Annotated in this window: 44 protein-coding genes and 1 tRNA gene; 10 read left to right on the forward strand and 35 right to left on the reverse strand. The window is 35.8% G+C overall.

Annotated elements, in window-relative coordinates; all coding sequences use genetic code 11:
• Positions 1-170: 170 nt before the first annotated feature.
• The 10 genes from AACZ92_RS10575 to tgt form a co-directional block, all read right to left on the reverse strand.
• Positions 171-1,430: an asparagine synthetase B gene (locus AACZ92_RS10575; protein ID WP_339700899.1), complete on the reverse strand. Its 1,260-nt coding sequence runs from the start codon at positions 1,428-1,430 to the stop codon at positions 171-173.
• A 155-nt stretch (positions 1,431-1,585) separates the two neighbouring features.
• Positions 1,586-2,803 (reverse strand): hypothetical protein, encoded by a 1,218-nt coding sequence (locus AACZ92_RS10580; RefSeq protein ID WP_339700902.1) that lies wholly within the window; start codon positions 2,801-2,803, stop codon positions 1,586-1,588.
• Between the two features lie 201 nt (positions 2,804-3,004).
• Positions 3,005-3,295, reverse strand: coding sequence for a HigA family addiction module antitoxin (locus AACZ92_RS10585; protein ID WP_339700905.1), 291 nt, complete (start codon positions 3,293-3,295; stop codon positions 3,005-3,007).
• 9 nt (positions 3,296-3,304) lie between these two features.
• Positions 3,305-3,586, reverse strand: coding sequence for a type II toxin-antitoxin system RelE/ParE family toxin (locus tag AACZ92_RS10590; protein WP_339700908.1), 282 nt, complete (start codon positions 3,584-3,586; stop codon positions 3,305-3,307).
• Positions 3,587-3,781: 195 nt separating this feature from the next.
• The gene (locus AACZ92_RS10595) at positions 3,782-4,327 is read right to left on the reverse strand and encodes a hypothetical protein (protein WP_339700911.1); all 546 of its coding nucleotides are present in this window, start codon (positions 4,325-4,327) and stop codon (positions 3,782-3,784) included.
• Between the two features lie 229 nt (positions 4,328-4,556).
• Positions 4,557-6,110, reverse strand: coding sequence for a replicative DNA helicase (gene dnaB, locus AACZ92_RS10600; protein ID WP_339700914.1), 1,554 nt, complete (start codon positions 6,108-6,110; stop codon positions 4,557-4,559).
• A 166-nt stretch (positions 6,111-6,276) separates the two neighbouring features.
• Entirely contained in the window at positions 6,277-7,230 is a 954-nt protein-coding gene (locus tag AACZ92_RS10605; RefSeq protein ID WP_117160466.1) for an acetyl-CoA carboxylase carboxyltransferase subunit alpha, read from the reverse strand.
• 53 nt (positions 7,231-7,283) lie between these two features.
• A complete protein-coding gene (locus AACZ92_RS10610) occupies positions 7,284-8,186 on the reverse strand; it encodes a DMT family transporter (RefSeq protein WP_339700919.1) in 903 nt (300 codons plus the stop codon).
• The gene (locus AACZ92_RS10615; RefSeq protein ID WP_339700922.1) at positions 8,173-9,252 is read right to left on the reverse strand and encodes an LptF/LptG family permease; all 1,080 of its coding nucleotides are present in this window, start codon (positions 9,250-9,252) and stop codon (positions 8,173-8,175) included. The genes AACZ92_RS10610 and AACZ92_RS10615 overlap by 14 nt, the downstream gene beginning before the upstream one ends.
• Complete coding sequence (gene tgt / locus AACZ92_RS10620; protein ID WP_339700925.1) at positions 9,252-10,382, reverse strand: tRNA guanosine(34) transglycosylase Tgt; 1,131 nt, start codon at positions 10,380-10,382, stop codon at positions 9,252-9,254. The genes AACZ92_RS10615 and tgt overlap by 1 nt, the downstream gene beginning before the upstream one ends.
• A gap of 333 nt (positions 10,383-10,715) precedes the next feature.
• On the opposite strand from tgt, the gene AACZ92_RS10625 reads away from it, so the two are divergent.
• Positions 10,716-11,561 carry a transketolase gene (locus tag AACZ92_RS10625; protein WP_339700928.1) on the forward strand — a complete coding sequence of 282 codons (846 nt, stop codon included), beginning with the start codon at positions 10,716-10,718 and terminating at the stop codon, positions 11,559-11,561.
• 17 nt (positions 11,562-11,578) lie between these two features.
• Positions 11,579-12,532: a transketolase C-terminal domain-containing protein gene (locus AACZ92_RS10630; protein WP_339700931.1), complete on the forward strand. Its 954-nt coding sequence runs from the start codon at positions 11,579-11,581 to the stop codon at positions 12,530-12,532.
• A gap of 90 nt (positions 12,533-12,622) precedes the next feature.
• Here the strand turns inward: AACZ92_RS10630 and AACZ92_RS10635 are convergent, their stop codons facing one another.
• Positions 12,623-12,844, reverse strand: coding sequence for a hypothetical protein (locus AACZ92_RS10635; RefSeq protein ID WP_339700934.1), 222 nt, complete (start codon positions 12,842-12,844; stop codon positions 12,623-12,625).
• Between the two features lie 100 nt (positions 12,845-12,944).
• Between AACZ92_RS10635 and AACZ92_RS10640 the strand changes: the two genes are divergently transcribed.
• Positions 12,945-13,430 carry a PA2169 family four-helix-bundle protein gene (locus tag AACZ92_RS10640; RefSeq protein WP_339700937.1) on the forward strand — a complete coding sequence of 162 codons (486 nt, stop codon included), beginning with the start codon at positions 12,945-12,947 and terminating at the stop codon, positions 13,428-13,430.
• An 81-nt stretch (positions 13,431-13,511) separates the two neighbouring features.
• On the opposite strand, the gene AACZ92_RS10645 is transcribed toward AACZ92_RS10640, so the two are convergent.
• A complete protein-coding gene (locus AACZ92_RS10645) occupies positions 13,512-14,897 on the reverse strand; it encodes an MBL fold metallo-hydrolase (protein WP_339700940.1) in 1,386 nt (461 codons plus the stop codon).
• A 144-nt stretch (positions 14,898-15,041) separates the two neighbouring features.
• On the opposite strand from AACZ92_RS10645, the gene AACZ92_RS10650 reads away from it, so the two are divergent.
• Entirely contained in the window at positions 15,042-15,359 is a 318-nt protein-coding gene (locus tag AACZ92_RS10650) for a hypothetical protein (protein ID WP_339700943.1), read from the forward strand.
• Between the two features lie 111 nt (positions 15,360-15,470).
• Positions 15,471-16,481 carry a M28 family metallopeptidase gene (locus AACZ92_RS10655; RefSeq protein WP_339700946.1) on the forward strand — a complete coding sequence of 337 codons (1,011 nt, stop codon included), beginning with the start codon at positions 15,471-15,473 and terminating at the stop codon, positions 16,479-16,481.
• A gap of 120 nt (positions 16,482-16,601) precedes the next feature.
• Here AACZ92_RS10655 and AACZ92_RS10660 read toward each other — a convergent pair.
• The 3 genes from AACZ92_RS10660 to AACZ92_RS10670 all read right to left on the reverse strand — a co-directional run bounded on the left by AACZ92_RS10660 (position 16,602) and on the right by AACZ92_RS10670 (position 18,647).
• Positions 16,602-16,677: transfer RNA gene (locus tag AACZ92_RS10660), tRNA-His, on the reverse strand.
• A 77-nt stretch (positions 16,678-16,754) separates the two neighbouring features.
• On the reverse strand, positions 16,755-17,471 hold the full coding sequence (gene bshB1, locus AACZ92_RS10665) for a bacillithiol biosynthesis deacetylase BshB1 (RefSeq protein ID WP_339700949.1): 717 nt from the start codon (positions 17,469-17,471) through the stop codon (positions 16,755-16,757).
• 3 nt (positions 17,472-17,474) lie between these two features.
• On the reverse strand, positions 17,475-18,647 hold the full coding sequence (locus AACZ92_RS10670) for a PLP-dependent aspartate aminotransferase family protein (protein WP_339700952.1): 1,173 nt from the start codon (positions 18,645-18,647) through the stop codon (positions 17,475-17,477).
• A gap of 63 nt (positions 18,648-18,710) precedes the next feature.
• Here AACZ92_RS10670 and hutI point away from each other — a divergent pair, with 63 nt between their 5' ends.
• The 3 genes from hutI to AACZ92_RS10685 are packed head-to-tail and all read left to right on the forward strand — an operon-like array spanning position 18,711 to position 21,408.
• A complete protein-coding gene (gene hutI / locus AACZ92_RS10675; RefSeq protein ID WP_339700955.1) occupies positions 18,711-19,946 on the forward strand; it encodes an imidazolonepropionase in 1,236 nt (411 codons plus the stop codon).
• Positions 19,946-20,956, forward strand: a complete 1,011-nt coding sequence (locus AACZ92_RS10680) for a formimidoylglutamase (protein ID WP_339700957.1) — start codon at positions 19,946-19,948, stop codon at positions 20,954-20,956. The genes hutI and AACZ92_RS10680 overlap by 1 nt, the downstream gene beginning before the upstream one ends.
• Entirely contained in the window at positions 20,953-21,408 is a 456-nt protein-coding gene (locus AACZ92_RS10685; protein ID WP_339700959.1) for a GNAT family N-acetyltransferase, read from the forward strand. The genes AACZ92_RS10680 and AACZ92_RS10685 overlap by 4 nt, the downstream gene beginning before the upstream one ends.
• A 4-nt stretch (positions 21,409-21,412) precedes the next feature.
• On the opposite strand, the gene AACZ92_RS10690 is transcribed toward AACZ92_RS10685, so the two are convergent.
• From AACZ92_RS10690 to AACZ92_RS10770, 17 genes are all read right to left on the reverse strand, one after another.
• Positions 21,413-22,639 carry a glycosyltransferase gene (locus AACZ92_RS10690; RefSeq protein WP_339700961.1) on the reverse strand — a complete coding sequence of 409 codons (1,227 nt, stop codon included), beginning with the start codon at positions 22,637-22,639 and terminating at the stop codon, positions 21,413-21,415.
• A gap of 2 nt (positions 22,640-22,641) precedes the next feature.
• On the reverse strand, positions 22,642-22,929 hold the full coding sequence (locus tag AACZ92_RS10695) for a hypothetical protein (protein ID WP_339700964.1): 288 nt from the start codon (positions 22,927-22,929) through the stop codon (positions 22,642-22,644).
• 57 nt (positions 22,930-22,986) lie between these two features.
• Positions 22,987-24,222: a hypothetical protein gene (locus AACZ92_RS10700; protein ID WP_339700967.1), complete on the reverse strand. Its 1,236-nt coding sequence runs from the start codon at positions 24,220-24,222 to the stop codon at positions 22,987-22,989.
• A 7-nt stretch (positions 24,223-24,229) separates the two neighbouring features.
• A complete protein-coding gene (gene rimO, locus AACZ92_RS10705) occupies positions 24,230-25,537 on the reverse strand; it encodes a 30S ribosomal protein S12 methylthiotransferase RimO (RefSeq protein ID WP_339700970.1) in 1,308 nt (435 codons plus the stop codon).
• 121 nt (positions 25,538-25,658) lie between these two features.
• On the reverse strand, positions 25,659-26,144 hold the full coding sequence (locus AACZ92_RS10710) for a GNAT family protein (protein ID WP_339700973.1): 486 nt from the start codon (positions 26,142-26,144) through the stop codon (positions 25,659-25,661).
• 14 nt (positions 26,145-26,158) lie between these two features.
• Positions 26,159-27,112, reverse strand: coding sequence for a signal recognition particle-docking protein FtsY (gene ftsY, locus AACZ92_RS10715; protein ID WP_339700975.1), 954 nt, complete (start codon positions 27,110-27,112; stop codon positions 26,159-26,161).
• Positions 27,113-27,283: 171 nt separating this feature from the next.
• On the reverse strand, positions 27,284-27,436 hold the full coding sequence (locus AACZ92_RS10720; RefSeq protein WP_339700977.1) for a DUF4295 domain-containing protein: 153 nt from the start codon (positions 27,434-27,436) through the stop codon (positions 27,284-27,286).
• Positions 27,437-27,442: 6 nt separating this feature from the next.
• Entirely contained in the window at positions 27,443-27,625 is a 183-nt protein-coding gene (gene rpmG, locus AACZ92_RS10725) for a 50S ribosomal protein L33 (RefSeq protein ID WP_117160486.1), read from the reverse strand.
• 27 nt (positions 27,626-27,652) lie between these two features.
• Positions 27,653-27,892 (reverse strand): 50S ribosomal protein L28, encoded by a 240-nt coding sequence (gene rpmB / locus AACZ92_RS10730; protein ID WP_117160487.1) that lies wholly within the window; start codon positions 27,890-27,892, stop codon positions 27,653-27,655.
• 76 nt (positions 27,893-27,968) lie between these two features.
• Entirely contained in the window at positions 27,969-29,216 is a 1,248-nt protein-coding gene (locus AACZ92_RS10735) for a competence/damage-inducible protein A (protein WP_339700981.1), read from the reverse strand.
• Positions 29,217-29,558, reverse strand: coding sequence for an Hpt domain-containing protein (locus AACZ92_RS10740; RefSeq protein ID WP_339700983.1), 342 nt, complete (start codon positions 29,556-29,558; stop codon positions 29,217-29,219). It lies immediately after the preceding gene.
• The gene (locus tag AACZ92_RS10745) at positions 29,559-30,170 is read right to left on the reverse strand and encodes a fumarylacetoacetate hydrolase family protein (protein WP_339700985.1); all 612 of its coding nucleotides are present in this window, start codon (positions 30,168-30,170) and stop codon (positions 29,559-29,561) included. It abuts the gene before it with no gap.
• A 7-nt stretch (positions 30,171-30,177) separates the two neighbouring features.
• Complete coding sequence (locus tag AACZ92_RS10750) at positions 30,178-30,951, reverse strand: 3'-5' exonuclease (RefSeq protein ID WP_339700987.1); 774 nt, start codon at positions 30,949-30,951, stop codon at positions 30,178-30,180.
• A 79-nt stretch (positions 30,952-31,030) separates the two neighbouring features.
• Positions 31,031-32,362, reverse strand: a complete 1,332-nt coding sequence (locus AACZ92_RS10755) for a dihydrolipoamide acetyltransferase family protein (RefSeq protein WP_339700989.1) — start codon at positions 32,360-32,362, stop codon at positions 31,031-31,033.
• Between the two features lie 76 nt (positions 32,363-32,438).
• Positions 32,439-33,560 carry a glycosyltransferase family 2 protein gene (locus AACZ92_RS10760; protein ID WP_339700991.1) on the reverse strand — a complete coding sequence of 374 codons (1,122 nt, stop codon included), beginning with the start codon at positions 33,558-33,560 and terminating at the stop codon, positions 32,439-32,441.
• A 3-nt stretch (positions 33,561-33,563) separates the two neighbouring features.
• Positions 33,564-34,184: a recombination mediator RecR gene (gene recR, locus AACZ92_RS10765; protein ID WP_339700993.1), complete on the reverse strand. Its 621-nt coding sequence runs from the start codon at positions 34,182-34,184 to the stop codon at positions 33,564-33,566.
• 71 nt (positions 34,185-34,255) lie between these two features.
• Positions 34,256-36,733: a T9SS type A sorting domain-containing protein gene (locus tag AACZ92_RS10770; protein WP_339700995.1), complete on the reverse strand. Its 2,478-nt coding sequence runs from the start codon at positions 36,731-36,733 to the stop codon at positions 34,256-34,258.
• 128 nt (positions 36,734-36,861) lie between these two features.
• Between AACZ92_RS10770 and AACZ92_RS10775 the strand changes: the two genes are divergently transcribed.
• The gene (locus AACZ92_RS10775) at positions 36,862-38,325 is read left to right on the forward strand and encodes a sodium:solute symporter (RefSeq protein ID WP_339700997.1); all 1,464 of its coding nucleotides are present in this window, start codon (positions 36,862-36,864) and stop codon (positions 38,323-38,325) included.
• On the opposite strand, the gene AACZ92_RS10780 is transcribed toward AACZ92_RS10775, so the two are convergent.
• Positions 38,296-38,655: a CoA-binding protein gene (locus AACZ92_RS10780; RefSeq protein WP_339700999.1), complete on the reverse strand. Its 360-nt coding sequence runs from the start codon at positions 38,653-38,655 to the stop codon at positions 38,296-38,298. The genes AACZ92_RS10775 and AACZ92_RS10780 overlap by 30 nt on opposite strands.
• Positions 38,656-39,056: 401 nt before the next feature.
• Positions 39,057-40,064 (reverse strand): beta-ketoacyl-ACP synthase III, encoded by a 1,008-nt coding sequence (locus AACZ92_RS10785; RefSeq protein WP_339701002.1) that lies wholly within the window; start codon positions 40,062-40,064, stop codon positions 39,057-39,059.
• A 144-nt stretch (positions 40,065-40,208) separates the two neighbouring features.
• On the opposite strand from AACZ92_RS10785, the gene AACZ92_RS10790 reads away from it, so the two are divergent.
• On the forward strand, positions 40,209-42,665 hold the full coding sequence (locus AACZ92_RS10790; protein WP_339701004.1) for a prolyl oligopeptidase family serine peptidase: 2,457 nt from the start codon (positions 40,209-40,211) through the stop codon (positions 42,663-42,665).
• A gap of 182 nt (positions 42,666-42,847) precedes the next feature.
• On the opposite strand, the gene AACZ92_RS10795 is transcribed toward AACZ92_RS10790, so the two are convergent.
• Positions 42,848-43,773 (reverse strand): AarF/UbiB family protein (locus tag AACZ92_RS10795; protein WP_339701007.1); only part of this gene is annotated, 926 nt, incomplete at its 5' end.

A 43,773-nucleotide genomic window follows, 5' to 3' on the forward strand; every position in this document is an offset into this window, starting at 1 on the left:
AAATTTCTCAGCCCTATTCTCCTTCGGAAACAAGGACAGTCATTTCGACGGTAGGAGAAATCACCTCCCACTCTTTAAACCCTCTTTTCAAGGTCTGCTTTTCATTAAACCGCCCATTCACTCATATGCAATTCCTCGTCATGCCCTTCTTCGGAAAGACTAAAGCTTGTTTAAGTCTTCTGCTTTTTCTTTTTAGCCGCTGGAAACAATACGTTGTTTAGTATCAAACGATATCCCGGAGAATTGGGATGCAATGCCAATTCTGTTTTGGCATCCCCTACTCTATGTTGATAATCTTCTGGATCGTGACCACCGTAAAAAGTAAAAAAACCTTTCCCTTTTATACCGTGAATGTAGCGAGCCTCACCATTGGTTTTATTTTCGCCCATCACTAATACGTTTGATTTTACTTCATCTCTTTTATACGAAGTAGTTTGTCCCATAAATCCTTTTACTAAAGACGTATGGTTTTGCACCAACATAGTAGGAATTGGATCCCATTTGGCCGAATAATCCATCAAAGTAAAATAATCAGTTTCTTTTGGTATTCTTCGTTTTGCCGTCATATCGATAGATGAAAACTCATAGACCATAGGGCTACGTTCTAATATAAAATCGGTAAATGCCATGGTTTTGCTGTAATCTATCTTACCTTGATAGCCTGGTTCGCTAGGGTCACCATCGAACATCGGCTCACAAATATCTACGCCTTCTGCCGAAAGAGCAATATCAAAACTGTCCGTGGCACTACACATTGCAAACATAAAACCACCACCAACTACATAATCTCGTATTTTTAAAGCAACGTCTCCTTTTTCTTCAGAAACTTTGTTGTATCCTAATTCTTTTGCCAAGGCTTCAGACTTTTGCTTCTCTTCTATATACCAAGGAGCAGCACGATAGGCTCTGTAGAATTTACCATACTGACCTGTAAAATCTTCGTGGTGTAAATGTAACCAATCATATAAAATAAGCTGGTCGCTCAACACTTCTGTGTCATACACAACTTCATAGGGAATTTCCGCATATGTCAACACCATGGTTACGGCATCATCCCACGGTTGATTTCCTTTTGGGGAATATACAGCAATCTTTGGTGCTTTTTCTAACACCACAGCTTCCATGTTTTGTGAAGGACTACTTATCATCGTCAGTATTTCTTCGGTCTTACTATCAGAAATAACTTCGAAAGACACACCTCTAATTTGACATTCCTTTTGAATTTCTTCGGAATTGGGCATTAAAAAAGAGCCACCGCGGTAGTTAAGCAACCACTTTACTTTGACTTGGCGTTCTAATGTCCAATACGTAATTCCGTAGGCTTTTAGGTGTTCCTTCTGCCCATCCACATCCATCGGGATTAAAATATAGGATGCTGAAGCATTTAAGGAAAAGAAAATAATAAATAATAAGGTAATAAATTTCGTCATAATGCTAATATAACGACAAAATTCGAGCCATATTGAGAAGATAGGTAATTTTCTAAAAAATAGATTTTAAGTGGTTTTGAGAAATTTTAAATTGCTTTAGAAATGATTAATAGATAAAAAGGTTGTTTTTCATCTCATTTCTTTATTGGTAATAGTTATTTTACTTGTTGTTCAAATTTGACTGACTCTTTCCCGTTTGTGACTACAACTTCATAAACTCCCTTTCTCAACCCTAGATTACAGTTTTCTGTTTTACTTTCCACTTCTTTTATGTCAATCGGAACAGCTGTAGTTAAGTTTTCTCCTTTTTTACAGGCCAAAACCATAACTGGAAAATCAATTTCAATATCATTTAATTTAACAGGGACATTTTTATTGCCATTTTCAAATAACCAATTTGGTCTATTGTTAATATATTCTGTATTTGGATGAAATACTGCTATGTCTGCCCAAGCATCCTCTCTCTCATACCTCAAAGGATTGTTTTTATTATCAATTAAAATGGATGATTCATTAAAATTTAATGCTTTTAAAAAAGGATGGTTTAGTTCAGGTCTACTTCGTTCACTATAAGAGGCTTGGTTAATTGTTAATGGATTTATTCCTGTGTACTCAGTTAACCTACTCGCCATCGCTTTTTCCCAATAATTATGAGCTCCTTCTAAAGCATGGTCATAGCCACAATGAATTAAAAACTTCTCGTTTGGTCTAGAATCAATTACCTTTTCAATGTTTTTGGCTTGGTCAATTTCTCTAGGCTTTCCACTTTCACTTCCTAAAGTCTCGTAAGCAAACAACTTATATCCAATTTCTAAAGCGTCTCTGATTAAATTTCCAAATTGCGGATCTTTCGTATAATAACCAGTTTTTTGAATTGGATATTTTCGATTGTTGAGAGCCGAGTTTAAACTATCATTATTTGCTAATGCTTCGAGACCTAGGTTTGTATAACCTTTTTCATATAATCCTTTAAGAAGTGTTTTTGTAAAAAAACGATGAAACGAATTATGATGAGCTTCATTTATTATTATTATTTGGTTTTCTTTTGCTTTATCAATTATGTAATCGGAGGCGTTTACTATTTTATATTTAAGCTTTATTGAATCTATTTGTTCTTTTGAGAAGACTTCTTCTTTTCCACCCATTAAATCCCACTGAATTAAAGCATTTTTATAATCTCCCTTTAAAGCAAAATATGTCCCAGATCTTTGATATTCTTTAGAATTAGAAACTTCATTTTCAATATCTGATAAAAATTTGTAATCAGTAGTAAAATCAATTTTTTCTAGAATTCTTTTGTCTTCTTTGCAACTCGAGAATACAATTAGGATAAAGCTTATTAGAAATGTTAGAAGAATATTTTTTGAAACCATTAATAGTTATTTTATTATTGAATTAAAGTATAATTAATTCTGTAGCTTAAATTAGCTAATTGTTGGCAACATAAATAAAACCTTTTAAAAAGGCACCTCACTATCATCTTCTAGTAGCAAATCACTGTTCATAGAACTGCCGAAAGCTTCATCTGAAGACAGGGTGTCGGTTTTGATATTTATCTCAACACATAGTTTCGTTTATAACACGTACTGTTTAATTTCGTCCAATTCGTTCTCCTTTTTTTCTTTTTCTTCTTCGATATCATAGTCATCTTGAATTCCGAGCCAGAATTTTGCTGAATTCCCGAAATACTTACTCAATCGTAGAGCCGTGTCTGCTGTAATCCGACGATTACCTTTTATTATTTCTGAAATTCGGGTCTGTGGTATTTTCAAATCCTTTGAAAGGCGGTAGGCCGTAATTTCGAGAGGCTCCAAAAATTCGAGGTTCAAGATTTCTCCGGGGTGGATGTTTGCTAATTTTTCCATAACTTATTTTTAATGATAATCGATTATTTCCACTTCGCTTGCATTTCCATTGTTCCAGATGAACATAACCCGCCATTGATTATTAATCCGAATGCTATAGTATCCTTTCAATTTTCCGGTTAATTTCTCAAGCCGATTGGATGGCGGAATCCTCAAATCGGAAATGTCCTGCGAGTTATTCAGCATTCTTAATTTTCGACGTCCAACATTCTGGATTTTAACAGGCATTTTTTTTACTCGAATACCTTTCCAAATCCGTTCTGTTTCTTTCGAGCCAAAAGAAATAATCATACTATTGTTTTACGTTACTAACGTCAAAGGTAAGTAAAAATTGTGAATTTGTAAAAATAACTCTTGAATGGAGCTTAACGTCTCGTATAACTATAGTTAGGAATAAAAATACACAAGTCTTTAGGTTTTTACGGAAAGGTCACAAGTCGGTGTGAATTTCGCTGTAATTGCGGTTATATATTTTTGTGCCTAGTTTTATTCTTTATATATAATTCGCTTTTTATTCCGCTTTTTTGATTTGAACACTTTTTTTATATCGTGTAAATCGTAAAGTCCTTTTTTAGCGTTTTTTTCGAGTTTCATTCTCAATTCAGATACTCGATTATAGTATTTCTTTCCAATTTCCTCAATTACCGAATCATTTTTTTTATTTACGTGGTTATTTAAATTAAAAAATAGATTATTTATTTCGTCAAGTGTTTCATGAGTTTCATTGTCAATCCAAAGTCCGTACGAAATTGCTAACATTAAATTTTGTTGAAATTCATAAAATTTACTTTCTCCTTGTCCGAATATCAAGTGAAATGGTTTTCCATCATCATCCAACACTACGCTTTTCATTACTGCGATTTGATTTTCAATGAATTCATACGCATTAAGTCGTTTCTTTAAAATCTCTTTGTAATATTCATTTCTAAAATCCATTTTCTTCAGTCGGATTGAAGTCAAATAAGAGATTATTGCTGATACAATTCCAGCAATTACTCCACTCGCTAATAAAATTTTAATGGTTTCCGACATTTTTGTCAAATTAGGCACAACATAAGTATAAACGCTATTGCGTGTATATCTTATCTATTTTCTGTTTAAAAAAGTAGGGGAGAATTCTTCAAATATACTTAATAAAGCCAAATCACAAAATCAATCATCTTTTTGTCATGGTTCTTGGCTCTTGTTTCCTGCAACCTATAAACTCTTATTTTCTTAATGCAGGCTATATAAAAAGTCTAATAAATAAGCTTATATCCTCCTAAAACGGTACCTCATTATCATCATCCGGTGGCAGATCGTTATTCATAGAACTACCGAAGGCTTCATCTGCAGAAGGCAGACTGTCGGTTCTAAAGGTATCATCATTGGCAGCATCGTTCATACGGGAATGGATTTCGCTAGGGATATCAAAACGCTCTAAGTTTTCGAAACGTCCTAAATGCCCCACAAAACGCAAGCGTATTTCGTCCAGACCACCGTTACGGTGTTTGGCTACAATAAATTCACCTTGTCCTTGCGTTGGCGTACGCTCTTCATCGTCCCATTCGTCAATTTTGTAGTATTCGGGACGGTAAATAAACGATACAATATCGGCATCTTGCTCAATCGCACCAGATTCACGAAGGTCAGAAAGTAACGGTCGCTTGCTTCCGCCACGAGTCTCTACCGCACGAGATAATTGGGATAAGGCAATTACTGGAACATTGAGTTCTTTTGCCAATGCTTTTAAGTTTCGGGAAATGGTTGAGATTTCCTGCTCTCGATTTCCACCGTTTTTGTTCCCTCCTGCTGTCATTAACTGCAGGTAATCGACCATAATCAATTTAATTCCGTGTTGCGAAGATAGACGTCTAGCTTTTGCACGTAAATCGAAAATGGAAAGCGATGGTGTATCATCAATAAATAAAGGCGCTTTTTCCAGCCCTTTTACTTTCACGTTTAACTGTTCCCACTCGTGTTTTTCTAAGTTTCCGGTACGTAGTTTTTCGGAGCTTAATTGCGTTTCCGAAGAAATTAATCGTGTAATTAACTGTACGGAGGACATTTCCAGAGAAAAGAAAGCTACTGGAATATTATGATCTACCGCAATGTTACGGGCCATAGACAACGTCAAGGCCGTTTTACCCATACCTGGACGAGCGGCAATAATAATTAAATCACTGGGTTGCCAACCGGAAGTCAATTTGTCTATATCTTCAAAACCGGAAGGAACACCAGAAAGACCTTCTCTATTGGCAATTTCTTCAATTTTTTTCTTCGCTTGAATTACTAATTGCTGCGCTGTTTCCGAAGAACGCTTTATATTTCCTTGCGTAATTTCGTATAATTTGGATTCTGCAGTATCCAATAAATCAAAAACATCGGTCGTTTCATCGTACGAATCTTCAATGATTTCATTTGAAATTTTAATCAAACTCCGTTGTATGAATTTCTGAAGAATGATACGCGCATGAAACTCAATATGTGCCGAAGAAGACACTTTTTGGGTCAATTGAACCAAGTAAAATTCGCCTCCTGCAACTTCAAGCGTTGCGTCCTTTTTTAATTGGGACGAAACGGTTAATAAGTCCACCGGTTCACTGTTTTCAAAGAGTGTATGAATGGCTTCAAAGATGTATTTGTGAGCATCTTTATAAAACACATCGGCGTGTAAAATATCAATCACCTCATCGACACCTTTTTTATCGATCATCATCGCTCCAAGCACAACTTGCTCTAAATCAATAGCTTGCGGAGGAAGTTTCCCCTTTTCCAACGAAATTACTTGGGAAGACTTCGTTTTATATTGATTTTGCTGTTGTACTTTTTCCATAAGGCGAATGTAAAGAAAATGTTAACTGAAACAGGCGTATTAAAAGTTTCGATGTTAACCAGTCATCAACATTTGAACTGTTGATAACTTAAGATTATTGTTAATAAGGTGCAAAAAAAACCGAAGACGAACCTCCGGATTTTTGAAAGGGTTGCTATAATTGAAGTTAGCCTTTAAAGACTCCCATCTCAGAATATTTTTCCATTCTAAGATTAACCAAATCGGTTGGTGATAAGATTTTTAATTCATCATATACTTTTGAAATGGTCTTAGAAACGGTAGAAAAAGTTTTTTCTCGATCGCTATGCGCTCCGCCTAGTGGTTCTTTAATAATAGTATCGATTACTTTTAGTCTTTTGGCATCTTTTGCTGTTAGGTTTAATGCCTCAGCGGCTTGTTCTTTATGATCCCAACTTCTCCATAAGATAGAAGAACAGTTTTCAGGCGAAATTACAGAATACCATGAGTTTTCGAGCATCATAACGCGATCACCAACACCTATTCCTAAGGCTCCACCACTAGCTCCTTCTCCAATAACAATTACTATAATTGGTACTTTAAGGCGCGTCATTTCCATAATATTACGGGCAATGGCTTCCCCTTGTCCACGTTCTTCGGCTTCTAATCCAGGATACGCTCCAGGCGTGTCGATAAAAGTAACTACTGGAAGGCCAAATTTTTCGGCAGACTTCATTAAACGAAGGGCTTTACGGTATCCTTCAGGACTTGCCATCCCAAAATTACGGTATTGTCTCGTTTTGGTATTATACCCTTTTTGCTGCCCAATAAACATATAGCTTTGGTCACCAATTTTCCCTAAACCGCCTACCATGGCTTTGTCGTCTTTAAAGTTACGATCGCCGTGAAGTTCTAAAAAAGAATCCCCACAAATGGATTTAACATAATCCATAGTATAGGGACGATTGGGGTGACGAGACAACTGTACACGTTGCCACGGGGTTAAGTTTTTATATACTTCCTTCTTAGTTTCCTTTAATTTTTTCTCAATCTGCTTACAGGTATTGGTAACATCTACTTCGCTGTCAGTTCCAATTTGGCAAGCTTTCTCGTACTGTTCCTGTAAGTCCTTTATAGGTAATTCAAATTCAAGATATTCCATAGTATCTTTAGATTGTAGTTTTTTGCTTAGCGTACAAAGATAAAATTTTGTTTTTAGGTATTAGGCAATCGCCTTTTTTTTCTTTGCAATCTGTTTTTAATAATTCCATTAGCAATGACTGTTACTATAATAATGACGGCTCCATAATAAAACTCTGTTTTCATATGTTCTGAATCGCCTAAAATAAGCAATGCTAAGATAATTCCATACACTGGTTCTAGGTTTACGGTTAACATCACGGTATAAGGGCTTATCCATTTCATCACGTGTACCGAAGCCAAAAAGGCATATGCGGTGCAAACTGAAGCTAAAAGTAATAGTAAAAGCCAGTCGTTTGTTGACAGTTGAAATAATTCTGAAGTAATTTTTCCCTGAAAAGCTAAATAGGCCGTAATACATAATCCCCCGAAAAATAATTCGTATAAAGAAATAACCGAAGCTTTATGTTTTACTACCAATGCCCCGTTAATAATAGTAAATACTGCTCCTAAGAATGATGAAGCTAGTGCTAGGCCAATTCCCCAGATATAATCGGTTTCTACATTAAATATTAGGTATAAACCACTGATTACTATAATTCCGAAGAACACTTCGTACCCGATTATTTTTCTTCTGTAGAAAAGCGGCTCTAATAGAGAAGCAAAAAAAGCTCCTGTGGACATAATTGCCAATGTAACCGAAACGTTCGATTCTTTTATAGCTCCAAAAAAGCACAGCCAATGCAACGCAATGATAAATCCGGCAAGAAAAAAGCGTGAGAGTGTTTTAACTGAAAAGCGTAGTTTTTCTTTCTTCAGAAGGACAAATAACAATATAAAACCTGAAGCCAATAGCATTCTAATCCATACCAACGGAATGGCGTCAATGGAAATTAATGCTCCCAGCACCGCTGTAAACCCCCAAATAAAGACAATTCCGTGTAAATGGAGGGAGTTGAGTAATTTAGCGTTTGGCATTTCTAAGAAGGTAAATAGCTAAGATACCAAATACAAAGTTAGGGAACCATGTAGCGATAAAAGGTGAAAAAGTACTCTGTTCTGCCATTGTCCCAAATATCTTATCGAAAAAGATAAAAGTCATCCCGATACCAATACCAATGGCAAGATTGACTCCCATTCCCCCACGGCGTTTTACCGATGATACTGCAACTGCAATAATAGTCAAGATATACGCAGAAACTGGCAAACTCCAACGTTTATAGCGTACCACTTCGTACCTATTTATGTAGGAAGAACCTTTTGCTTTTTCTCGTTGTATAAAGTCGTTAAGCTCTGTAAAATTTAAAGTTTCTGCAATGTATTCAACTGGTGTTAAATCTTCCATTTCAAAGGAAAACGTTGTGTCTAGCTTTGTTTCTTTTAAAAGCTGGTCATTGTTTTGACCTACAATTCTTTTTTTATAATTATAGAGTGTGTAAGAGCTATCTTTTTCATTATACTTTATACTACTTGCTGAAATCTTGAATTTCATTTCATTATCTTCAAAATGTTCTAAGGTAAAGTTGTTTCCACTTTTCTCCTTCACATTAAAGTAACTTACATAAATATAATCATTATCATTTATCTGTCTGTATACATTAGATTGCGCCCTATCTTGTGTTCCTTTCTTAAGGTATTTGTACTTAAACTCATTAAATCCTTTACTGGCCATGGGCGCTAAATACATACCTAACACCAAAGCGCCAATACAAACAATTGTAGCACCAATCATATACGGGCGTAAAAATCGATAATACGAAACCCCACTACTTAAAAAAGCTATAATCTCTGTATTGTTTGCGAGTTTTGATGTGAACCAGATTACGGACAAAAACAAAAACAAGGGGAATAACAAGTTTGCAAAATAGATGGTAAAGTCTAAATAATACTTTGCTATTTCGATAAAAGGCACCTCATTTTCGAGCATTTTATCAATCTTTTCCGCAAGGTTCACCGTTATCCCGATGGGAATAAATAATAGAAGCAACAGTAAAAATGTTCCTAAGTATCGCTTCAGTATATATTTATCGAGTATGCTTAACATTAAAGGCGTTTATCCATTTGTTTAACCATCTTGTTTTTCCAAGTAGTAAAATCTCCGGCTAAGATATGCTTTCTCGCTTCACGAACCAACCATAAATAAAACCCGAGGTTATGGATAGTTGCAATTTGCATACCCAAAAGTTCTTTTACCTTAAATAGGTGACGTACATACGCTTTGCTATACGCAGTATCTACCCAAGTAATATCCATCTCATCAATAGGTGAAAAATCATCTTCCCACTTTTTGTTTTTAATGTTTATAGAACCATGTGCTGTAAAAAGCATACCGTTTCGTCCATTTCTAGTAGGCATTACACAATCAAACATATCGATCCCCAAAGCAATATTTTCTAATAAATTAATAGGTGTTCCTACTCCCATTAAATAACGAGGTTTATCTTCAGGAAGTATATCTGTGACCACTTCAGTCATAGCATACATTTCTTCAGCTGGTTCCCCAACAGATAGACCGCCAATTGCATTTCCTGCTGCTCCTACAGATGCTATGTACTCTGCAGATTGTTTCCTGAGATCTTTGTAAGTGCTTCCTTGAACAATGGGAAAAAATGTCTGGTTGTAATCGTATTTTAAAGGTGTTTTATCTAAATGAGCAATACACCTATCTAGCCAACGATGCGTCATATGCATAGAACGTTTGGCATACTTATAATCACAAGGATACGGTGTACATTCATCAAAGGCCATGATAATGTCGGCTCCAATAGTTCGTTGGATTTCCATCACGTTTTCAGGTGTGAAAAAATGCATGCTACCGTCAATATGCGACTTAAACTTAACACCCTCTTCCTTAATTTTTCTATTTGCTGAAAGGGAATACACTTGATAACCGCCACTATCGGTCAAGATATTTCGGTCCCAATTCATAAATTTATGAATCCCGCCAGCTTTTTTAAGAATGTTAGTCTGTGGCCGTAAGTATAAATGATACGTATTTCCTAAAATGATATCAGGGTTTATATCTTGTGAAAGTTCACGTTGGTGCACTCCTTTAACTGTCCCAACAGTACCTACTGGCATAAAAATTGGCGTTTCAACAGGGCCGTGGTCTAATGTTATAGTCCCAGCGCGGGCTTGACTTTCTGGATCGGTTTTTTCTAGTTTAAATTGCATTCAAGGTTTTTCTGAAATATGCCAGAATTGGCAAACAGCTGCAAAGATAATAGGATTTGTTTAGATACGTAGCTTCCATTTCTTCTGAAAAAAATTAAAATTGCTTCAGAAAAAAGAATCAAAAGGCAAGACAAAGGAATGTTTTCCACACTTTTGCCTAATTGTCTTGTTTTATGCTTCCCATAGTCTTGTTTCTTTCTCCATGAGCAACTAACTTAAAACTTTTATCCCAACCTTAATAACTTCCTTTAAATCGTTGATAACTGCCCTAATTTAGTTTTGCCTACCCCTAAGAATACCGTATTTTTGATGCTGAAAAACAAAACTACACAAATGGCAGATTTACAACACCTTGAGGATTTAGTGGTTCAGGTTCGCAGGGATATTTTAAGACAAGTACACGCAGTCAATTCAGGGCACCCAGGTGGTTCTTTAGGCTGTGCTGAATTTTTCGTCGCTTTGTATCAAGAATTAATGGAGCGCAAAGATGACTTTAGTATGGACGGAATTGAGGAAGACCTTTTCTTTCTTTCAAACGGCCATATTTCACCGGTTTTTTATAGTGTTTTAGCGCGTTCGGGTTATTTTCCTGTAGAAGAATTAAAAACCTTTAGACATATTGATTCTCGCTTACAAGGGCATCCAACTACTCATGAAGGCTTACCAGGAATACGTGTAGCTTCAGGATCATTAGGGCAGGGAATCTCTGTATCTATCGGTGCTGCGGAAGCAAAAACATTAAATAAGGATAACCATATAGTATACACCCTTTGTGGCGATGGCGAATTACAAGAAGGCCAGAATTGGGAAGCTATTATGTATGCTGCCGGAAACAAAGTGGACAATCTAATTGTTTCTATTGATTTAAACGGACAACAAATTGACGGTTCAACTCAAAATGTACTTCCGTTAGGAAACGTAAAAGAAAAATTTGAAGCATTTGGCTGGGACGTTCTAGAAATTAAAGAAGGAAACAATCTTTCTGCCGTACTTGAAGGAATGAAAAAAGCCAAAGCTAAAACTGGAAACGGAAAACCTGTCTGTGTGTTGTTGCACACGGTAATGGGGAACGGTGTTGATTTTATGATGCACACACACGCTTGGCACGGAAAAGCTCCAAATGACGAGCAATTAGAAAAAGCATTATCACAGAACCCGGAAACGCTGGGTGATTATTAATTCTGAAAAGTAATACAATGAAAAAATATACAGACAGCGGAAAAAAAGATACAAGATCCGGTTTTGGAGCAGGATTGACCGAATTAGGTAAAACAAATGAAGATGTAGTTGCACTTTGTGCCGACTTAACTGGTTCCCTAAAAATGGATGAATTTAAAGAAAACCATCCAGAACGCTTTTATCAAGTTGGAATTGCCGAAGCAAACATGATGGGTATGGCAGCCGGGATGACCATTGGTGGAAAAATACCTTTTACAGGTACTTTTGCTAACTTCTCTACAGGTCGCGTGTACGATCAAATACGCCAAAGTATTGCTTATAGTGGTAAAAACGTAAAAATATGTGCCTCTCACGCTGGTGTTACCTTAGGTGAAGATGGAGCAACACATCAAATTCTAGAAGATTTAGGGTTGATGAAAATGCTTCCTGGAATGACTGTTATCAATACCTGTGACTATAACCAAACGAAAGCTGCAACCTTGGCCGTAGCAGAACACCAAGGACCTGTTTATCTTCGTTTTGGAAGACCAAAAGTAGCAAACTTCACTCCTGAAAATCAGAATTTTGAGATTGGTAAAGCTGTTCATTTACAAGAAGGAACCGATGTAACCCTAGTAGCAACAGGTCATTTAGTATGGGAAGCACTACAAGCTGCCGAAAAATTACACGAAGAAGGTATTAGTGCTGAAGTAATTAACATACACACAATTAAGCCTTTGGACAATAAAGCGATACTTGATAGCGTTACTAAAACAGGGTGCATTGTCACTGCAGAAGAACACAACTATTTAGGTGGTCTTGGTGAGAGTGTTTCCCGAGTATTAGCCAAAAATGCCCCAACTCCACAAGAGTTTGTGGCGACGCAAGATACCTTTGGAGAATCTGGAACGCCTGAGCAATTAATGGAAAAATATGGTTTAAATGCCAATGCCATTATAAAAGCTGCAAAGAAAGTGATCTCGCGTAAATAATCTTTTTTTGCTCCAGTCTGTTGATAGCAGACTTCGATCAAAAAAGAAAGCCCCGCAACATATTGCGGGGCTTTCTCATTTTAAATTATTTTATGCCGTATCACGAGGTTGATGTTGCTCTTTCCGTTGTTTTACTTGATGATTTATTTCTTTCCCATCAGCCTCTTGTCCTTTTTTATTGATGGCTTGCTCTTCTATACTTTGCTTCTGTTTTTCCGAATTATTTTTCTTATCATTTTCCATAACTGTAATATTTTGATTCACATAAATATACACAGTAATCAACTGACCATCAAAATAATTATAATTCATTAACACCCTTTGTTAAAGCATTCTCAATTGGCAAAATGCTAAGAAATTTCTTCTAAAATAGATTGTACTTTTAGTATATAATTTAAAAAAACAGAACACTATGAAGACTACAAGAGAACAAGCAAAGGAAACTGTTCATAAAGATTTAGTGAATAACCTACAGGGACTACTAAAGAAAAATTACGATGCAGAAAAAGGATTTACTAAAGCAATGGAAGATGCAAAAGATAGTAATCTTAAACGTTTTCTAGAGCAACAAGCTCGACAACGTAATAAATTTGCTACTGAGTTGGACAATGAAATACGTTCGTTAAATGAAAAGCCTGCCGAAGAGGGAAGTACAACGGGAGATATACATCGTACTTGGATTGATATAAAAACTGCATTCACTGGAAAAGACGATGAAGCAGTTCTTGAAGAATGTATTCGAGGTGAAAAAGCAAGTATGGAGGAATATGAAGAAACTTTAAATGAAAACCGTTTTCCACCAAAATTACAAAAAACTTTAAATAATCAACTTTCCGAGATTAAAGGTACAGTTGCAAAAGTAAAAAATCTTGAAGACCTTGCTGAGAAGAGTAATTAATGAAGAAGAGAAATGAATAGCAAGAATAAACCCTGAAACACCTCCGCTTCAGGGTTTTTTATTATTTCCTTTTTTATAGTCTTAAGCTGTTATTTCTATATCTGCTTCTTTTATAGCTTTAAATCCTCCTGCAACATCTATCACATTATGTATCCCTCTATTTTTTAAGATTGAAGCGGCAATAACCGAGCGATATCCTCCTGCACAATGTACGTAAAAAGGCTCTTTAGTAGGGTAATCACTTAAGTATTCATTAATAAGACTTAAAGAAGTATGCTTGGCATTGGGAATATGGGCAGAACTATATTCTGCATCTTTACGTACATCAAAAATAGCAACTTCTTCTTTCATCTTTTCTTTTAATACAGTTGCAGAAACAGATTGCATGTTGGCTATCTCTTTCCCGTCTTGCTGCCAAGCTTCTATTCCTCCTTTTAAATACCCTAAAGTATTGTCAAAACCAACTCTTGATAATCGCATCACAGCTTCTTCTTCACGTCCTTCATCAACAATTAATAAAATAGGTTGTTTCACATCTGCAATTAAATCGCCAACCCAAGGAGCAAATCCGCCATCTAAGCCAATAAAGATAGAATTTGGAACATGACCTTTAATAAATTCTTTTTGATGACGCACATCTAACATCACCGCTCCAGTTGTGTTTGCCGCAGTTTCAAATTCTTGTGGGCTTAATGTTTTTGTTCCGCGGGTGATTACTTCATCAAAACTATCGTAACCTTCCTTATTCATTTTCACGTTTAACGGAAAATAGCTTGGTGGTGGTAAAAGACCGTCGGTCACTTCTTGTATAAACTCATCACGAGTCATATCTTCCCGTAATGCATAATTCATCTTTTTTTGATTGCCTAGCGTATCTACGGTTTCTTTCATCATATTTTTTCCACAGGCAGAACCCGCACCGTGTGCCGGATACACGGTAACGTCATCGGCTAACGGCATTATTTTTTCACGAAGGCTATCGTATAAAATACCTGCAAGTTCATCTTGCGTCATAGTAGCTGCCTTCTGGGCCAAATCGGGTCTACCCACATCACCTAAAAACAAAGTATCACCACTAAAAATAGCTTGGTCCTTACCGCTTTCATCTCGAAGCAAATAGGTTGTGCTTTCCATAGTATGTCCTGGAGTGTGCAAAGCAATTATGGTTAGCTTTCCTACTTTAAACTCCTGTTTATCATTAGCTATCGTAGCATTAAAAGAAGGATTAGCGTTTGGACCAAATATTATTGGAGCTCCAGTCTTTTCAGAAAGTGAAAGATGCCCGCTTACAAAATCAGCATGAAAATGGGTTTCGAAAATATATTTTATCTTAGCATTATCACGTTCTGCTCTTTCTGTATATGGCTGCGTTTCTCGCAAAGGATCTATAATTGCTACCTCGCCTTCACTTTCAATGTAGTAAGCGCCTTGCGAAAGACATCCGGTGTAAATCTGTTCAATATTCATTCTCTGTAAAATTTAATGCAAAGATACAGATTGTTATGATTCATTTTAAAGGATAAGAAAAAGAGCTCTTAGTTTTTTCACATAATTTTTAGAAAATAGGCTTTAACTTCAACTATCTTTATGGTCAACCAAAATTTACTTTTTATGAAACGATTTGCAATTTTATTATTTTCAACATTGTTATTTGCTTGTGCAAGTGACAAAAAAGATACAGAAACTGTTCGCGATATGGCTGTTCAAGAAGTTAAAAAGCAAATGAACTTACCTGAGGGAACTACCTTTAACAATGAGAACATTAAGGTGACTGAAGAAACTTCTGATGCAGAAGGAATTGAAACTATTTATGTTGTAAAAATTTCAATTAAATCTCAAGATCAAGATGGAAATGAAATGGTAAAAACGAATACCTTACGATATGAAAAAGCTGATGATGACACTTATAAGCTCGCATCATTTGATTAAATAATTATACGCCTTTTATAGAAGTAATATTCTATAAAAGGCAATTTTATTTTTCTGTTGAACAAATAAAATTAAAGCATCCTCATTAAAAATCTTATAACTCGTTTACAAATGAAATATTTTTTTCTCTCCCTATTAACATTATTGGTAGTATCATGTAATACAGCACAAACAACCACTGCAAAGAAAAAAACGCGCGTGGACTATGCCAATAGTATCACTGCTAAAGAATTAAAAACCATGTTATACACATTTGCTGGTGATGAAATGCAAGGGAGAATGACAGGTGAAAAGGGGCAAAAATTAGCCGCAGAATACCTTCGCAACTTTTATCAAGATCACGGTATTGCTTCTCCTATCGAAGAGAATAATTATTATCAAACTATCCCTGCTGAATATTTCGACAGAATGCAAGATCCTAAACCATCGGAAAATGTAGTAGCTTTTATTGAAGGTTCAGAAAAACCAGATGAAATAATTGTTCTTTCTGCACATTACGATCACGTAGGTATGAGAGAAGATGGCACTATTTTCAATGGTGCAGATGATGACGGTAGCGGAACTATGGCAATGTTAGAAATGGCTGAAGCTTTCCAGCAAGCAGTTAAAGATGGGAACGGACCAAAGCGCTCTATTTTATTTTTACACGTTACAGCAGAGGAAATAGGATTGTTTGGCTCTCGATATTACACCGAAAACCCAATTTTTCCTTTAGAGAATACTGTTGCTAATCTAAACACAGATATGATTGGCCGTATAGATCCAGATAAAAAAGATAATCCAAACTATATTTATTTAATAGGTAGTGACAAACTAAGCCAAGAGCTTCATGATGTTTCTGAAGAAGTGAACAAAGAATACACAAACTTAGAGTTAGATTATACCTATAATGATGATAATGATCCCAATCGTTTTTACTACCGAAGCGATCATTACAACTTTGCTAAAAACAATATCCCGATTATCTTTTATTTTAATGGGACACACGAAGACTACCATAAGCCAACGGATACACCAGATAAAATTGAATACGAGTTAATGACAAAAAGAACACAGTTAATTTTTCAAACAGCTTGGGAATTAGCTAATCGTGAAGGAAGAATTACGGCAGACAAGCTATAGCGATAGATGCTAGGTCTTTGCTATACTTCGACTCTGTTCAACAGAATGCACACTTAGACGCCTTGAAACATACATTCTGAATACAAAAAAAGCCTCTCATTCCTGAGAGGCTTTACTTTTGGGTGGAAGACGGGATTCGAACCCGCGACCCTCGGTACCACAAACCGATGCTCTAACCAGCTGAGCTACAACCACCATGTTAATTCCGCTTTAAAAGCGAGTGCAAATATAAGGTATTTACCACGTTTGCACAATATAAAAATATCAGAATTTTTAGATCAAATCAAAAATAGAATCTACAGCCACATAACGTTCTGTTGTAAAGCCCTCTCCGTGCTCCACTCCTATTAAGCGTCCCAAGTTTTGAGCACGATATGTTATACTCTCATTAAAGTTAGCCGTAGCAATGGGCGTAACCGGTTCTTTAGAGTTTTCATCAAAAAACTGACTTTTATACGCCGCAACCGATTCTAGTTTTTTATCCAAATGTCCAGTTATATCAACAACAAAATCGGGTGTTAAGTCTTTCCACTGTATATAATGGTACACATGTTTAGGTCGCCATTCCTTTTGGTGATTACTCTCATGGATTGTTTCAATTTTTCGCAAACCACTTAAAAAACAAGCATCGCTAACCAACTTACTACCTTTTCCGTGATCGATATGACGGTCATCAACTGCATTGCATAAAACAACATCTGGTTTGTATTTTCTCAATATTTTAATAACCTCTAACTGGGTAGCCGTATTATTCACAAAAAAACCGTCTGAGAATTGTAAATTGTGCCGTACCGCGACACCCAATATCTTAGCAGCATCCGCTGCCTCTTTATCTCTAATTTCGGCAGTGCCTCTTGTACCCAACTCGCCTCGAGTTAAATCTAATATCCCTACTTTTTTTCCATTTGCTACTTCTTTTGCAATAGTTCCTGCACAACTTAACTCTACATCATCGGGATGCGCCCCAATGGCTAATATATCTAACTTCATGGTTTATACTTTTTGTAGTTTTCCATCTAAAACAGTTTCAAAGGCTTGTTCTAAATCGTTTATTAAGTCGCGTTTTTCTTCAATTCCTACAGAAAAACGTAACAAACCATCGCTTATTCCTTGTCGTTCTCTTTCTTCTGAAGAAAGTAATGCGTGCGATGTTTTTGAAGGGGATAAAATAGTAGATTCTACTCCAGCTAAACTCATCGATTCTTTAATCAGTTTCAACGATTTCATAAATTTTGAAGCGTCCACCCCTTCTTTTAATTCAAATGAAAGCATTCCGCTATATCCTCGCATTTGTTTTTTTGCTAACTGATAATCCGGATGGCTTTTTAAACCTGGGTAATATACTCTCTCAACCAAATCATGTTTATGTAACCATTTAGCAAGTTTTTTAGCATTTCGGTTTTGAGCTTTTACACGTAATTTCATCGTCTTCATACTACGCTCTAATAACCAAACCGTATAATCGCTTAAACTACCTCCTAAATTTTTAGCTACATTCCAAATTTTAGTAATATGTTCTTCTGAAGCAGCAACTGCTCCCGCACAAATATCGCTATGACCACCCATATATTTAGTCGCACTATGTATCATAATATCAATTCCGAAATCTGCTGGATTTTGATTTATGGGCGATGCAAACGTATTGTCAATCATTGTAATAATATTTTGCTCTTTTGCTATTCGCGAAATCATTTCTAAATCGGTTATTAGCATCAACGGATTAGATGGTGTTTCAACAAAAATTACTTTGGTGTTTTCTTTAATTTTTGAAGTGAAGTCAGCTTCAGAAAAACCTTCAGTGAAATCATATTCAATCCCAAATTTATCAAACTCTTCTACTACAAAATTATAGGTTCCTCCGTAGAGTGTTTTCTGCAATACCACGTGATCTCCAGCATGTAAAAAAGCTAACATCGTTGTACTTATGGCAGCCATTCCACTTCCAAAAATTAAACCCGCTTCAGTTTTTTCCAACATCGCAATTTTCTTGCAAAGTGCTTCTTGATTGGGGGTATTAAAATAACGTGGATATCGTTTTACATCCACGCCTTCATATGCATATGAACTTGATGGATAAATAGGAGAAACAGCTCCTTTAAACTGTTCATCTTTTACTTCGCCAACGTGTGTACAAATAGTATTTACACCTAAACTTTTCTGTTTCATCTCACTAAAATTTTCTGAACGTCTAAGGTATAAATTCCTTCTCAAGTTTACTATCTTTATAGTATGAAATTACTCCTTACTAACATACAGCAACTACTGCAAACCCGTGAAAATCCGCCACAAAAAGTAAGCGGAACAGAGATGAACCATTTACCCAGTATTAATAATGCTTGGGTGCTTATTAAAGATGGTATCATTTCAGATTATGGCGAAATGAAGAATATTCCAAATGTGGAAGGTTTTAAACCCATAGATTGCACCGGTAAAATCGTAATGCCCGCTTGGTGCGATTCGCATACGCATATTGTCTATGCTGGAAACCGTGAGCAGGAATTTGTTGATAGAATTAAAGGATTATCCTATCAGGAAATTGCTGAAAAAGGCGGCGGAATTGTCAATAGCGCTAAAAAGTTACAGGAAACTTCAGAAAAAGAACTCTATAAACAATCTGCCCAACGATTGGAAGAAGTGATGAAACTAGGAACGGCAGCTATTGAAATTAAAAGTGGTTACGGACTTACCACCGAAGCGGAATCTAAAATGCTTCGCGTTGCCAAAAAACTAGAGAAAAACTATCCGGTTACGGTGAAAACGACCTTTTTAGGTGCTCACGCTGTACCCACTGAATATAAAGAGAAGAAAACGGAATATATCGATTTAATTTGCAATGAGATGCTCCCGAAAATTGCTGAAGAAAAATTAGCAGACTATGTAGACGTGTTTTGCGAAGACGGTTACTTTTCAGTAGCAGAAACAGAACGTATCCTTAAGGAAGCTCAAAAATATAAACTCACCCCTAAAATTCACGTCAACCAATTTAACGCTATTGGTGGTATTGCCGCGGGTGTAAAATACAACGCTTTAAGCGTAGACCACCTAGAAGTATTGACCGACGAAGACATTGAAGCTTTAAAAGGCAGTGAAACAATGCCAGTGGCACTTCCCCCCTGCTCCTATTTTTTAAGTATTTCTTATACGCCTGGAAGAAAATTAATCGATGCTGGGTTACCACTTGCTTTGGCAACTGACTACAATCCAGGTTCTACGCCTAGCGGAAACATGAATTTTGTAGTTTCTACAGCTTGTATAAAAATGCGCTTAACACCAGAAGAAGCAATTAACGCCGCTACAATCAACGGTGCATATGCCATGGGAATTAGCGATACACATGGGAGCATTACCAAAGGAAAAGTTGCGAGCCTTATTATAACAAAAGCGGTTCCTTCGTATGGGTATTTGCCATATTCCTTTGGGAGTAATTTAATCGATTCAGTAATCATAAAAGGAGAGCTTGTATAATGGATTTCGTTCGATTTTATTCTGAAAAAGAGCTTTCAAAACTAACGAGCTCGAGAGCTGGAGAAGAAAAAATGGGAGCTGCTGTAAAAACTGTTACCAATTGGGAAGAATTAAAAAACACCCAATCAAAATACGTTTTATTAGGTATTCCTGAAGATATTGGTGTACGGGCTAACCACGGAAAGCCAGGTGCTCGAGATGCTTGGGTGGTGGCTTTACAATCGTTTTGTAATATTCAAAATAATTTACTTACTAAAGCCGAAAACGTAATTATTCTAGGCGAAATAGATTGTAAAACCCAAATGGAACAGGCGGAAACAATTTCTGAAGACAATCCGCATTATTATGAAAAGTTAGGGGAGTTAGTAACTCAAATTGATGATAAAGTTTCAGAAACCATCAAACGCATTATTCAAGCAAACAAAGTTCCAATTATTATTGGGGGCGGTCATAATAATAGCTTCGGAAATTTAAAAGGAGTTTCTCAAGCTATCGGCAAAGGAATTAACTGCGTAAATTTTGATGCGCACACAGATTTTCGAGCTTTGGAACACCGCCATAGTGGAAATGGATTTTCCTATGCTTTTGAAAAAGGCTTTTTAAACAAATATTCTATATTCGGGATTCATAGAAATTATACCTCAAAGGTTGTTTTTGAAACGATGGATGCCAATCCAGAAAGAATTCAATATTCCATTTTTGAAGATATTGCCATTTCAGAAAAAACATCATTTTTAAAAGCACTTCAACATACTGACGAATTTCTACATACCGAAACTGACTATTTTGGTATTGAATTAGATTTGGATGCTATCGAAAACATAGGAAGTAGCGCAATGACACCGAGCGGCTTTACGGTAACCGAAGCTAGAAAGTTCCTTGCTTACTTTTCAAAAAAACAGAACTGCAAGTATATTCATATTTGCGAAGGATCACCGGCTTTTTCAAGTAGTTCGGGACAATTAGGGAAAACGATTTCTTATTTAATATCAGACTGTATCGCTTCATGAAAATTACACCCTACGAGCCGCAATATGCTCAAGACTTTTACGACCTAAATGTAGAATGGCTGGAAACCTTCTTTTATGTTGAGGATTTTGACCGCGAAGTACTAAGTAATCCAGAAAAATACATTTTAAATCCTGGCGGATATATCTTTTTCGCCATTGAAAATAATACCGTTTTAGGGACAGTTGCTCTTTTAAAAAAGGAAGAAAACGCTTTCGAGCTAACCAAAATGGCAGTTTTACCAAATCAACGAGGCAGAAAAATTGGTCAAAAGCTCATGCAGTATTGCATTGATTTTGCTAAAGAAAATAACTTTAAGAAACTCTTTTTGTACTCCAATACCAAACTAGAAAATGCTATCTATATTTATAGAAAGTTTGGGTTTATAGAAGTAGAACAAGAACTTAACGTGCCATATGAGCGGAGTGATATAAAGATGGTCTTTCCACTTTAAAGTTTTACTTGTTCTTCTCCTCAATCCATTTGGACATAAACTTGGTGCTTTGTGCCGTGTGATGCTGTAAAATTTGCCCAAAGAAATTTTTCTTTCTGTGTGTTTCTGATGAGTTTAGAAGAGTTTGAATTCTTTCAATAAAATTATTCTCAAAAAGATTTTTATTTAATCGGTTATTGAGTGTTTCAAAACCTTGATGCTGTTTTTCTAACCAAACTTTATCATCTGTATAAAGTGTGATCGCTCTATTAATAAAATCAGTCCAATTATCTATCCCATTATTAGTTGTAGAAACATCGTAAATCCCTTCGGCTCCTATATTTGTAGTTACGAACGGCGTTCCGCATTGCATAGCGTCGATCAGTTTCCCTTTTAAACCAGCACCAAATCGTATTGGCGCTAAACACACTCGTGCTTTTTGCATTACAGTATGACTATCTGCTGCCCAACCTTTAATAATAAAACCTTCTTTCTCGTTATGCAATTCTTGTATCTGCTGCGGGGCGTAGGCTCCGTAAATATATAATTCAGCTTTTGGAAGTTGTGCTTTAATATGAGGCCAGATCTCTTTTTTTAAAACTTTTACTGAATCTATATTAGGCGCATGCAGTAAATTGCCGATGGTGATAAAGTGATTTCGTTCCTTAAAAGTTGGTAAACTTTTAATTTGTTTTTCTGAAGTGGGAGAAAGCAAAAAAGGCAAATAAAACAATATGTCTTCTGGAATAGCAAAGGTGTTTTGTAATAGCTTCATTTCAACTTCTGAAATAATAAGTGACACATCACACCGCCAAATACTTGCTAATTCTCTTTTTGCCGTTCCGGTAAACAAATTAGCTTTTTCAACAGGTTTGTTTTGTTTTACAGCTGTTTCGCGTGCTTTCCTGAGAAAATGTAGGTCTTCTGTGTCTAATACTTTTAGTGCTTCGGGACATATTTCACTAACGCGCCAGCCAAATTGTTCTTCAGTTATAAACCGATCAAAAAGCACAATAGTTGGGTTTTCTTTCCGAAGAAATTCATCAAAAGAAAGATTATTAAGTTGAATTGTTTTTGAAGAAACTCCTAAGTTTTCCAAATCCACAGATTTATCACTAACACTCGCAGTGCTTGCAAAGGTTATAGTGTAATTATCTGCTAAGAAAAGCTGAATAAGCTGAAGCATTCTAGAGCCTGCCGCTGTGGTAGACGGTTCAGGAAAGGTATGACCTATGATGAGTAGATTTTTCAAGCTTAGTTATAAACCAAATTAAAACTAATAAATTGCCAAATTACAGAAGCTAAAATAGTTGCGCTAATAAACAGCGTCATTAACACCACTATTTTTCTATTAGATCGCCAATTAATAATGTTTAATATAATTTGTAATACTAAAGCGATTGCTTGCGACAACAAAAAGGTATTACCAAATTGCCATTCGGGGTTATTTTGTTTTAGTAAAAACGTAATAATCATTACGATTATCAATATCACTGTAAAAGCTGTCACCGTCCATTTAGGAAATCTAAACCTCTTATTCATACCATAAAGATACTATTTGTAAGTTTTCTTTCCAATTGTGAGGTAAAAGTGTGGTAGCTATAAATTTTTAATATCCAGTTGAGCTGTCCTAACAATCTTAGCACTATCCGTTTGCGTCCAAGCAAAGAATAATTTGTTAGCTACTTTTGCCATTTGAGGGAAGCCGCTAGCACGCTCGGCGCTAGTTTTCGAAACAATAATTGGGTCTCCAATTTCTCCTGAAACAGCTACTTTTCTAACTTTAATCACCTCTTCTTCACCATTGGGCTCCATCCAAATAATAGCAGCTTCTTTTTCTGAAATCATCTCCACCTCTACTCTACCGGTTGCATTTTTAGTATCAACTCTAATAGAATTTCCGAAGTTTTCTCCATTATCCTCTGAAAAAGCTATTTGCACTTTCCCTTCTCCTCCCACAGCAGTAAACCAACCAACCGCAACTGAATTTTCAAGCGCTGCAATGGAAGGCCCATTTACAGGACAACCCGGAATTTCCCAATTATCATTCCCAATAGTTTGAAATGGTAACGGTTTTCCGTTTTCAAAACGTATTACTGAAATATCTCGTATTTCGTTTTTGCTTCTATCGCGATAAGCAACAATTGGTCCTTTATTACTCATTGCGGAAGAAGTTCCGCAGCAATCACATACTCGATTATCTAACTCTATACTTTTAGTGATCTCTCCTTGAAAGTTGATGGACGCGCTTCTCAATGTCATTGCGCCTGCTTTATTATGGGAATCTTGGCTATTATGACCTCCTCCACTAGTATTACGCCCATCTAACCACGTTACAAAAAAGCCACTATCGGTCGGAGTCATCGAAACAAAACCGTGTTCGCTTTTGGTGCCATCATCGTGGAGCAAAAAATCTCGTTTGTTTTTTGTTACTTCGAAAGAATGAATATTTAATTTAATATCGTAGGTGTAAGTGCCTTCTGCCGATTTTTGAAGATGGTTTATTAAAATAGTTCCCTTATTTTCTGCTATAACTGGAAAATCTGCCCAATTTACAAACCAATTATTTCCAGAGCTCACCTTTATAGGACGTTGCCAAGTTTCATCTTTATACTCTGAATAATATAAAGTTGAAAGACTATCGGTTTGCGTAACGTATGATAAAAATAAAGAAGCTCCATTACTAAACAAGCGCGGTAATGAACTGTTTGAAGGAGTAGGATTAGAGATTGTTTGTACTTTTTCAGTTTCTATTTTAGAAGTTTCAGACTCATTTTTTGTTTCATTTTTACAAGAAATAAAAGTGAGCAAAAACACTAGAAAAGAAAACCTCATAATCCTATTAATTGTTTACCACTTCTCCGTACAAATCAAAATCTTCTGCAGCGGTAATCTTTACGTTAAAAAACTCACCCGTTCTTAAATAACCTTCTTCTGCATTTACTAAAACTTCGTTATCTACATCTGGGCTGTCAAATTCGGTACGGCCCACAAAGTAACTACCTTCTTTTCTATCAATTAGCACACGGAATTCTTTCCCAATTTTCTGCTGATTCAATTCCCAAGAAATCTGTGACTGAATAGCCATAATCTCATTGGCACGCTCCATTTTTACGTCTTCGGGCACATCATCTTCTAGATTAAAAGCGTGTGTGTTTTCTTCGTGAGAATACGTAAAACAACCTAAACGTTCAAAGCGCATTTCTTCTACCCAGTTTTTAAGTAATTGAAAATCTTCTTCAGTCTCACCTGGATATCCAACTATTAGTGTTGTACGGATAGCCATATTAGGAACATACTTTCTGAAATCTTTTAAAAGATTGGTGGTTTTTTCATAGGTGGTTCCGCGACGCATTGATTTTAAAATATGATCAGAAATATGCTGTAATGGAATATCAATATAATCACATATTTTTGGTTCTTCTCGCATGACATCCAATACATCCATTGGGAAGCCCGTTGGAAATGCATAATGCAATCTGATCCACTCGATACCTTCAACCTTTGCTAAGTTTTTAAGTAATTCGGCTAGGTTTCGTTTTTTATACAGATCAAGACCGTAATAAGTAAGGTCTTGTGCGATAAGAATTAATTCTTTTACACCGTTTGCGGCTAGCTTTTCAGCTTCCGTTACTAAATCTTCAATAGGTGTACTTTTATGTTTTCCTCTCATTAACGGAATGGCACAAAATGAACACGGACGATCACAACCTTCAGCTATTTTTAAATAAGCGTAGTTTTTTGGGGTAGTCGTTAATCGCTCGCCTATGAGCTCGTGCTTATAATCAGCACCTAACGCTTTTAATAAACCGGGTAATTCTGTTGTCCCGAAGTATTGATCTACATCAGGAATTTCTTTTTGAAGATCGGGTTTGTAGCGTTCAGAAAGGCAACCGGTAACAAAAACCTTATCGACTGTTCCTTCTTCTTTTTTCTGAACGTATTCTAATATCGTATTTACACTTTCTTCCTTTGCATTTGCAATAAAGCCACACGTATTAATTACTACTACATTTCCTTCCTCTTCATGAACAACCTCTTTATTATTGGCACGTAACTGTCCCATTAACACTTCGCTGTCGTAAACATTTTTAGAACAGCCTAAGGTTACTACATTAATCTTGTTTTTCTTCAGTGATTTTGTGCGCATTCTCTAAGTATAAATAATTAAGTAAGAAATAGAAAGGGTTTTAACTCTCTATATTTTTGTTGTACTACCGCTATTGTCGTATTTCTAAGTCAATAATTGCAGTTGTAAGCTATGTTTAAAATTATAATTGTTTTATCATATACAAATTTGTCCATGACTCGTCATGAAATTTGAATTGACCAGTAACTTCTGTCTGTATTTCAAAGCCTTCATTTTTATATAATCGTACTGCGTTTTCGTTCCATCCAAATGCTCGTAAATCAACTTTATCAACAGCTGCTTTGCTTTGAATTTCTTGAATCATTAGCCTGACAATATTTTTTCCCAAACCTTTTCCTCTATAGTTTTTATCTCCGATTAAAATTCTTGATAACCGAGGATATTCGTTTTGAAAGTTTAACTCACAATGACCAATAGCTTTTCCACTTTCAATATCTACTATTTTTTTGGGTTCAAGTCCTTTTTTATTAACGTAATCTTCAAGTTGTTTTGTTTTTAAAGGGTATGAAAAAATAGGTCCCGCAAATTGAATTAACGCTCTTTCGGAATCAATCCAATTTATTAGTCTTTGGAAATCTTCTTTTATAAAAGGCTCAAGTTTAATCAATCTAGTCTCCTTTATTATTTAAAAAACGAATCTACAAACTCAAATTTGTTGAAAACCTGAAGGTCTTCCATTCCTTCTCCAACACCAATGTATTTAACTGGAATTTTAAATTGATCGCTTATACCGATTACAACCCCGCCCTTTGCAGTTCCGTCTAGTTTGGTAACCGCGAGTGAAGTAACTTCGGTTGCATTGGTAAATTGCTTAGCTTGTTCAAAAGCATTTTGACCGGTTGAACCATCTAAAACCAAAAGAACGTCGTGAGGTGCATCTGGAATAACCTTTTGCATCACACGTTTTACTTTTGAAAGCTCGTTCATAAGGTTTACCTTATTGTGCAGACGTCCCGCCGTATCAATAATTACAACATCGGCATCTTGTTTTACAGCACTTTGCAGACTGTCAAACGCTACACTGGCAGGATCACTACCCATGCTTTGTTTTACAATAGGAACATCGGTACGGTCTGCCCAAATTTGTAATTGGTCTATGGCAGCTGCTCTAAAGGTATCGGCGGCTCCCAAAACTACTTTTTTACCTGCTTTTTTAAATTGATAGGCTAGTTTACCAATAGTGGTTGTTTTCCCTACGCCATTTACACCCACCACCATAATTACATGTGGCCCGGAACGTTCAGGCACTTCAAATTCGGTTGCATTACCAGAATCAATTTCGCTTAATAGTCCTGCAATTTCCTCACGGAGAATTTGATTTAACTCATCTGTACCTAAATATTTATCTTTAGAAACACGCTCTTCAATACGCTCAATAACTTTTAAAGTGGTATTTACACCTACGTCGCTAGTTACAAGTATTTCTTCTAGGTTATCAAGTACGTCATCATCTACTTTGCTTTTACCAGCAACAGCTTTGGACAATTTATCGAAAAAGGAGGTTTTAGATTTTTCTAATCCTTTATCTAAAGTTTCCTTTTTTTCTTTTGAAAATATTTTTTTAAAAAGGCTCATAGTTTTGTTAGTTAAGCACGGTTTTGCGTGAGGGATTGAGTACGCTACCGTGTAGCGACGAAAGCCCGACCCGATTTAGGGGCACGCCCATATCCTGCAAAGATAATAGTTTAAAAATACAAAAAGCCACCTTCGTAAAAAAGTGGCTTTCTGTATAGTATTGTATATTGGTTATTTTTTGTTTAACCAATCGTTTACTTCATCTGGAGACATAATAGACTCTACAAAAGTATACGCTCCTGTTTTTTCTGACTTTACCATTTTAATGGCTTTACTTAGTCGCTTAGATCCTGTTTGTAATGTTGCTACTGATTTCTTTGCCATAACTAGTTATTTTATCTCCTTGTGAACAGTCATCTTTTTAAGGATAGGGTTGAATTTTTTCAACTCTAATCTGTCCGGAGTGTTTTTCTTGTTTTTAGTGCTAATGTAACGAGACGTCCCAGGTTTACCTGTTGCTTTGTGCTCTGTACATTCTAAAATTACTTGTACTCTATTTCCTTTTTTAGCCATTGTTACCGACTTTATACGTTATTGCAATTATTTGTTAAGGAAGCCTTTTTCGCGAGCTTCTTTAACTACTGCATAAATCCCTTTTTTATTGATGTCTTTTAACGCTGAAGTAGATACTTTAAGTGTTAACCACTGATCTTCTTCAGGAATGTAAAAGCGTTTTTTAACCAAATTCACATTAAACTTGCGTTTGGTTTTGTTCATCGCGTGGGATACGTTGTTCCCAACCATTGCTCTTTTGCCCGTAAGCTCACAAACTCTTGACATTACCTTATTGTTTATAGTTATTTTTAAACAGGCTGCAAATTTAAATAAATTTATCGGTATGCACAATAAAAGATATTTAGTTTTTTAAAATTTCTTTTAAAAGCATTTCGAAAGCCTTGTTTGTGGCTTTTATAATAACGCGTTCGCGGTTATTACCAAAGCTAAATTTTTGAGAAACAACTCCTTTTGGAGAAACGATTGCAACAAACACTGTTCCTACTTCATCCTTGCCATCGCCCTTTGTTGGCCCTGCAATACCAGTGGTTGCGACAGCATAATCTGTTTTAAAAAGCCTTGCTACTTGGATTGCCATTGCTTCTACCACCGGAGCACTTACCACGGTATGCTTATCTATCAGTTTTTGATTTACACCTAATACTGAAACTTTCTGTGCAGTTTCATAAGGCACTACACTTCCTTTTAAATAAGCAGAGGCTCCAGGAATAGCCGTAATTTCTTTTACAATAGATCCGCCTGTGCAACTTTCGGCCAAACTTAGGCTTTGTTTTCTTTGGTTTAATAAAGAAGCTACCCGTTGCACAATATTGGTTTCATCTTCAAAACCTACGGCAATATCATCTAATAGCTTATTGAGTTTTTCCATTTGCTCGTCTACAGATTTCTGAAGAAACTCCTTATCCATTCCTTTAGAAGACAATCGTAAACGCACTCTACCTAAAGATGGCAAATATGCTAACTTTATATCTTTGGGCAAGTTATTTTCCCAGTCTTCTATTCGTTCTGCTACTGCACTTTCGCCCATGCCATAGGTTAATAATGTTTTATGATATATGTGCGGGCGATTGTATTTTTTAATAATTCGCGGAAATACTTCTTCCGTAAGAATATGTTTCATTTCATAAGGCACACCTGGCATAGAAACAAACACGGTTTTATCTTTTTCCATCCAGATTCCAGGAGCGGTTCCGTTTGGGTTTTGAAGCACCTCAGCTTTTGAAGGAACCATCGCCTGTTTTAAGTTTGCAGGTAACGGTTCTTGTTTTATATACTTTGCGAAGATTTCTTTTATATTCTGAAGTACTTCAACATTCTCTAGTAAAGTGTCTTCAAAGTATTCGCAGAAGGTCTCTTTGGTAATATCATCTTTAGTGGGACCTAACCCGCCTGTAACTATAACTAGATCTACTCTTTGTTTAGCATCTTCAAGTGCGTTAAGAATATGCTGACGCTCATCTTGAATGGAGGTTATTTGATATACTTGAACCCCAATTTGATTAAGTTGTTTACTAATATAAGCAGAGTTGGTGTCTACTATTTGCCCGATGAGTATCTCATCACCAATGGTAATTATTTCTGCTAACATCTATAGTTGGAAATCTTCTTGAAGTTCTTCTATAACAGCTTTTACTGTTGTAACTACATGTAACAACTTTTGATCTATAGCACTTTGTTTTTTTGAAGTTTTAGTCCAAGACTCTATAGCCAATACTTCTTTATTTACTTCAACGCCAAACATTTCAAAATTTGGCTTCATTTTATGAGCAAATTGGTACGCTAATTCTTTATTATCATTCTCTATCGCTTCTTGCAACGCGTGAAGGTCTGGTGGTATTTCTTCTAAGAATGTTTGAGCTACAACGGCCATAAAATCCTCATCGCCACCAGCAACTTCTTTAATTTTTTCTTTGGAATAATGTCTACTCATCTATTTAACTTTTATGGAGAAAACCTCCTTATCTTCGATATACCCTTTTAATTTATCGTCAGGATCAACTTTTGCAACGCCTGCAGGGGTTCCTGTAAAGATAACATCTCCTATTTTTAATGTAAAGTATTTTGAAATATATTCAATCAACTCATCAATCTTCCACAACATTAATTTTGTAGAAGTTTTTTGAATTATTTCACCGTTTTTTTCTAAACTAAAATTAATATCATCTACACTTTTAAACGTATCTTTTGGCAGAAAAGTACCTATTACTGCTGCCCCATCAAATGCTTTTGCTTTTTCCCAAGGCAATCCTTTTTCTTTTAAGCTAGCTTGAAGGTCTCGAGCTGTAAAGTCAATGCCCAAACCTATTTCGTCATAATACTTATGAGCAAATTTTCGATCTATATGCTTTCCAATTTTTTTAATCTTAACCAAAATTTCCACTTCATGATGGACGTTTTGAGAAAAATCTGGAATAAAAAATGGCTGCTTTTTTAGTAAAATTGAAGTGTCTGGTTTCAAAAATAAAACAGGATCTTCGGGTTTTTCGTTTTTAAGCTCTTCTATATGGTCCGTGTAGTTTCGACCTACGCAAATAATCTTCATACTGAACTTATAACTTGTTGTTCAATTGGCTTAATTTAATGCGGGTCAACACCTTTTTAGTGTATAATGGAAAGTCTGCATTAATTAACCAACCAAAATAACCGGGTTCTTTTTCAATAATATCAGTTACTTTTTTGCCTCTATGTTTTCCGAAACTAAAGATTTCTTCGCCTTGTTTATTATACCCTACAAAACCTGCAAAATCTGCGTAGTTTTTGTGCGCACTGAAGGTAGAAAGAAAGTTGATGTCGTTTTCCACGTCTTCATATCTATCTAATTGTGCTTTTAACACCTCATATGTTGCGTTGGTATCCGCCTCGGCGCTGTGGGCATCGGTTAGGTCTTTATCGCAATAAAACTTGAAAGCGGCCTCTAAGGTTCGTTTTTCTTTTTTATGAAAAATAGTCTGTACATCTACCGCTTTTGCTTTTTTAAGATCGAAATCTACTTCGGCTCTTAATAATTCTTCAGCGAGCAATGGTATATCAAACCGATTACTATTATAACCTCCCAAATCGCTATCCTTCATTAAATCCTGCACTTTATGCGCCAACTCTTTAAAAGTAGGCTCATTTTCTACCATTTCATTGGTTATACCGTGAATAGCAGTAGTAGATGGCGGAATAGGCATCTCTGGATTTACGCGCCACGTATGGCTTTCTTTGTTTCCGTTAGGGAATACTTTTAAGATGGAGATTTCAACAATCCTATCTTTGGCCACATTGGTTCCGGTTGTTTCCAAATCGAAAAAACAAATAGGTTTGGTTAGGTTTAATTCCATAGTTTGGTTTTCAGAATTTTAAAAAATGTTTTCTTCAGAAATATCCACTACTGAAAAAAATTAGATGATTAAACTTGGCTTACACCTCTCTATCTGCATTCCATGCTTCTAAGTAATCAGCAACAGCTTTTACAAACTGTCCGCCCAATGCTCCATTTACAACTCTGTGGTCATAACTGTGCGATAAGAACATTTTATAACGAATGCCGATAAAATCGCCGTCTGGTGTTTCGATTACCGCTGGAACTTTACGAATTGCTCCGAGTGCCAAAATACCTACTTGCGGTTGGTTAATGATAGGCGTACCCATAATACTACCAAAAGTTCCTACATTGGTTACTGTGTAGGTTCCTCCTTGAATTTCATCAGGTTTTAATTTGTTTTGACGTGCACGGTTTGCTAAATCGTTCACCGCTTTGCTCATTCCTACCAAGTTAAGTTGGTCTGCATTTTTAATTACTGGCACTATCAAGTTACCATCTGGTAAAGCAGCTGCCATACCAAGGTTTACATTTTTACGTTTTATTATTTTGTCACCATCAACAGCGATGTTCATTAATGGATAGTCCTTTAATGCTTTTGCAACGGCTTCCATAAATATAGGAGTGAACGTTAACTTTTCACCTTCGCGTTTTGCAAAATCACCTTTTACTTTATTTCTCCAGTTCCAAACCTTAGTAACATCACACTCAACAAAAGATTGTACGTGTGCAGAAGTCTGAACGCTGTCTACCATATGCTTCGAAATCATTTTACCCATTCGGGTCATTTCGATCACCTCATCTTCTCCGTTTACTGAAACGGCTGGTTTTTGTTTCGGTGCTGGTGCTGGTGCTGGTTTTGAAGTTGTTGGCTGTTGAGCAGCTTCTTGCTTAGGCTGTGCTTGTTGTTGTCCTCTGTTTTCCACATAAGCTAACATATCGTTTTTAGTAACACGCCCGTCTTTTCCGGTTCCTGAAATAGAATCTAATTCAGATTGAGAAACGCCTTCTTCTTTAGCAATATTTTTAACTAAAGGAGAATAGAAACGGTCGTCACTACTTTCTACTGCAGTTTGTGTTGATTGCTTTGCTACTTCAACCTTCTCTTCAACGGCATCTACCATTTCAGGCTTCGGTTTTGTTTCTACGGCTGAAGATTCTGGTGTACAGCTATCTTCTCCTCCATCACCTTCGGTTTCTATAATAGCAATGGTTTGTCCTACTTGCACCACATCGTCGGTGTCAAACAATTTCTCCACTAAAACACCGTCAACTTCACTGGGGACTTCACTGTCCACTTTGTCTGTTGCGATTTCCAAAACGGCTTCGTCGGACTCAATGGTATCACCCACTTCTTTAAGCCAATTGGTTACGGTTGCTTCTGCAACACTTTCGCCCATTTTAGGTAGTTTCAATTCAAATTTTGCCATAACGTTTTGCAAGTAGTTTTTTTAAATTAACGGTGCAAAATTAATCAAATTTTAATCGTTTTATGTTTCAAAAACCTTAAAATACAAGAACACTGCCTTTTTCGTCGCTTTTATCGCTGCCAATAATAAAATTACAGCCCGATGGACGAATTCTAAATTGGTTGTTTTTATTTTTGAATTTCTTCATCACCATAAATATTTGATGGTATGGCATATAGTCAACATCGAAAATAAACAATGTGTTTGTTAATTCTGTATCCTGAAAAATTGCTTTGGAAGATGATGTTAAGGGAATTTCTATTTTTTCTGAAAGAACTTTTAGCAACTGTAGGTTTTCTGTCAATACAATTGCTTCTTGACTTATAGGAGCTAGTTTTTTTCTTTCTTCAGAAGATGATCCTTTTATTTTTTTAGCCAAAGAAACTCCAAGCTTTACAGAAGCATTCAACAATTGGTTTGAGTTGAAATGTTTTTTATAAAATATTTCCATTGCCCCATAAAATCGATCTAAATATGCAGCATCTTTTTGTGTACTTTCTCCTTTATAATGAAGTGTTTCTGTTGACCCAATATAGTGATTTTTATAGCCTGCCTGTTCAATTTTATAGGAAAGGTCTATATCTTCTCCGTACATAAAATAGTCTTCATCAAAACCACCAACCTGATTATATACATTTCGTTCTAAAAACATAAAAGCCCCCACCAGCACAGAAACAGAACCACTAGCTTCTTCTGAAAGCTTACTTGCATAATATTTTTTGGTAAACCCTAATATTTTTAACAATGAAATAAATGGTGTGGGAATATTTCGTTTACTTTCTGGAAGAAAATTACCCGTCCCATCTAGTAAATAAACACCTATGCCGCCTATTTTTTTAGAAGATTCTAAAATTCCTATACATTTTTCGAAAGCACCTTCAGCGACAGCAGTATCTGGATTTAATATGCACACATATTCTCCTTTCGCGACTTTTACGGCTTGATTGTTTGCTTTACTGAAACCTACATTGTCTTTATTTTCTATTAGTGTGATTTCAGGGAAAAATTCTTTTACCATTTTACAACTGTCATCGGGAGATGCGTTGTCTATTACAATAATTTCTGCTTCAATATTTTTAGTGGCGCGCTGGACACTTATTATGCACTGATGCAAAAAATAGCGCACGTTATAGTTGAGGATTACTACAGAAAGCTTCAAACTTTATTGATTTTTTAAAGACGTTTCAAACGGAATACGATTTACAATACTGCGGCCTAAGGTAACTTCATCTGCATACTCCAATTCGTCTCCTACCGAAATACCACGTGCAATCGTTGTGGTTGTTATTTTATAAGGCTCAATTTGTTTAAAGATATAAAAATTGGTGGTATCACCTTCCATTGTAGAGCTTAAAGCGAAAATAAGTTCTTTTATTTTTCCGTTTTTTACTTTTTCGACCAAGGAGTTTATGTTCAACTCCCCAGGACCAATACCGTCCATGGGAGATATTTTTCCACCTAAAACATGATATTGCCCTTTATACTGACTTGTATTTTCTATCGCCATCACATCACGAATGTCTTCTACCACACAAACAATTTCCTCTACTCGATTTGGGTTTGAGCAAATTTCGCATAATTTACTATCTGAAATATTATGACAATTGGAACAGAAATTAATTTCTTCCCTCATTTTCAATAAGCTTTCTGAAAGTTGCTTGGTTTGGTTTTCAGGTTGTCTCAATAAATGTAACATTAACCGAAGCGCAGTCCGTTTTCCAATTCCTGGAAGTTGAGACACTTCGTTTACTGCGTTTTCCAATAATTTTGAAGAAAAATCCATGAGGGTGTAAGATAAAAAAATGCTTCAGAAATATAACATTCCTGAAGCATTATTAAAGATTATATTACTATTTAATTTTTAATAAATTTCTTGGTTACAGTACCTGCTTCGGTGTTAATTCTAACAAAATAAACACCATTATTTAAGTTAGAAACACCTACTGAATAATTTCCTGAAATATTTACATTTGGTTGATAAACAACAAGCTTTCCTAATGTATCAAAAATACGAATATCAGCTTCCAAGTTTTGTGAAAGCTTAATATTCAACTCATCATTTACTGGATTAGGATACACACTTACGTTTTCTTCAGAAACTTTATCGTCAACACTCAAAGTTGGAACCTCAACTGGAGATGCCCAAAGACCTCTCCCGTATGTAGCTGCATAAAGCATATCGGTTTCATTGTTAATCTCTAACTCATTAACCTGAACGTTTGGAATGTTGTTACTATAAGGTTGCCATTCAGTAAGGCCGTTATCGATATAATAAATACCGTAATTCATTCCTAAATATAATCCGTCGGCACCGTTATCATCCCAAACTACAGAAAGAGCACTAAAATTAGGAAGGTTATTTAAGTAACTTTCCCAAGTTTCACCTCCATCTTCAGAAACAAACACTTTAGAACTGCTTGTAGTCGCTATTGCTACTTTATCAGGATTTGTTGGATGTATAGCTATGTAATTAACTTGACCTCCAGGGTTTGTTAATTGCTCCCAATTAGTTGCTCCACCATCTATAGTTTTATACATAAGCCCTGATCTGCTCACATAGATTATTTGGTTGTTAGAGGGAGCAATTTTTAAATTATCTAAATTGGCACCAAAACTTTGTGAAATAGAAGACCATGAATTTCCTCTATTGGTAGATTTATAAACGCGGCTATAACCGGAGTATAATGTTGCCGGCACTGTTGGATCTTGCTCAAATGGTGTAACCCAATTACCCGTTCCAGGTTCTGGAATATTCACATATGAATTACCTCCGTTTTCACTTCTATAAAGGTTACCTTGCTGTGTAGTTCCGTATAATCTATTAGGGTTATCAAAGTCGACAAACCCCTCCATACCATCGGCACCTAACCAATCTTTCCATCCTGCTGCCTCTGTATAAACAGACGATCCATTATCTTGAGCTCCTCCTGTTACAACCACATCTTGAGTTTGTGAAATTCCAATCTTATAAAACTGACGAATTCCCAATCCTTCAGAAAGATCAGTAAAAAAGTTAGCGCTAAGTACACCTCCTGGATTTTCAGCCTTATAAAGTCCTCCATCGGTACCTAGATAAAGGGTCGTCCCTATATATTCCATAATATCTATATCGGGATGTGAGTATCCTATATTTTGGCTTGCTGCAAGTCCAGGTTGCCATTCTGAAGTGTTTTCAAAAGTAACACCTCCATCTGTAGATCGCCACGTTAAAATTCCTGCTAAATGTATTTCATCTGCATTAGAAGGGTTTACAGCAATATCCATATCTCTTGGAGCTTGTCCATAATCAGTTTGGTTGTAAGTAAAATATACTCGTTCACCTTCATGGCTTTTTACAAAACTATCACCCGAATCTGTAGAAGTATATAATGCCTCAAAACCGCCATTAGATTCTTCTGCTATATAAATAATTGAAGGGTCATCTGCAGAAACCCCCATCATTTTTGCTCCATTATTAAAACCTCCTAATTCAGTAAATGTCGCCCCTCCATCAGTAGATTTATGAAATCCTGAACCAGTTGCATAAACAACAGAAGGGTCACCTGGCTTAAATTCAACATCATAACCAAATGAATCTGAAGTTACTTGTATCCAATTAGCACCTCCATCGGTTGTTCTATATATTCCCGCGTTCTGTGAAGATGCAAAAATGATATCACTATCTGTAGGATGTATCAATATCTTATTCACCGAAGAGTTACTTAAATCTACTAAAAGATTCCAAGTAGCTCCAGCATCGGTAGATTTAAAAATCATACCGCTAGTTGACCCAAAAAAATAGGTGTCAGAATCTGCAGGATCGATTGCTATTGCATACACACTCAAGTTTGTAAAATAATCACTTAAAGGAGTCCAGTCCTGACCGCCGTTAGTAGTTTTCCACACTCCACCAGTATTAGCACCTACAATAATATGACTATTATCTGCTTGATCAACCGATATAGAAGTGACACGTCCTACCCCTGGGTTCCATCCAGAAGTTGCACTCCAGCTTGTTGGTCCCAATTCAGTCCAATTATCATCTAAAACCTCTCTAGAAGCTGCGGTACTATTTAAATAAGCATTATGGCGTTCTAGCTCTTTTATATTTTCAGTAGCTGAAGTTAGATACCCACTTTCATTCTGAAGACGCAAAGCATTGTATTCCCAACGCTTAAATTGTTTGTAACCACTTCCTCTACCTTTATCCTTGCCCGCAAAATAGGCTTCGGCACTATCGATAACAACCTGTACTTTATAAGTACCGGCATCAATCATTTTTAAATATTCCTGAGAAAAAGAAGTGTTTGCTACAAACGCAAAAACAGCAAAGAGTAAAATTTTAAGACGCATAGGTTCAATAAGTTAAATGATAAAAAATTCTTTTTTTTTAAAAGTGCCTAAATATACTCAAAAATAAAGTTTTCAACCTCGTTAAACTTTGTATTTTTGAATCATTCTTATTTTAAGTCAATAACTTTATGCAGCCATTACACATTCTTTTATTAATTGGTGGATATTTTGGGGTTTTAATGCTTATTTCATATTTCACAGGAAAAAATGATAGCAATGATGCTTTTTTTAAAGCAGAAGGAAAATCACCGTGGTACATTGTTGCATTCGGAATGGTTGGCGCATCACTCTCTGGAGTCACTTTTATCTCGGTTCCTGGTTGGGTGAAAGATTCGCAATTTAGCTACATGCAAGTAGTGCTGGGTTATTTAGTGGGCTACTTTGTAATTACATTCATATTACTGCCCATTTATTATAGAATGAATGTAACTTCCATTTATCAATATTTAAACAATCGCTTCGGAAATGTTAGTTATAAAACAGGAGCCTTTTTCTTCTTTGTTTCCCGTGTTTTAGGAGCTTCATTTAGATTGTTTTTAGTAGCTACCGTATTACAATATTTTGTTTTTGAAGCATGGAATGTTCCTTTCTTTGTTACTGTAATACTATCAATACTGCTAATTTGGATTTATACCGCCCGTGGCGGAATTAAAACTATAGTTTGGACCGACACCCTACAAACCCTCTTTATGTTAGGCTCTGTAGTTGTAGCCATTTATTTTGTTAAAGATGAATTAAACTGGACCTTTACCGAACTCTTTGCAGCTCCCGAGATTGCTCCTTACACCAAAACATTCTTTATGGATAGTTTTCTGGATAAAGATTATTTCTGGAAATCATTTTTTGGCGGTATGTTCATTACAATCTGTATGACAGGATTGGATCAAGATATGATGCAAAAAAACCTAACCTGTAAAAGTTTGAAAGATGCACAGAAAAATGTATTATCCTATAGTTTAGTTTTTATTCCTGTAAATTTATTATTCCTCTTTTTAGGAGCCCTACTTTTTGTATATGCTGAGCAAAACGGAATAAGTGTTCCTATGCTAGACGGTAAGGAAAAAACAGACCTGTTATTCCCAGAAATTGCATTAAATGGTGGTATGGGATTAGGCCTTAGCATCATTTTTATTTTAGGTTTAATTGCCGCTGCCTATTCTAGTGCAGATAGCGCACTTACCTCATTAACAACCAGTTTTTGTATTGACTTTTTAGGCATTGAACGAAAAGAGGTAAAACATCAAAAAAGCATTCGAAAAAAAGTTCACGTAGGGGTAAGTGTTTTATTGGTTATCGTAATCATTGCATTCAAATATCTTTTAGATAGTAGCGTAATCGATCTATTATTAAAAGCAGCAAGTTATACCTACGGACCACTGCTAGGACTCTTTGCTTTTGGAATATTTACAAAAATCCAAATTAAAGACAAATGGGTTTGGTTAGTTTCAATTATATCTGTTGCCCTCACATTCATTATAGGAAGCATTCCTCCAGAATACATAGGCGGTTATCACTTTAATTATGAATTACTAATAGTGAACGGCGGATTAACCTTTTTAGGTTTAATATTGATTAGACGCCAAAAGGACTAGAGTGCAAGCAATATCAACCTCAATATTATTATTTTTCAATATTTTATAAAACTCGGGGTTTTCAGTTCCTGGGTTGAAGATTACACGGTTTGGTTTCAAGGAAACGATATAGTCGTAATATTCAACTTGCCGTTTTGCATTTAAATATAAGGTAACGGTGTCAATGTTTTCAAAGTTTTCTTTTTCAGTGGTTATTTCTATTCCTGCCACTTCCCCTTCTCTTAAACCCACTGCTTCTACTGGATGATTATTATCTACCAATCGGTTTATGGCAAGGTTTGAATATCGTGAAGGCTTTAAACTAGCGCCTAATACAAGTGTTTTTTTCATAGTTTTCTTTTTCTGAATAAAATATACAATCGGTTTACTTCAACTTTCGCTAAATGTATGTTAAAAAGAAATATTCGTGTAACAATTCGGAAATGACCTCGTCTATTGAGTAGAAATATTTCTGACTTTGTTGTGAAAATTTTTACGTTGATGGTTAGTGTTAATAATAGCAACAAAGTTATAAACCCGAAGCAATTTGCTTCGGGTTTGTTATTTATATGTTAAAATAGATTTTAAAATGAAACGTTCCGTCTTTAAAATAGTCATTAGTGTGAGAGTCTGTTAAACTCTCTGAATCATTTATTTTGAAATAAATTCAAAGAAATTGATTTTTGTTAAGCTAGAAAAGCCTTCCATGTCTCTGGAAGGCTTTTTGTTTTTCTATAAATTTTCAAAAAAAATTACCACCTTATAATCACACTCCCCCAAGTGAAACCACTACCAAAAGCAGCTAATACTACAAGGTCGCCTTTTTTAATCTTCCCAGCTTTATGAGCTTCAGAAAGTGCTATAGGAATAGAGGCTGCCGTCGTATTTCCATATTTTTGAATATTATTAAACACTTGGTCATCACTCAATTTTAATTTCTGCTGAATAAATTGAGAAATACGCAAGTTTGCTTGGTGCGGAATCAACATATCAATATCATCAACCGATAGGCCATTTGCCTCAAGACCTTCGTGAATCACTTCTGTAAAACGGACAATCGCATGTTTAAACACAAATTGACCATTCATATATGGGTAATATGGAATATCTTCTTGCGGATTTTTCGCAATAATTTCAGGGACCCAATATTCAGTACTTGGGCCTTGTAAAGCTAATTCATCTTTATGCTTCCCCTCACTATGTAAATGAGTTGATAGAATTCCACCTTCATTAGTTTCACTTCTAGTAACAACTGCAGCTCCTGCTCCATCGCCAAAGATTACCGAAACACTTCGACCCCGTGTGGTAAAATCGAGTCCGCCACTATGATTTTCACTTCCTATAACTAGGATGTTTTTGTACATCCCGGTTTTTACAAATTGATCGGCTACCGACATAGCGTAGACAAAACCACTACATTGGTTACGTACATCAAGTGCCGGAATGGTTCGCATATTCATCATTTCTTGAACTTCCACACCACCGCCCGGAAAATACATATCGGGGCTCAACGTTGCAAAGACAATCATATCTACATCGTCTGGTGTTAAATTGGCTTCTTCTAAAGCAATGGTAGCAGCTTTAACGCCCATTATCGAAGTAGAATTTCCATCTCCCTTTTTAATGTGCCTTCGCTCTTTTATTCCGGTACGCTCTTGTATCCATGCGTCATTGGTGTCCATCAATTTTGAAAGGTCGTCATTGGTAACAACATTTTCGGGCACATAATGACCAAGCCCTGTTATTTTTGAAGTGTACATATAGTTATAGTATAAACGAAAAGGCAAGATACATATTCAAGCAATGTGAGGGAAATAAATACGCTTCTTATAGTATGCATGCATAGCAAATTGAATGGCTTCCCGTTATATTTTTTAAGTATCTTTTAAAAAAATTTAAATCTTATGAAAAAACTTACTGCATTACTTATTTTTCTACTCATTTCTTCTACTTTTTATGCTCAAGTAGACAAAAACTATCAAAAACCACCTAAAAGCATTCTTAATTTAGTAGAGGCACCACCTGCTCCTTCGGTAATTGTTGATGATAAAGGTGAAAATGTTGTCCTTCTATATAGAGACTCTTATAAATCTATCAACGAGCTTTCTGAAACCGAAATGCGTTTAGGAGGGTTGCGAATTAACCCGAAAACTAATATTGGTAGCCGTACCAACTATTATAATAATATAGAAGTAAAAAATGCGACTGATAAAGAAACGATATCAGTTTCTGGTCTTCCTGAAAATGCCCGGTTATCAAATTTTAGCTGGTCTCCCAATCAAAAAATGATTGCTTTTTTACACACAACTCAAGAAGGTGTAGAAGCCTGGGTGTTAGATATTGATAAAGGATCAGCAAAAAAGTTAACTAATGCAACCGTTAACGCCAATATGGGCGATGTACTAAATTGGTTCAAAGATAGCTCTAGTTTATTGGTAAAAATGCTTCCAGAAAATAGAAAAGAGTTAATCAACACTGCTGAAGCTGTACCAACAGGTCCAACCATTTCAGTTAGTGATGGAGAAAAAGCACAAAACCGTACCTATCAAGATTTATTAAAGAACCCAAATGACGAAGCTAATTTTGAGCAATTAGCACTTTCAGAAATTAAGAAGGTTTCTATGGATGGAGAAATCGCATCGTTTCTTCCAACTGCAATGTACCGAAGTATTAGTTTTTCTCCTAATGGAGACTATCTGTTAGTTTCAGAAGTAAAAAAACCGTTTTCTTATTTAGTGCCTTACTACCGTTTTCCATACAATGAAACTGTGTATGATACCAACGGAGAAGTAATTACAGTAATAAACAAAGTACCATTAGATGAAGTACGTCCTAAAGGATTTATGGCTACGCGTACGGGTAAACGAAACTTTAGCTGGCGAAATGACCAGCCTGCTACTTTATACTGGGTAGAAGCTTTAGACGAAGGAGATCCAGAAAATGAAGTTGATTTTAGAGATGTTGTGTATCAAGTTGAAGCACCTTTCACAGGTAAAGGCCAAGAAATTTTAAAAACTAAAAATAGATTTTCAGGGATTACTTGGGGTGATGATAAAAATGCCATAGCGTACGATTATTGGTGGAATAACCGAAACACCAAAACCTATTTATTTAATCCTTCTGATTTAGGACAAAAACCTGTTATTATTTCAGATAGAAGTTATCAAGATCGATATAGCGATCCAGGTGATTTTGTAACCACCCAGAATAAATTCAACCGTTCTGTATTAGACCTCAATAATCAAACAGCATATTTAATGGGTGATGGATATTCTGAAAAAGGGCAATTTCCTTTTGTAGATGAATTCAATTTAAAAACGCAGAAGACAAAACGTATTTATCAATCAAGCTATACGGACAAAAAAGAGGATTTGTATAATGCGATTGATATGAAAAAAGGAAAGATTTTAGTTAGAATAGAGTCGCAGAATGAATATCCTAATTATTATTTCAGAAATATTAATAAAAAGGAAGATTTAACGCCTGTAACTAGTTTTGAGAATCCTTTTAAAAGTTTACAAAACGTACATAAAGAAGTAATTACATATAAACGTGATGATGGTTTAGAGTTGGAAGGAACACTATATCTTCCAGTTGGTTACGATATGGATGCAAAAGAAAAAAAGCCGATGATTCTTTGGGCTTATCCCCGAGAGTTTAAAGATAAGAGCAGTGCTTCGCAAAATACCACCAACCCGAACGAATTTATCTATCCGTTTTGGGGAAGCCCTATTTATTGGGTAACGCAAGGTTACGTTGTTTTAGACGATGCTGCTTTCCCTATTGTTGGTGAAGGCGATGAAGAGCCTAATGATACATTTAGAACTCAGTTGGTCGATAATGCAAAAGCAGCTATTGATGCTGTGGATGATATGGGTTATATTGATAGAAATCGTGTTGCAGTGGGCGGTCACAGTTATGGTGCTTTTATGGTTGCTAATTTACTAAGTCATAGTGATTTATTTGCTGCCGGAATTGCCAGAAGTGGAGCCTATAACCGTACCTTAACACCATTCGGATTTCAAAGTGAAGAACGCAGCTACTGGGATTCCCCAGAAACCTATTACACCATGTCTCCTTTTATGCACGCGGAAAAAATGAAAACACCGTTGCTACTAATCCACGGACAGGCTGATAATAATTCAGGTACCTACCCACTGCAAAGTGAGCGTTATTTTAATGCCTTAAAAGGGTTAGGAGCGACTGCTCGTTTGGTTATGTTACCAAAAGAAAGTCACGGATATCGTGCTAAAGAAAGCATCTTACATTTGTTATGGGAACAAGACACATGGTTAGACACGTATGTTAAAAACAAAGAGAAATCTGATGATTCTATGAAAAAGAAAGCTGAAGGGAAATAAGTCTCTTCTCCAAATATTAAATAGAAAAGGGTGCAAAGAATGCACCCTTTTTTAAACAACCTAACCAATAAATAATCGGCAACTTTTCTTTTTCATAGCAGTTTTCCAATTATATAATTTAAAGATACAGTATAAATGTTTAATAAAACATAATTTAACTTCAACAGAAAGTTAATGTTTTATTAAATATATTTCCTGTAGTTATTTATTGACACTGAAGCTCCTAAATCATTAAGTAAATTATATAAACCAAAAAAGGTTCTATTTATATAAAGAAAATGCTTAGACCCTCTATTACCATTCATTTTACGCAAGTCTGTATCTTTTGAATACTTATCACTTAAGTCGGCTATTTTTCCGAAGAATACTTCATCTGAAAAATCAAACGTTTCACCATGAAAAGGCTTCGTAAACAAGCTCAGCATTTCGTGAAATAATTCAGAAAAAAACTTTACTTCTTCTGGAGAATCATCGCTTCGTAAAATTTCAAGCTCGTACATCTTTTCCATAAAAACATCTGGGTTATTAATGTTTTCAGGTTTTGCTAGTTCAAAATAAGGCGTGTAAAATTCCTCAGGCACTTTTTTAATGCAACCGAAATCAATTGCAACTAAGTTAGAGTCTTTATCAACCAAAAAGTTTCCAGGATGCGGATCGGCATGTACACTCTTCAATTCGTGCATTTGAAACATATAAAAATCCCACAATGCCTGACCAATTTTATTTGCCTTTTCTTTATCTGTGTTGACTTTAGTAAATTCTGAAAGATGTTTCCCTGTCATCCAATCCATCGTGATGATGCGATCTGTTGAAAGTGCTTCGTAATACTTCGGAAATTTTAAATTAGCAATTTCTGAACACGCTTCAGTTGTAGTTTTGCTTTGAGCAATTTCTAAGTTGTAATCGGTTTCCTCTAGAAGTTTCCCTTCAATTTCCTGAAAATATTTCTCTGAGTCCTTTCCCTTTAAATTGAACATTTTAATAGCAAAAGGTTTTACCAAGGCCAAATCACTACTTATACTGTCTGCCACACCAGGATACTGAATTTTTACGGCAAGGTCTTTACCATCTTTCGTAGCCTTATGCACTTGACCAATGCTAGCTGCAG

This window comes from uncultured Marixanthomonas sp., from assembly GCF_963974425.1.
In the GTDB taxonomy this organism is placed as follows: domain Bacteria; phylum Bacteroidota; class Bacteroidia; order Flavobacteriales; family Flavobacteriaceae; genus Marixanthomonas.

What these genes read in the sequence shown, in the direction of transcription:
- ftsY (WP_339700975.1), bottom strand. Translation starts at nt 27,112, where the DNA reads ATGAGCCTTTTTAAAAAAATATTTTCAAAAGAAAAAAAGGAAACTTTA.
- AACZ92_RS10615 (WP_339700922.1), bottom strand. Translation starts at nt 9,252, where the DNA reads ATGTTAAGCATACTCGATAAATATATACTGAAGCGATACTTAGGAACA.
- AACZ92_RS10775 (WP_339700997.1), top strand. Translation starts at nt 36,862, where the DNA reads ATGCAGCCATTACACATTCTTTTATTAATTGGTGGATATTTTGGGGTT.
- AACZ92_RS10655 (WP_339700946.1), top strand. Translation starts at nt 15,471, where the DNA reads ATGAAATATTTTTTTCTCTCCCTATTAACATTATTGGTAGTATCATGT.
- AACZ92_RS10605 (WP_117160466.1), bottom strand. Translation starts at nt 7,230, where the DNA reads ATGGAATATCTTGAATTTGAATTACCTATAAAGGACTTACAGGAACAG.
- bshB1 (WP_339700949.1), bottom strand. Translation starts at nt 17,471, where the DNA reads ATGAAGTTAGATATATTAGCCATTGGGGCGCATCCCGATGATGTAGAG.
- AACZ92_RS10595 (WP_339700911.1), bottom strand. Translation starts at nt 4,327, where the DNA reads ATGTCGGAAACCATTAAAATTTTATTAGCGAGTGGAGTAATTGCTGGA.
- AACZ92_RS10700 (WP_339700967.1), bottom strand. Translation starts at nt 24,222, where the DNA reads ATGAGGTTTTCTTTTCTAGTGTTTTTGCTCACTTTTATTTCTTGTAAA.
- AACZ92_RS10630 (WP_339700931.1), top strand. Translation starts at nt 11,579, where the DNA reads ATGAAAAAATATACAGACAGCGGAAAAAAAGATACAAGATCCGGTTTT.
- rpmB (WP_117160487.1), bottom strand. Translation starts at nt 27,892, where the DNA reads ATGTCAAGAGTTTGTGAGCTTACGGGCAAAAGAGCAATGGTTGGGAAC.
- AACZ92_RS10580 (WP_339700902.1), bottom strand. Translation starts at nt 2,803, where the DNA reads ATGGTTTCAAAAAATATTCTTCTAACATTTCTAATAAGCTTTATCCTA.
- AACZ92_RS10735 (WP_339700981.1), bottom strand. Translation starts at nt 29,216, where the DNA reads ATGTTAGCAGAAATAATTACCATTGGTGATGAGATACTCATCGGGCAA.
- AACZ92_RS10585 (WP_339700905.1), bottom strand. Translation starts at nt 3,295, where the DNA reads ATGGAAAAATTAGCAAACATCCACCCCGGAGAAATCTTGAACCTCGAA.
- AACZ92_RS10790 (WP_339701004.1), top strand. Translation starts at nt 40,209, where the DNA reads ATGAAAAAACTTACTGCATTACTTATTTTTCTACTCATTTCTTCTACT.
- AACZ92_RS10610 (WP_339700919.1), bottom strand. Translation starts at nt 8,186, where the DNA reads ATGCCAAACGCTAAATTACTCAACTCCCTCCATTTACACGGAATTGTC.
- AACZ92_RS10740 (WP_339700983.1), bottom strand. Translation starts at nt 29,558, where the DNA reads ATGAGTAGACATTATTCCAAAGAAAAAATTAAAGAAGTTGCTGGTGGC.
- AACZ92_RS10750 (WP_339700987.1), bottom strand. Translation starts at nt 30,951, where the DNA reads ATGGAATTAAACCTAACCAAACCTATTTGTTTTTTCGATTTGGAAACA.
- rpmG (WP_117160486.1), bottom strand. Translation starts at nt 27,625, where the DNA reads ATGGCTAAAAAAGGAAATAGAGTACAAGTAATTTTAGAATGTACAGAG.
- AACZ92_RS10785 (WP_339701002.1), bottom strand. Translation starts at nt 40,064, where the DNA reads ATGTACACTTCAAAAATAACAGGGCTTGGTCATTATGTGCCCGAAAAT.
- hutI (WP_339700955.1), top strand. Translation starts at nt 18,711, where the DNA reads ATGAAATTACTCCTTACTAACATACAGCAACTACTGCAAACCCGTGAA.
- dnaB (WP_339700914.1), bottom strand. Translation starts at nt 6,110, where the DNA reads ATGGAAAAAGTACAACAGCAAAATCAATATAAAACGAAGTCTTCCCAA.
- AACZ92_RS10770 (WP_339700995.1), bottom strand. Translation starts at nt 36,733, where the DNA reads ATGCGTCTTAAAATTTTACTCTTTGCTGTTTTTGCGTTTGTAGCAAAC.
- AACZ92_RS10780 (WP_339700999.1), bottom strand. Translation starts at nt 38,655, where the DNA reads ATGAAAAAAACACTTGTATTAGGCGCTAGTTTAAAGCCTTCACGATAT.
- AACZ92_RS10695 (WP_339700964.1), bottom strand. Translation starts at nt 22,929, where the DNA reads ATGAATAAGAGGTTTAGATTTCCTAAATGGACGGTGACAGCTTTTACA.
- tgt (WP_339700925.1), bottom strand. Translation starts at nt 10,382, where the DNA reads ATGCAATTTAAACTAGAAAAAACCGATCCAGAAAGTCAAGCCCGCGCT.
- AACZ92_RS10755 (WP_339700989.1), bottom strand. Translation starts at nt 32,362, where the DNA reads ATGGCAAAATTTGAATTGAAACTACCTAAAATGGGCGAAAGTGTTGCA.
- AACZ92_RS10635 (WP_339700934.1), bottom strand. Translation starts at nt 12,844, where the DNA reads ATGAATTATAATTATTTTGATGGTCAGTTGATTACTGTGTATATTTAT.
- AACZ92_RS10685 (WP_339700959.1), top strand. Translation starts at nt 20,953, where the DNA reads ATGAAAATTACACCCTACGAGCCGCAATATGCTCAAGACTTTTACGAC.
- AACZ92_RS10670 (WP_339700952.1), bottom strand. Translation starts at nt 18,647, where the DNA reads ATGAAACAGAAAAGTTTAGGTGTAAATACTATTTGTACACACGTTGGC.
- AACZ92_RS10590 (WP_339700908.1), bottom strand. Translation starts at nt 3,586, where the DNA reads ATGATTATTTCTTTTGGCTCGAAAGAAACAGAACGGATTTGGAAAGGT.
- AACZ92_RS10650 (WP_339700943.1), top strand. Translation starts at nt 15,042, where the DNA reads ATGAAACGATTTGCAATTTTATTATTTTCAACATTGTTATTTGCTTGT.
- AACZ92_RS10640 (WP_339700937.1), top strand. Translation starts at nt 12,945, where the DNA reads ATGAAGACTACAAGAGAACAAGCAAAGGAAACTGTTCATAAAGATTTA.
- AACZ92_RS10680 (WP_339700957.1), top strand. Translation starts at nt 19,946, where the DNA reads ATGGATTTCGTTCGATTTTATTCTGAAAAAGAGCTTTCAAAACTAACG.
- AACZ92_RS10720 (WP_339700977.1), bottom strand. Translation starts at nt 27,436, where the DNA reads ATGGCAAAGAAATCAGTAGCAACATTACAAACAGGATCTAAGCGACTA.
- AACZ92_RS10575 (WP_339700899.1), bottom strand. Translation starts at nt 1,430, where the DNA reads ATGACGAAATTTATTACCTTATTATTTATTATTTTCTTTTCCTTAAAT.
- rimO (WP_339700970.1), bottom strand. Translation starts at nt 25,537, where the DNA reads ATGCGCACAAAATCACTGAAGAAAAACAAGATTAATGTAGTAACCTTA.
- AACZ92_RS10625 (WP_339700928.1), top strand. Translation starts at nt 10,716, where the DNA reads ATGGCAGATTTACAACACCTTGAGGATTTAGTGGTTCAGGTTCGCAGG.
- AACZ92_RS10745 (WP_339700985.1), bottom strand. Translation starts at nt 30,170, where the DNA reads ATGAAGATTATTTGCGTAGGTCGAAACTACACGGACCATATAGAAGAG.
- AACZ92_RS10645 (WP_339700940.1), bottom strand. Translation starts at nt 14,897, where the DNA reads ATGAATATTGAACAGATTTACACCGGATGTCTTTCGCAAGGCGCTTAC.
- recR (WP_339700993.1), bottom strand. Translation starts at nt 34,184, where the DNA reads ATGGATTTTTCTTCAAAATTATTGGAAAACGCAGTAAACGAAGTGTCT.